Origin of the sequence: Vreelandella gomseomensis, from assembly GCF_031451645.1 — a bacterium.
In the GTDB taxonomy this organism is placed as follows: Bacteria; Pseudomonadota; Gammaproteobacteria; order Pseudomonadales; family Halomonadaceae; genus Vreelandella; species Vreelandella gomseomensis.
In genome coordinates this window covers 56,403-103,395 of record NZ_JARWAI010000014.1, presented here as the reverse complement: position 1 = coordinate 103,395, position 46,993 = coordinate 56,403, and the positions used below count along the sequence as shown (strand labels likewise).

The 46,993-nt window shown below is 61.2% G+C and carries 41 protein-coding genes (1 of these 41 running past the window's edge); 17 read left to right on the top strand and 24 right to left on the bottom strand.

What is annotated here, in order from left to right:
• Positions 1-233: 233 nt before the first annotated feature.
• Positions 234-1,061 (bottom strand): phosphogluconate dehydrogenase C-terminal domain-containing protein, encoded by an 828-nt coding sequence (locus QC815_RS16330; RefSeq protein WP_310541025.1) that lies wholly within the window; start codon positions 1,059-1,061, stop codon positions 234-236.
• Positions 1,062-1,302: 241 nt separating this feature from the next.
• Here QC815_RS16330 and nanR point away from each other — a divergent pair, with 241 nt between their 5' ends.
• Complete coding sequence (gene nanR, locus QC815_RS16325; RefSeq protein ID WP_310541023.1) at positions 1,303-2,013, top strand: transcriptional regulator NanR; 711 nt, start codon at positions 1,303-1,305, stop codon at positions 2,011-2,013.
• A 257-nt stretch (positions 2,014-2,270) separates the two neighbouring features.
• Here nanR and QC815_RS16320 read toward each other — a convergent pair whose 3' ends face one another.
• The 3 genes from QC815_RS16320 to QC815_RS16310 all read right to left on the bottom strand — a co-directional run bounded on the left by QC815_RS16320 (position 2,271) and on the right by QC815_RS16310 (position 6,471).
• Positions 2,271-3,428, bottom strand: coding sequence for a fumarylacetoacetate hydrolase family protein (locus tag QC815_RS16320; RefSeq protein WP_310541021.1), 1,158 nt, complete (start codon positions 3,426-3,428; stop codon positions 2,271-2,273).
• Positions 3,429-3,469: 41 nt separating this feature from the next.
• Positions 3,470-5,047: an aldehyde dehydrogenase (NADP(+)) gene (locus QC815_RS16315; RefSeq protein WP_310541019.1), complete on the bottom strand. Its 1,578-nt coding sequence runs from the start codon at positions 5,045-5,047 to the stop codon at positions 3,470-3,472.
• A gap of 224 nt (positions 5,048-5,271) precedes the next feature.
• Complete coding sequence (locus QC815_RS16310; RefSeq protein ID WP_310541017.1) at positions 5,272-6,471, bottom strand: ROK family protein; 1,200 nt, start codon at positions 6,469-6,471, stop codon at positions 5,272-5,274.
• A 375-nt stretch (positions 6,472-6,846) separates the two neighbouring features.
• Here QC815_RS16310 and xylB point away from each other — a divergent pair, with 375 nt between their 5' ends.
• From xylB to QC815_RS16290, 4 genes are all read left to right on the top strand, one after another.
• The gene (gene xylB, locus QC815_RS16305) at positions 6,847-7,584 is read left to right on the top strand and encodes a D-xylose 1-dehydrogenase (RefSeq protein ID WP_310541014.1); all 738 of its coding nucleotides are present in this window, start codon (positions 6,847-6,849) and stop codon (positions 7,582-7,584) included.
• 58 nt (positions 7,585-7,642) lie between these two features.
• Positions 7,643-9,049, top strand: a complete 1,407-nt coding sequence (locus QC815_RS16300) for a sugar porter family MFS transporter (RefSeq protein WP_310541012.1) — start codon at positions 7,643-7,645, stop codon at positions 9,047-9,049.
• 159 nt (positions 9,050-9,208) lie between these two features.
• Positions 9,209-11,014 carry an IlvD/Edd family dehydratase gene (locus tag QC815_RS16295; protein WP_310541009.1) on the top strand — a complete coding sequence of 602 codons (1,806 nt, stop codon included), beginning with the start codon at positions 9,209-9,211 and terminating at the stop codon, positions 11,012-11,014.
• A 23-nt stretch (positions 11,015-11,037) separates the two neighbouring features.
• On the top strand, positions 11,038-11,928 hold the full coding sequence (locus tag QC815_RS16290; RefSeq protein WP_310541007.1) for an SMP-30/gluconolactonase/LRE family protein: 891 nt from the start codon (positions 11,038-11,040) through the stop codon (positions 11,926-11,928).
• Between the two features lie 325 nt (positions 11,929-12,253).
• On the opposite strand, the gene QC815_RS16285 is transcribed toward QC815_RS16290, so the two are convergent.
• Positions 12,254-13,234: an Rpn family recombination-promoting nuclease/putative transposase gene (locus QC815_RS16285; protein ID WP_310541005.1), complete on the bottom strand. Its 981-nt coding sequence runs from the start codon at positions 13,232-13,234 to the stop codon at positions 12,254-12,256.
• Positions 13,235-13,499: 265 nt separating this feature from the next.
• Between QC815_RS16285 and QC815_RS16280 the strand changes: the two genes are divergently transcribed.
• From QC815_RS16280 to QC815_RS16270, 3 genes are all read left to right on the top strand, one after another.
• Positions 13,500-15,962 (top strand): DUF1266 domain-containing protein, encoded by a 2,463-nt coding sequence (locus tag QC815_RS16280; protein WP_310541003.1) that lies wholly within the window; start codon positions 13,500-13,502, stop codon positions 15,960-15,962.
• A gap of 114 nt (positions 15,963-16,076) precedes the next feature.
• Positions 16,077-16,775, top strand: coding sequence for an NlpC/P60 family protein (locus QC815_RS16275; protein ID WP_310541002.1), 699 nt, complete (start codon positions 16,077-16,079; stop codon positions 16,773-16,775).
• A 36-nt stretch (positions 16,776-16,811) separates the two neighbouring features.
• The gene (locus QC815_RS16270; protein ID WP_310540999.1) at positions 16,812-17,996 is read left to right on the top strand and encodes an MFS transporter; all 1,185 of its coding nucleotides are present in this window, start codon (positions 16,812-16,814) and stop codon (positions 17,994-17,996) included.
• Here the strand turns inward: QC815_RS16270 and QC815_RS16265 are convergent.
• Genes QC815_RS16265 through QC815_RS16245 form a run of 5 tightly spaced genes read right to left on the bottom strand, consistent with a single transcriptional unit; the run spans position 17,938 to position 22,809 of the window.
• Positions 17,938-18,606 carry an ABC transporter ATP-binding protein gene (locus QC815_RS16265; RefSeq protein WP_310540997.1) on the bottom strand — a complete coding sequence of 223 codons (669 nt, stop codon included), beginning with the start codon at positions 18,604-18,606 and terminating at the stop codon, positions 17,938-17,940. The two genes, QC815_RS16270 and QC815_RS16265, sit on opposite strands and share 59 nt — an antisense overlap.
• Positions 18,599-19,414, bottom strand: a complete 816-nt coding sequence (locus tag QC815_RS16260) for an ATP-binding cassette domain-containing protein (protein ID WP_230447526.1) — start codon at positions 19,412-19,414, stop codon at positions 18,599-18,601. Before QC815_RS16260 ends, QC815_RS16265 begins: the two co-directional genes overlap by 8 nt.
• 13 nt (positions 19,415-19,427) lie before the next feature.
• Complete coding sequence (locus tag QC815_RS16255) at positions 19,428-20,231, bottom strand: ABC transporter permease (protein ID WP_310540995.1); 804 nt, start codon at positions 20,229-20,231, stop codon at positions 19,428-19,430.
• Positions 20,228-21,205, bottom strand: a complete 978-nt coding sequence (locus tag QC815_RS16250) for an ABC transporter permease (RefSeq protein WP_310540992.1) — start codon at positions 21,203-21,205, stop codon at positions 20,228-20,230. The genes QC815_RS16255 and QC815_RS16250 overlap by 4 nt, the downstream gene beginning before the upstream one ends.
• Complete coding sequence (locus QC815_RS16245; RefSeq protein ID WP_310540990.1) at positions 21,196-22,809, bottom strand: ABC transporter substrate-binding protein; 1,614 nt, start codon at positions 22,807-22,809, stop codon at positions 21,196-21,198. The genes QC815_RS16250 and QC815_RS16245 overlap by 10 nt, the downstream gene beginning before the upstream one ends.
• A 115-nt stretch (positions 22,810-22,924) precedes the next feature.
• Between QC815_RS16245 and nikR the strand changes: the two genes are divergently transcribed.
• A complete protein-coding gene (gene nikR, locus QC815_RS16240; RefSeq protein WP_230447530.1) occupies positions 22,925-23,326 on the top strand; it encodes a nickel-responsive transcriptional regulator NikR in 402 nt (133 codons plus the stop codon).
• 74 nt (positions 23,327-23,400) lie between these two features.
• On the opposite strand, the gene QC815_RS16235 is transcribed toward nikR, so the two are convergent.
• A complete protein-coding gene (locus QC815_RS16235) occupies positions 23,401-23,883 on the bottom strand; it encodes an FKBP-type peptidyl-prolyl cis-trans isomerase (RefSeq protein WP_230447531.1) in 483 nt (160 codons plus the stop codon).
• A gap of 172 nt (positions 23,884-24,055) precedes the next feature.
• On the opposite strand from QC815_RS16235, the gene QC815_RS16230 reads away from it, so the two are divergent.
• On the top strand, positions 24,056-24,334 hold the full coding sequence (locus tag QC815_RS16230; RefSeq protein WP_230447532.1) for a hypothetical protein: 279 nt from the start codon (positions 24,056-24,058) through the stop codon (positions 24,332-24,334).
• A gap of 84 nt (positions 24,335-24,418) precedes the next feature.
• Here QC815_RS16230 and QC815_RS16225 read toward each other — a convergent pair whose 3' ends face one another.
• The 9 genes from QC815_RS16225 to QC815_RS16185 all read right to left on the bottom strand — a co-directional run bounded on the left by QC815_RS16225 (position 24,419) and on the right by QC815_RS16185 (position 33,168).
• Entirely contained in the window at positions 24,419-24,886 is a 468-nt protein-coding gene (locus QC815_RS16225) for an outer membrane lipoprotein (protein ID WP_230447533.1), read from the bottom strand.
• Positions 24,887-25,165: 279 nt separating this feature from the next.
• Positions 25,166-26,764, bottom strand: coding sequence for an isocitrate lyase (locus tag QC815_RS16220; protein ID WP_230447534.1), 1,599 nt, complete (start codon positions 26,762-26,764; stop codon positions 25,166-25,168).
• 290 nt (positions 26,765-27,054) lie between these two features.
• Positions 27,055-27,543 carry a GNAT family N-acetyltransferase gene (locus QC815_RS16215; RefSeq protein ID WP_230447535.1) on the bottom strand — a complete coding sequence of 163 codons (489 nt, stop codon included), beginning with the start codon at positions 27,541-27,543 and terminating at the stop codon, positions 27,055-27,057.
• Positions 27,524-28,711 (bottom strand): cupin domain-containing protein, encoded by a 1,188-nt coding sequence (locus tag QC815_RS16210; RefSeq protein WP_230447536.1) that lies wholly within the window; start codon positions 28,709-28,711, stop codon positions 27,524-27,526. The genes QC815_RS16215 and QC815_RS16210 overlap by 20 nt, the downstream gene beginning before the upstream one ends.
• A gap of 86 nt (positions 28,712-28,797) precedes the next feature.
• Positions 28,798-30,183: an adenylosuccinate lyase gene (gene purB, locus QC815_RS16205; protein WP_310540983.1), complete on the bottom strand. Its 1,386-nt coding sequence runs from the start codon at positions 30,181-30,183 to the stop codon at positions 28,798-28,800.
• A gap of 49 nt (positions 30,184-30,232) precedes the next feature.
• The gene (gene hflD / locus QC815_RS16200; protein ID WP_230447538.1) at positions 30,233-30,871 is read right to left on the bottom strand and encodes a high frequency lysogenization protein HflD; all 639 of its coding nucleotides are present in this window, start codon (positions 30,869-30,871) and stop codon (positions 30,233-30,235) included.
• Positions 30,868-32,016 carry a tRNA 2-thiouridine(34) synthase MnmA gene (gene mnmA / locus QC815_RS16195; RefSeq protein WP_230447539.1) on the bottom strand — a complete coding sequence of 383 codons (1,149 nt, stop codon included), beginning with the start codon at positions 32,014-32,016 and terminating at the stop codon, positions 30,868-30,870. The genes hflD and mnmA overlap by 4 nt, the downstream gene beginning before the upstream one ends.
• A gap of 73 nt (positions 32,017-32,089) precedes the next feature.
• A complete protein-coding gene (locus QC815_RS16190; RefSeq protein WP_230447540.1) occupies positions 32,090-32,530 on the bottom strand; it encodes an NUDIX domain-containing protein in 441 nt (146 codons plus the stop codon).
• A gap of 2 nt (positions 32,531-32,532) precedes the next feature.
• Positions 32,533-33,168 (bottom strand): pseudouridine synthase, encoded by a 636-nt coding sequence (locus QC815_RS16185; protein ID WP_230447541.1) that lies wholly within the window; start codon positions 33,166-33,168, stop codon positions 32,533-32,535.
• 236 nt (positions 33,169-33,404) lie between these two features.
• On the opposite strand from QC815_RS16185, the gene QC815_RS16180 reads away from it, so the two are divergent.
• The 3 genes from QC815_RS16180 (at position 33,405) to clpA (ending at position 38,609) form a co-directional block, all read left to right on the top strand.
• Positions 33,405-35,639, top strand: a complete 2,235-nt coding sequence (locus QC815_RS16180) for an NADP-dependent isocitrate dehydrogenase (protein WP_230447542.1) — start codon at positions 33,405-33,407, stop codon at positions 35,637-35,639.
• A 247-nt stretch (positions 35,640-35,886) separates the two neighbouring features.
• Entirely contained in the window at positions 35,887-36,195 is a 309-nt protein-coding gene (gene clpS, locus QC815_RS16175; RefSeq protein WP_230447543.1) for an ATP-dependent Clp protease adapter ClpS, read from the top strand.
• Positions 36,196-36,332: 137 nt separating this feature from the next.
• Positions 36,333-38,609: an ATP-dependent Clp protease ATP-binding subunit ClpA gene (clpA, locus tag QC815_RS16170; protein ID WP_230447544.1), complete on the top strand. Its 2,277-nt coding sequence runs from the start codon at positions 36,333-36,335 to the stop codon at positions 38,607-38,609.
• 126 nt (positions 38,610-38,735) lie between these two features.
• On the opposite strand, the gene infA is transcribed toward clpA, so the two are convergent.
• The 3 genes from infA to aat all read right to left on the bottom strand — a co-directional run bounded on the left by infA (position 38,736) and on the right by aat (position 40,627).
• The gene (infA, locus tag QC815_RS16165; RefSeq protein WP_007111068.1) at positions 38,736-38,954 is read right to left on the bottom strand and encodes a translation initiation factor IF-1; all 219 of its coding nucleotides are present in this window, start codon (positions 38,952-38,954) and stop codon (positions 38,736-38,738) included.
• Positions 38,955-39,092: 138 nt separating this feature from the next.
• Positions 39,093-39,827: an arginyltransferase gene (locus QC815_RS16160; protein WP_230447545.1), complete on the bottom strand. Its 735-nt coding sequence runs from the start codon at positions 39,825-39,827 to the stop codon at positions 39,093-39,095.
• Positions 39,828-39,895: 68 nt separating this feature from the next.
• Positions 39,896-40,627: a leucyl/phenylalanyl-tRNA--protein transferase gene (gene aat / locus QC815_RS16155; RefSeq protein WP_230447546.1), complete on the bottom strand. Its 732-nt coding sequence runs from the start codon at positions 40,625-40,627 to the stop codon at positions 39,896-39,898.
• 144 nt (positions 40,628-40,771) lie between these two features.
• Between aat and QC815_RS16150 the strand changes: the two genes are divergently transcribed.
• Entirely contained in the window at positions 40,772-43,825 is a 3,054-nt protein-coding gene (locus tag QC815_RS16150; protein WP_230447547.1) for a DNA translocase FtsK, read from the top strand.
• Positions 43,826-43,975: 150 nt separating this feature from the next.
• Entirely contained in the window at positions 43,976-44,632 is a 657-nt protein-coding gene (lolA, locus tag QC815_RS16145; protein ID WP_230447548.1) for an outer membrane lipoprotein periplasmic chaperone LolA, read from the top strand.
• A 49-nt stretch (positions 44,633-44,681) separates the two neighbouring features.
• Here lolA and QC815_RS16140 read toward each other — a convergent pair whose 3' ends face one another.
• A complete protein-coding gene (locus QC815_RS16140; RefSeq protein WP_230447549.1) occupies positions 44,682-46,016 on the bottom strand; it encodes a replication-associated recombination protein A in 1,335 nt (444 codons plus the stop codon).
• Between the two features lie 111 nt (positions 46,017-46,127).
• On the opposite strand from QC815_RS16140, the gene QC815_RS16135 reads away from it, so the two are divergent.
• Together QC815_RS16135 and QC815_RS16130 are read left to right on the top strand one after the other, a co-directional pair.
• Positions 46,128-46,673 carry a hemerythrin domain-containing protein gene (locus QC815_RS16135; RefSeq protein WP_230447550.1) on the top strand — a complete coding sequence of 182 codons (546 nt, stop codon included), beginning with the start codon at positions 46,128-46,130 and terminating at the stop codon, positions 46,671-46,673.
• A gap of 133 nt (positions 46,674-46,806) precedes the next feature.
• Positions 46,807-46,993: the start of a glutamate racemase gene (locus QC815_RS16130; RefSeq protein ID WP_310540920.1), read on the top strand. It continues 659 nt past the right edge of the window; 187 of the gene's 846 nt are visible here — the first part of the coding sequence; it begins with the start codon at positions 46,807-46,809; the stop codon falls past the right edge of the window.

The following is a 46,993-nucleotide window of genomic DNA, read 5'->3' as shown; positions in this document are numbered from 1 at the left end:
AAAGGAACGTCGTTTTCTGGTCATCAGACACCTCGTTTATGGTGGCGATCTTACCACCTACGTTGGTGTCCGGAATTATTGAACCACTACAGTCAATGCTAGGGTGGCGGCAATAGTGGCTGAGATTTTATTGAGGTTATAAGTGATCATTTTCTACTCCAGATTATTATATTTAGAAACGTCGTGTTGCGTGTTTAATGACGGTAGAACTAAGCGTTGCAATCGCCTTTGCTTTAGGTAATACGCCGAATGCTTTCGGCAATTTCTTCGGGCTCGAATACACGTTTCCAATCATCGCGCATCAACTGCGGCTTGCCATTTTCAATAGCTTTATTGCAGGCATCAGAAAATAAGCCGGGCTGCTCATCGAAGATGACCGCTGCCAGGATGTTCATATGGCCAAGTAAAAAATCTCGGGCGCACTCCTGGTCGACGCCGCGGGCGACAACCTCGTCCATCGCTTCGCGCATGACGACCAATAGTGTGGCGCATACAGTCTCTGAAAGGCCGGGCTCGAGGAGTGCCATCTGATCAACTGAAACGCGGTGTGAGCGAACGACCGGCGCGTAAATTGTTTTCGCGATTGCTTCGCCTAATGCATAAAGCTCTTCAGGCCCTTGCATCAGTGCATTTACGATGTGCTGCTTAGCCTTGGCGCCGCCAAAGTAGTCGCGCTTAGCATCTAACTCTGTTTCATCGTTGAAGATGGGTGGGTGGCAGGGATGAGTGACGAAGTAGACCAGATCATCACGATTTGGCAGATGACCGGCAAAGGGTGCGGCAGCGTCCAGGGTGATGACCATGGTGCCGCTTGCCATCAGAGGGGATAGTTCATTCGCCACTCGCCCAACGAGTGTGTCGGGGACCGCGAGTATCACCACCTGCGCATCGGGCACTGCTTGTTTGGCATCTACGCAGCTGATACCGAGCCCTTCTGACAGGCGCTGGCGGCCTGCGTCGCTCAGTTCTACGTGGCTGACGGTATAATCTGACTGTTGCAAGTTGCTCGACAGTCGGTAGCCCATTTTTCCGCCCGCGCCGATAAGGGCAATGTTGGTCATAGCTGACTCCAGTGAATATGTTGAATGGCGGTAGCCATCTATTTGCCGAGGGTTAAGATTGAAGATAGAACGCAATTTGCTCGGCAACTGGTATGATGACATAATATCTATAGCAGTCTGTCAAATGCTGCTTTAGTCGTATTTAAGTCAATTTTTCTGAATCTATGCTGCTGAAGCGCTAGCCTGCTGGCGCCTATTGAATAACCAAGCCGTTTTTATTGGCTTGCGAGGAGGGATAGTCATGCAACAAGCCCCTAAAATTACTCGGCGCAAGCTGTCAGACGAAGTCTTTGATCGACTTTATGAAATGATTGAGACAGGCCATTTTAGACCTGGAGATACGCTCCCTTCGGAGCGAGAGCTGATGGATAGCTATGGTGTGGGACGGCCGGCGATTCGTGAGGCAATGCAGGCACTTGAGCGTATCGGGCTCGTCGAGATAAACCATGGGCAGCGCCCTAAAGTATTGCAGCCGACGGCGACTGGGCTGTTTTCACAGATCGATTTAACTGCACGCCATATGCTCGCTAGTTCTTCACAGTCGCTTGAGCAACTCAAGGAGGCACGTATATTCTTTGAACTTGGTATGGTGGAAAAGGCAGCAGGCCAAGCTTCTGCCGCAGACATTGCGCACTTGCGTGAGTTGTTAGAGCAACAGCGCGGTCATTTAAATAAGGATGCTCAAGCCTTTATCGAAATCGATATGGCGTTTCACACCGGCATTGCCGGGATTACCCGCAACCCAATTTTCATGGCAACCAGCCAAGCCATGCTCGGCTGGTTAGCACGTTTTCACTCAAGCCTGCTTCACTGGGAAGGAAATGAAGATATTACTATCATGGAGCACGCCAAAATTATTGACTGTATTGAACAAGGAGAGAAGGGAGCTGCCGTGGAAGAAATGCGCAAGCACTTAGCCCGCGCACGACTGCTTTATTGCTTGAGCAACTGACACGACAGCGAAAGCAAGCGCAGAAGCAGTAGTGAGAAGAAAGCTAAGAGCAATCTTGCGATGAGGTTCTGGACGGCGGTCTCAAGATAGGCAAAAATTTGGTATCGTTGGCTCTAGAGGAGTTGTCGGTATCACATGCTCTGCTTCACTTTGGTAGGTAAGGCAGAGAAGATGCCGGCGCTGAACCTCCTGCCTCTACCTTGTGGTTCAAAGTGCTGCGCTTATTCTATGAATCCGGGATCAAAGAGCAATAATCATCAGTCTTTTGTCACCAAGTGGGCATGCCACTGACGAATACCAAAGATCCAGGGCGGCAGTCGATCCGAGCGATCAACCCGGTTGACTAGAGCCCCGAGCGCTGGTGTGGCGATGGTCACTTTATCACCCAAATGATGAGTGAAGCCTTGGCCCTGTCCATCGCGATCCAGAATCGGTGAGAACATGGTGCCCAGGAACAGCATAAAGCCATCCGGATACTGATGATGCGAACCGATCGTTTGATTCACGAGCTCTAAAGGATCACGGCTGATCTGGCGCATGTCGCTGGCATCGTCGAGCATGAAACCATCATCGGTTCCCTCGATTCGCAGTGAAACCCGCGCTTCGCGTACTGTATCGAGCGTAAAGTGCGTGTCAAAAAGACGTATGAAGGGGCCAATCGCACAAGAGGCGTTGTTGTCCTTGGCCTTACCTAGCAGTAAGGCACTGCGCCCTTCGACGTCACGTAGGTTCACATCATTACCGAGTGTCGCGCCCTTGGGTGACCCGGCTGCGTCAACCGCCAGTACGATTTCGGGTTCAGGATTGTTCCACTTCGACGATGGGTGCAGTCCAACAGCACCGCCAAAGCCTACCGATGATAACGGTTGTGCCTTGGTGAACACTTCAGCATCGTGTCCGATGCCAACCTCCATGTATTGAGACCAGGCACCTCGTGCCTGCAGTTCCTTCTTGAGTGCCATTGCTTCGTCGGAGCCGGGAACGATCTGTGATAGATCACTCCCGATCAACCCCTGAAGTTCTTGGCGCAGTTCAGTGGCACGGGTGGCGTCACCAGCCGCCTGCTCCTCGATCACCCGTTCCATTAAGCTGACGGCGAAAGTTACGCCGCAGGCCTTGATCGCCTGAACATCGCAGGGGGCGAGCAGGTAGGGAGCACGCTGAGGGTCGGCAAGTGAGTTGTCTATCAGCGTTTCAACCGGCCCGAGAGACTCGCCTTCAACTTGCGAGACAAAGTCGATAGCGTCATTGCGATCCAGCAAATCGGCCATGCAGGAACAGGTTGCCGTGATATCGATGACCTGCCCGTGGCGGACCACCACCAAGGCAGGGCCAGGATGGGGGGTATCGCGCCATACCCGTCCAACCAGCAGGGCATTATCCTGATCGTCGGGAAGAAAAGTTGTGGTGTGCAAGTGATTACCTCAAATGCTTATCTTGTTTGATGGGATGGCGTTCACGCCTCACGCTTACCGTCCACCAGGCGGCTTACGCCCTCGGGGTTGGCATCTTTAAGCGCCTCGGGCAACAGTGCTTCAGGTAGTGCCTGGTAGCAAACTGGACGCAGGAAGCGATGGATAGCCGCGCTGCCTACCGAGGTGGTACGGCTATCCGACGTGGCCGGATAAGGGCCACCGTGAACCATGGCATGGCACACTTCGACACCGGTCGGCCAACCGTTGGCCAGGATACGTCCCGCCTTACGCTCGAGCGTCGGCAGCAGCGCTTTGGCCGCTTCTACGTCCCCATCATTCATTTGCAAGGTGATCGTCAGTTGCCCCTCAAGCTCGGCGGCGACGCGTTTCACTTCGGCTTGATCGGCGCATTCAACTACCAGTGAGCTGGCACCGAATATCTCGGCCTGCAGCGCCTCATCGGCAAGGAAGTCGGCCGCTGAGGTGACAAACAAGCCTGCACAGCACTGGTTAGCGCCTTCTCCCATCTGGCCACGCGCCACTTCACGTACCTTGGCATGTGGTGAGAGAGCGTCTACACCCTGCTCATAGGCCTGATGAATACATGGAGTGAGCATGGTTTGGCTGGCGCTGGCTTTAACACCCTCGCCGGCGGCCTCGATAAAGGCGTCCAGTTCCTGGCCCTTAACGGCGATGACAAGCCCCGGGTTAGTACAGAACTGGCCGGCCCCCATATTGAGTGAGCCCACAAAGCCTTCTGCGACCTTCTCACCTCGGGCTTTAAGCGCTTCAGGGAGCAGGAATACGGGGTTGATGCTGCTCATTTCGGCGTAAACCGGGATTGGCTGGGGGCGTGTCTGAGCTGTCGCCATCAGCGCCGTGCCGCCACCGCGAGAACCGGTGAAGCCAACGGCCTGAATGCGTGGGTCGCTGACCAGCGCCTGGCCGATTTCATTGCCTGCCCCGAATAACAGAGAGAAGACACCGTCAGCCAGGTTGCATTTTGTCACTGCGCGTTGCACGGCACGGCCCACAAGCTCAGACGTACCGGGGTGGGCGGAGTGCCCCTTGACCACCACCGGGCAACCAGCGGCGAGTGCCGATGCGGTATCCCCACCGGCCACGGAGAAGGCCAGCGGGAAATTCGAAGCGCCAAACACGGCGACCGGGCCAAGGCCGATATGGCGCTGGCGAAGATCGGTTCGCGGCATGGGGGTGCGATCCGGCATTGCCGGGTCGATGCGCACGTCGAGCCATTCACCGGCGCGTACTACAGAAGCGAACAGTCGCAACTGGCCGCAGGTACGACCACGCTCGCCTTCCAGGCGCGGGCGTGGCAAACCCGTCTCGGCCATGGCGCGCTCGATAAGTTCATCGCCGATGCCTTCAATTTCAGAGGCGATGGTGTCGAGGAAATTGGCACGCGTTTCAAGACCGGTCTCGCGGTAGCTGGCGAAGGCGGTTTCAGCGAGTTCACAGGCACGCTCGACCTCGGCTTTACCACCACCCGCATAGGTCGGCTCCATCGTCTCACCGATGGTGGGGTTTACCGCATGAATGTCGGCTTGATTGCCACTAACAGCTTGCTGACCAATCAATAACTTGCCTTCAAGGGACATAGGGCTTCCTGTGCTTGTCAATAAAAAGTCCGGGGCATGCGCAGGACATTGTTTATCTATACTGGAAGACCAAGCAGGTATGTTCAAGCTATTTACTTAGTTTTGGGCGCCAACTTTAGTCGAGCTTGGAATTTTTTGAATGTGTAAGCCATTGATGAATGAGCACTACCATTTGGGCAGTTCTGTCCAATAGTGTCGGGCGTGAAAAGGAATCTGATAAGTCATCAGGATAGCTCAGGGCCATGTATCGCTCTGGCCAGTACCTGGGCGGCAGCACCTCGCGCCGCCACAAAAGTGCTGTCCTCGACAACGCGCAACGGCACACGTTGTGTTGTGCCCAATAGTCGATGCTGGTTGGCATCAAAGTATGTCAACGCGGGCTCAAGGAATGTGTTGCCAAGTTGGGTAAGTGAGCCACCCAGTACAATTTCGGCTGGATTCTGAGTGTGGTGAAGGTTCAGAATCAGCATGCCCAGTGCTTCTCCGGCTCGGCCCAATGTGCGCATGACCTCTGGCTCCTGTAAGCGTGGCCCGAGCATATGGATAAGGTCATCTTTCTCATTAATACCTAAGGTGGCACGAATGGACCAGCCACTGACCAGGGTTTCAGCGCATCCACGGTTGCCACAATGGCAGTAGAGCCCGCCTGGCTGAAGGATGGTATGGCCAATTTCGCCGGCCAAGCCCTGAACGCCGCGTGTGAGCAAAGGAGAATGACTACCTTCGGCCATACCGCTGCCTATCCCCGTCCCTGCGCTCACGTATAGAAGCGATTCAGGAATCTTGCCGGTGCGGAAGTAAAGCTCACCGAAGGCCGCTGATTTGGCCTCGTTTTCCATCAGCCAGACACCCTTTAACTCGGGGAGGTGGGGGTGAAGCAAGTCCAAAAAGCGCACATCCTGCCAGCCCAGATTAGGGGCTCGCCGTAACACGGCCTCGCCAGTGGCGATGGGCCCGGGTAGTGCCACGCCAATGCCTAAGTTTTCACGGTGGGCTACCGCTGGGCTATTCATGAGTTGCTGTAACAACTCGGCTAGCAATGCCGCTGTGGATTCGGGAGTGGTGGGGACAAAAGGTTCGTGAAGCGCTTCAAGTACCTTGCCTGAAGGGGCGCAAGCGACAAGGCGTAGTCGGTGGACGCCCACTTCAGCACCCAGAAGGTAATGGCGGTCATCATTGAGATGCAGCGCTCTCCCGGGGCGGCCGCCACTGCTTTTTTGCAGATCACCTTCTTTGAGCCATCCTTGATTCAGCAAGGACTGAACCCCCGAGCCCACGGTCGCCTTGGTCAATTGCGCCTGGGTGGCAATGTCGGCGCGGGTCAATCCAGGAACCCGCCGCACCATTTCTAGGATAGCGCTGCGATTTAAGCGCTTGAGGAAGTTGAGGTCGCCTGCTTTCTGCTGCTGGTAACTGGTTGCCATGAATAAAATGAAGCCTCTCCGACCTAGTCTGGTGCTAAGCGATAATTTTATCTGGTTTCACTGGGAATTTCTGTGCTTATACCAAGGTCGCGTTGAAGAAAGATAAACCGGTGCTTCACCTTCTTCGATCCCCTGGTTCATGGGCTTCACGAGCTTCAGCCTGGCCAGACCCTAAAGCAATGCTCCCGGTTTCGCGCTCTGTTGAGTTAAACCTATGTCGTATGGATATGCCGTGGCGATGGATTGACAATCGCCACTTAGTAAACAGTACATACTAAGTAGTCCGTACTAAGTGCTGGGTTTCGATGGCCTCTTCTCGAAAGGAAGGCTCTTGCAGGACAGCGTTTTATTTTTTACAGACCATGGATATTTCTTATGGGTACAGCAATCTATCCCGGCCTTGCAGGTAAGCGTGTCGTGATCACGGGAGGAGGATCCGGCATCGGTGCCGCCCTGGTCGAGGCGTTTGCCGAGCAAAAGGCCGACGTACATTTTCTGGATATCTGTGCAGAGGAGTCACAAACCCTGGTCGAACGACTGGGGAGTCATGTGACCTTTTATCATTGCGACCTTACCGATCTCGATGCCCTGGAGGCGACGTTCAAACGCATCGGTGCTGTCGATGTGCTGGTCAACAATGCCGCCAATGACGATCGCCATACCTTAGGCGAGATTACACCGAGCTATTGGGATGAGCGGATCGCCGTCAATCTGCGTCATGTCATGTTCGCCATGCAAGCGGTGGCGCCGGGCATGAAGACGCTAGGCGGTGGGTCGGTGATTAATCTGGGGTCGATCAGTTGGCATCTCGGCCAAGAGCATCTGGCAATTTATGAGACGGCTAAGGCAGGCATTGAAGGCATGACCCGGGCCATGGCTCAAGAGCTGGGTAAAGACAACATTCGCGTTAATTGTGTCATTCCCGGCAACGTCAAGACACCTCGCCAGTCTCGTTGGTACAGCCCCGCCGACGAACAGAAGATCGTCGATGAACAGAAACTCAACGTCCGCATTCATCCACATCATGTCGCCAGCATGGTGACGTTCCTGGCTTCCGACGCAGCTGCCGCTTGCACCGCTCACAACTACTGGGTCGATGCAGGCTGGCTGTAAATCGTCATCTTGAGATGACAATTCCACACGATAAATACAACTTCATTGGGATTTAACCATGACGAATGATATGACTCGCAGGCGAAGCCTGTATGTGTTTGCCATTTCCTGTGTAGCCGCCATTGGTGGTTTTTTGTTCGGTTTCGACAGTGGGGTGATAAACGGCACTGTCGATGGGCTCCAGCGTGCCTTCAACTCCGAGAGTGTGGGTACCGGTTTTAATGTGGCCTCGATGCTGCTGGGTTGCGCCGTGGGTGCATTTTTTGCCGGTCGACTGGCGGATCACTTTGGCCGCCGTACGCTCTTGATTGTCGCCGCTGTCTTCTTTTTGGTCAGTGCTTGGGGGTCCGGTATTGCCGGTGGCTCCCTTGAGTTTGTGATTTATCGCATTTTGGGCGGGATGGCCGTCGGTGCCGCCAGCGTGATGGCACCTGCTTACATCAGTGAGGTGGCGCCCTCAGCCTATCGCGGACGCCTGGCGACTATCCAGCAGGTGGCCATCATCCTGGGGCTATTCGTGGCTTTCCTGAGCAACTATCTGCTGGCCAATATGGCGGGTTCATCGGTTGCGGAACTGTGGTTGGGTTTTGCTACATGGCGTTGGATGTTCTGGGTCGAACTGTTGCCGGCCGCTATCTTTCTGATTGCACTTATGTTTATTCCGGAAAGCCCTCGCTTCCTGATGACGGCAGGCAAGGAAGACAAAGCTCGGCGTGTATTGAGCAAGCTATTGTCAGATGACGACGTTAACACCAAGATATCCGAAATTAAGGAATCCTTGGCAGAGGATCATCAACCGAGCCTGCGTGATGTCATCAACAAGCAGACGGGCAAGGTTCATGGCATCGTCTGGGTCGGCATCGGACTGGCGGTGTTCCAACAGCTTGTTGGTATCAATGTGGTCTTCTACTACGGCGCTGTCTTGTGGCAATCCGTCGGGTTTTCCGAAAACGATGCACTGCTGATCAACGTCATCTCGGGTGCAGTAAGTCTTGGCGCCTTGGTGGTTGCTATCTCGTTGGTTGATCGTATTGGACGCAAACCGTTGCTATGGGTTGGGTCAGCAGGTATGGCCGTGACGCTGATTGCCATGGCCTATGCCTTTTCGACCGCCAGTATGGTCGATGGATCCTTGAGTTTATCTGACAGCATGGGTGTGATCGCACTACTGGCGGCCAATGCCTATGTTCTATTCTTCAATGTGTCCTGGGGGCCGATCATGTGGGTCATGCTTGGGGAGATGTTCCCGAACCAGATGCGTGGTTCAGGGCTTGCCATCTCGGGACTATTCCAGTGGGTCTCAAACTTTGCTATTACCATGAGCTTCCCGATCATGCTCGCTGCCATTGGTTTGGCAGGCGCCTACAGCATATACGCCTTCTTTGCGGTGATCTCGATCTTCTTCGTGTTGAAGGTTGTCAAGGAAACCAAAGGCAAGGAACTGGAAGAAATGTCTTACGAGTGAGACCGATGTTGAAGCACCAGTTTAAATGGCTGGTGCTTCTTGCTTTCTGATTTTCAACTAGCGGCATTGGCCGCGGCAGGCAACGCTTTTCTTGGTGGCGACTGCCAAACGTATCCTGCCCGTCATCTTTTCTTGCTTCTGCTTTGGTAGGTTTTACATATGCCTGATTCAGCACACACGATCACCCCCGATCAACTTCGCTCGCGGTGGTGGTTCGATAACCCTGAGAACCCTGGGACGACGGCACTGTGCATTGAGCGCTACATGAATTACGGCATCACGCTCGATGAACTCACCAGTGGCAAGCCGATCATCGGCATCTGCCAGTCGGGTTCCGACCTGACGCCTTGCAATCGTCATCACATCGAATTGGTTAAGCGGGTGAAGGATGGCATTCGCGCTGCCGGAGGAGTGCCCTTCGAGTTTCCGCTGCATCCAATTCACGAGAATGCGCGCCGGCCAACGGCGGCACTCGATCGCAACCTGGCTTACCTGGGGCTGGTTGAGGTGCTTCACGGTTATCCATTGGACGGGGTGGTGCTCACGACGGGCTGTGACAAAACCACTCCGGCAAGCCTGATGGCGGCCGCGACGGTGAATATTCCAGCGATTGTGCTCTCCGGTGGGCCCATGCTTAACGGCTGGCACGGCGCTGAACGGGTGGGCTCAGGCACCGTCGTTTGGGAAATGCGCAAGCGCCTCGCCGCCGGTGACATCGACTACCCGGAATTTTTAGCGAGAATTACCGAATCGGCTCCCTCGTTGGGTCATTGCAACACTATGGGCACCGCCTCCACCATGAACTCCATGGCGGAGGCGCTGGGTATGAGTCTGCCCGGCTCGGCAATGATTCCCGCGCCCTATAAGGAACGCGCGATGGTTGCCTACGATACGGGGGAGCGTATCGTCGACATGGTTTGGGAAGATCTGAGACCCAGCAGAATCCTTACCCGTGCGGCCTTCGAGAATGCCATCCAGGTGTGTTCGGCAATTGGCGGGTCGAGCAATGCGCCGATCCATATCAACGCTATCGCCCGTCATAGCGGCATTGAGCTCACCAATGATGATTGGCAGGCGTTTGGCTACGAAATCCCGTTGCTTGCCAACGTGATGCCGGCAGGAGCTTATCTTAGTGAAGAGTTTCACCGTGCTGGCGGCGTGCCTGCCATCCTTTGCGAGCTACTCAACGCCGGCAAGCTCCAAGGCGAGGTGCTCACCGTCAATAGGAAAACGCTGGCGGCTAATACACAGGGACGCGAGACCCTCGATTCGGAAGTGATACGCCGCTACGACAATCCGTTAGTTGAGCACGCAGGCTTTTTGAATCTCAAGGGCAACCTGTTCGACTCGGCGTTGATGAAAACGAGTGTTATCTCACAAGGCTTCCGTCAGCGCTTTCTGAGTGATCCTGATGGCCCGAACGCCTTTGAAGGTCCAGTGGTGGTGTTTGACGGCCCCGAGGATTACCACGCGCGTATTGATGATCCCCAGCTCGGCATTGACGAACGCACCATCCTGGTGATGCGTGGTGCGGGTCCAGTAGGCCATCCCGGCGGTGCCGAGGTGGTTAACATGCAGCCGCCTGAGGCACTGATCAAGCGTGGTATCGAGTCGCTGCCATGCCTTGGTGACGGTCGTCAGTCGGGCACCTCGGGTTCGCCGTCGATCCTTAATGCTTCACCCGAGGCCGCTACCGGTGGTGGGTTAGCGTTGCTTGAGAATGGCGATTGGCTACGTGTCGATCTTGCCAAAGGTGAGGTAATACTTCTTGTCGATGAGGCTGAGTTGGATACGCGGCGAATTCAGTTGCAGGAGCAGGGTGGCTACCGCTATCCGGCTCACCAGACGCCCTGGCAGGAAATCCAGCGCACCTTGGTCGAGCCCCTTGACCAGGGAATGACCTTGAAAGGGGCGGCTCGCTATCGTGACGTCGCAAGACAACATCCGCCTCGGGACAATCATTGATGGTCGGTAAAAGGAGTGGCGAGATGGAGGGTTGCACTGTAGAAGTAGCGCTCGAACTGGACATGAGCCTGGGAGAGTCACCGTTATGGTCAGTGGAGCGCCAGATGCTCTACTGGGTGGATATCAACAACGGCCGCCTCTATAGCTGGCGGCCGACCAGCGACGAGAAGCCATCTGCCATCGAACTTGATGAAAAGGTGGGCTGCATCGCTCTGTGCGAGAACGGGCTATTGGCGGCAACCGCTTCGGGTATTGAACGGCTCGAATGTCCGTTGGGCAACCAGCGCGAGCGCCTTGCCGACAATCTTGAATGGCATCAGTCAGGAAACCGCTTCAACGATGGCCGTTGTGATGCAGCTGGCCGGTTCTGGGTGGGCACCATCGCCGCCGACGAAGCGAGCTCTACCGCTGGGCTTTATTGCCTAGACCAAGGTGACTTTGTGTGTCGGCAATCGAGGCTCAGTATTTCGAACGGTTTAGCCTTCAGCCCGGATAATCGCTGGCTTTATCATACGGATTCATTGACACGACAAATCCTGCGCTACCCCTTTGACGTGGAAACCGGCGCCACTGGTGAACCCGAGACCTGGGTTGATTTAGAGGCGCTGAGTCTTCCAGGCGTGCCTGACGGTGCCGCCATTGATTGTGAAGGCTACTATTGGACTGCTCTCTATGGGGGTGGTCGAATTGTGCGCTTTTCGCCTCAAGGTGTGTTAGTGGCGAGCATAGAGCTACCATGTCCACATCCCACCATGGTCGCCTTCGGTGGTTCCGACCTTCAAACTCTCTATATCACGACGGCCACACAGCACCTGGATGACGAAGATAAGGCACGGTGGCCAGCGGCTGGCAGCCTTTTGTGTATGCAGGTGCCCATTGCTGGTTTGGGAGAGCCCATAGCCATAAACGTTTAGAATCGGGATGAGCTTAAATACATGATAAATTACCAAATGAGCTGCTATGGGGCCGTGCCCAGCCTCTATGAATAGCGCTCACATAGGCAGTCGAGTTTCTGTGATCGCTCCTACGAGAACCTGCTTTATGCACCCAGCTTTGTAGGAACCAGACTTGCCGGGCGATGGCTTTTTGGTGGCTTTATCATTGCTGATCGCTCAACAAGTTGGGCTTCTACGAAAACCTGTTCAATACCGCTGTGGGTAACTTTTCGCCACATAAATTGGGCACTTACGGAAAAACCTTGCTACATGCCTTTGGGGATCCGGACTTCGTCTGGCGATGTCAGTGCTTGGTTGCTTCCCATAATTGGGCAATGTCTTCTAGTGGTAATCCGGTTGCTTCAGCAATTTGTTCTTTGCTGAGCACACCGAGGGCTAGTAGATTGCGGGCCGTTGAGCGTTTAGCTTCTAATCGCCCCTCTTGCCGTCCTTCCTGGCGTCCTTCCTGGCGACCTTCCAAACGTCCTTTTTCTTCCCAGCGCTCTGGCCATTGTTTAATGCGTTCTGCCAACATGTGATGTACCTCATGCAGCTCGTGTAAGTCGTTGAACTCGGGCAGTTCCATCTCGGGTGCCCGGTTAGGTAGTAGTACTCGGCGTATCCATACCACAAAGGCTCTCCGAAGCGCCGTCTGCTCGGAGGCTTTAAGCCATTCTACCAGGCTACCCAGCACTTCCAGCATGTCTTGCTCATCGCGATTGTGCTCCAACCGGAAGAGTGCGGCGGCGACATTGCGCATCCTATCCGACCATTCAGGGTCGTTGACGATGGCGCCTTCGTCCAACAGCAGGTACTCAAGATTAGGACGGTAGCGCTCTAAGCCGCCCGGTACCCATTCGACCAGATCAGCCACATTTTGTGCCGCTGTCCAGCGTTCTTCCCCATTGTAGAGCACCACGGGCAAAACGGGAGGTAGCTTACCGCTGGGGGCAAAGGTTTTTTGCCGAATCAGGTCCTGATAAAGCAGCCCCAGGTAGCTCATTATTCGCACCGCCATGTGCTTGTCTTCACTGGATTGAAATTCCAGTAGCAGGTAGACGTAGAGCCAGCCATCCCCCCAACGTACGCGCCAGATAATGTCGTCCTCGCGGTCACGTAGCTCGTCGGTGATGTAAGAGCCGCTTACTTTTTCCAGCGTCGAGAAATCGATCTGCTCGACCCAGGCTTCTTTCACGAACCCGGTGAGTAGATCCTCAACCATTTCGGGATGTGAGAAAAGTAGCTTGTAGCTGTGATCGTGGCGGCTGTGAAGGTGGCTGGCCATAAGCACTCCTGGCTAGATAACTGGAGCTTATCACAGCCAATTGGTGTGGAATGCGTGTGGTTAAACTGGGTAACGGGATCGCTGCTGATCGCTCAATAAATTGAGCGCCTGCAAGAACCCTCTTTAGCCTGCCTTTGCAGCACCTTCCCGTAAATTGATTGCTTATCAAAGCGGCGTGCTATCGGCGTTTGGGGTGGTTTCCGTTACACTAGCGGGCTTTACGCTGGTCGGTGGCCGGCGGGTGTTTTTTTGTCGAGGTGGTCTCTTGGGTGACGCGTTGCATGCTTGGTGGGCGCAGCAGCTGGTGCTGTGCGATTGGCATTTTACGCCGCATCCGTTATCGGTGGATGCGGGGGCGGCGGAGCAGCGGTTGCTGCGCCAGGGCATTACCCATCGTGGTGAGCTGGCGACGCAATGGCTGGAGGCGCTGCATGCCCCCACAGGCGAGGCAGATCGGCTGTTGGCGGCGCTCGAGTGGGCGGCGCTGGCGGGGGCGGCTGGCTGGATAAGCGCTGACCAGGCAAGCGATTGGGCCTGCTGTGTGATGCAGCGCATTACCCAGGAGTACCGTGACCTGCGCGGCTGGCTGGGCGATGTGCGCCGCTCATTGGGCGTGCGCGGCTGGGCCACCGGTGCTGATGACCGCTTTATCGATGCCTGCCAGGCGTTGGGAGATTCGGAAGCCGAGGGCGTGGGCATTACCTGGGAGGTGTTCGAGACCGCGCTGCGCCGCCACGGCGAGGTCAACCTGTGGCCGAGCGAACCCGAGGCGCAGCCCTGGCGGCTGTGCGCGCTGTTTCGCCCGGTGCTCAACTATCCGGCGAGCACGCAGGACTGGCCCGACGCTGCCAGCTGGCTGCATACCGCCTGGGAAATCGAGGATCGTGACGAGCTGCTCACCGGCCTGCTGTGGCTGGGTGCCCAGGGTGAACGCCAGCGCTGGGACATTGAAGCGCGCGATTTATTAAGCATGGATACCGCCCAGCGCCAGGAGTGGCAGCGCAACGCCCGGGCCGAGTCCCGCCACGCAAGCGTACTGTGCCGCTTTGTGAACCAGGGCGAGCCACTGGAGTGGGCGGCCTGGGATTGGCTGCGCCTGGTCGAATTGGCCTGGGCGGGGGCGTGCAGCGGCTGGCTGAGCCAAGCCGAAGCGGATGCCTTCGCCGCCCACGCCGCCGAGCTGATGCCGCGCCGCTACCACGACTGGCGGGCGGTGATTGCCGCCTACCGGCGCGGGCAAAGTTTGTTCGACGGTATCGACCGTCGCGAGATGACGCCGTCCGCCCGTGAAAGCCTGCTGCTGCGCAGTCCGTTCAGCCCCTGGCAGACTGCCGTGGACAACCTGCTGCATGATGAGACCCAGGCGGCTTCCCGGGCGCTGCTCGGCCAATGGCGCAATACGCCGCATCACTGGCTGCTGACCCTGGCCGGCGTGCGCGAGCCGGACGCCATGCTGCGCCTGGCCAATCCCGCCGCGTCGGTAAGCGAGACCCAGCGCGGCGAAGCCGCCGAGTACCTGCATGCGTCGCTGGGGATGCACGCCGACGAGGGCGCCGCCGCCATTTCACGCTACTGGCTGCCGGCCCAGGCGCATCACTTGAACCAGCTCGCCGCCGATGCGGCCCATGGCGTGATGCCGCCGTCGGCGACGCTGTTCGGTCAGCCGGATTTCCCGGTCAACGCCCAGCGCCAGGCGTTGAAGGGCGTCAGTCGCCACGCCGCGACGATCCACATGGCCGAGAAGTTTGCCTTCTACCTGCACATGGCGCTGACCAGCGATGTGCTGGACGCCGAGCCGTTGCTGGAATACGCGCGTTCATTGCGCAACTGTTTATGCCGCTTTTACCCCAACGCCAAACGCCTGTTGGAAGCTTGGCTGGCATGGGAGGACTGCCTGCCGGAAAGCGAGCACGCCTCGCTGTGCAATGAAATTGCCTGGCACCTGGAGGATCCGGGTAGCCTGTTTCATTGGCTGGACTGGCGCGCCGAGGCCTGGAGTGAACCCAGCGAGCGGCCGACGCTCAGCCAGTTTACTGCGATGTCGCTGGTCGGGCCGCTGAACAGCGCCGTGTGGAGCGAGCCGCAGCCGGAAAGTTCCCGCGAGTGCGCGGAGATCCGCGAGTGGGTGGAAACCCATTACCACCTGGCCAGCGCCGAGGACATGCAGGCCTTCCTGACATCGATGCTGGAAGCGGGCGACCGCCAGGAATACCAGATCAACTACGAGCCCTATACGCTCAACCTCCAGCGTCTGGACGCTGAGATTGCCATTCTCGAATCCGGTGACTGCGTGGAGGAGGAGCGCCACCACCTGCTGCGGCTGCGGCGGGTGCGCGACAACGAAGACGGCTGCAACGACGTCGACATGGCCGCCTGGGACATCGCCCAGCTGGTTGACCTGGCCATTGCCGGGCGGCAGCTCGGCTGGCTGTCCGCCTCCGCCTTTGCCGATGTGCTGGCGCGTGCCTACCAACTGGCCGCCGAGCACTACGCCGGCTGGCAGGACTACGCGGCGGGCATGTACGCCGGGTTTTCGTTTTTCATGGGCGAAACGCCGGAGCGGGAAACCTTTCTCGCCAGCTTTCGCCAGGCGCTGGTCGCCTGGCTGTGCGCGGCGCCGGTACTGGCCGGGCCCTGGGCAAGCCTTGACTTTCCGGGCAACAAGCCGCGCCATTTTGCCCCGCTGCACATCGACACGCTGCCCGGCGATCAGCGCACGCTGCACTGAAACTCGCCTTCAAGGGGCTATTTGGCTTATAGTCTTAAGGTATCCAGGATGAGTGCGGTCATGCCTTTGTCTGACGCACTGTACGTTCTGCCAACTATCTACGAGGGATCGCGCATGGTTGCGTTGCCACCACCTGCTGTCACCGCTGTCCGTGTTGTGTGTCGATATACCTGTTTATGGCGCGAACGCCACGCGCCGCTGGCCCTGGTGGGCTGCGCCCTGGTGGTCGTGCTGAGCGGCTGTGCCAGCACGGCGCCACAGGACGACACCCCCGACGATTATTTTGCCCGTTCGATGCCGGGGTTGCCCGACGACTGGAAATCGCAGATGTCGCCCTCTGATGGTCAGTACGATGCGTTCGGCAACTGGCAGGCGGCGCCCGTCGAGCAGGTGCGCGAAGCACTGCTGGCGCAGCACGAACAGTGGGTGGGGACGCCGTACCGGCTCGGCGGCACCAGCCAGCGCGGGATCGACTGCTCGGCGCTGGTGCGCAATATCTTTCGCGACACTTTCGAGCTGGATCTGCCGCGTTCCACCCGGGGGCAAGTTCATGAGGGACGCCCGATCGACCGCCAATCATTGCGGGCAGGCGATCTGGTGTTCTTCCGTCCCCCGGGCGCCTACAACCATGTGGGCATTTACGTCGGCGACGGCCACTTCCTGCATGCGTCCAGCTCAAAAGGGGTGATCATTTCCCGCCTGGATAATGTCTACTGGAACCGTTACTACTGGCAGTCACGGCGGCCGCTGGCGCCTTCGCACCTGGCTAAGCTCAGCGAATCGCAGCCTTTGAGCGCGTCACAGTCCATGTAAGCGGCACCTGATTCGTCCCAACCTGCCAGGAACGGCATGATTGAAGCCAAGACCCGCGCCTGGTGGCGCGCTACCTTTGCCCTGTGTCTGGGCTCCTTTCTGGTGTTTATCAATCTCTATGCCCCGCAGCCGTTGCTGCCGGGGCTGAAAGAGACCTATGGCGTCTCCACCCTGGGGGTGAGCCTGCTGATGTCGGTGGCGACGCTGTCGCTGGCGTTGGCGCTGCTGGTGTTCGGGCCGCTTTCCGACGCCATTGGCCGCGAAGGCATCATGCGGATCACCTTGCTGCTGGCGGGCGGCTGCTCGTTGGCGCTGGCGTTTGCGCCTAATTTTGAAAGCTTGCTGGCGCTTCGCCTGGTGCAGGGCTTTGTACTAGGCGGGCTACCCGCGGTGGCGATTGCCTGGATGGGCGATGAGTTCGATAAACCGGCACTGCTCAGTGCGGTGGGGCTGTATATCGGCGCCAACTCGCTGGGCGGCATCAGCGGCCGCGTGGTCGGTGGTGCGGCGGCGGATATCGGCGGGCCGACGGCGGCGTTTCTCACCGTGGGCGTACTGACGCTCATCGGCTGCGCGGTGTTCTGGCGCTTGCTGCCCACCAGCCAGGCGTTTCGCCCCCAGCGCTTTCAGCTGGGCGTCGCGCTGAGCGACCTTGCCGGGCACCTGCGTACCCCGGTACTGCTTGCCGCCTATGCGCTGGGCGGTATCAACTTCCTGATTTTTATCAACCAGTACAGCTACATTACCTTTCGGCTTGCCGATGCGCCCTACCAACTGGCGGCGAGCAGCCTGGGGCTGATCTTTCTGACCTACCTGGGCGGCACCGTGGGGTCGACGCTCTCGGGGCGGCTGGCTCAGCGCTTTTCACCGGCGGCGTGCATGAGCGCGGGCGTGGTGATTCTGATGCTGGGCACGGCGATTACCCTGGCCGATTCGCTGGTGGTGATCATTGTTGGCCTGACCGTCAACGCCTTCGGGTTTTTCCTGGCGCACTCGCTGGCCTCCAGCTGGGTGGGACGCAACGCCCAGGGCGCCCGTGGCAGCGCTTCGGCACTGTACCTGGTGTTTTACTACGTGGGGGCGAGCCTCGGCGGTTTCTGGCTGGAGCCGTTCTGGCAGTGGGCGGGCTGGCAGGGCGTGACGCTGGGCTCGTGGCTGCTGCTTAGCGTGACGCTGGCGATTGCTTTGGGGCTATGGCGGGTGGAGCACCGTGACGTGTAGAGGGGCGCAGTCGCCCCTCGCTGAGCGTCAATCGGCGTGCACATAGGCGCTCCAGCAAGGCCGCGTCGTGGCTGATCACCAGCACGCCCAGTTGCCGTTCATCGGCCACTCGGCGTAGCCCCTGCCAGAGGTCAAGCTGGGTAAGCGGGTCGAGCATGCTGGAAATCTCATCGGCCACCAGGTAACGCACGCCGGGCACAAGGGCTCGCAGCACGCAAACCCGCTGCAGCTCACCCCCGGAAAGTGCCTGGGGAAAGCGGTTCATCCATGCCGACTCAATGCCGAAGGCGTCGCGCAGGGCATCGGGTGGCGTCCAGGCTTCTTCCAGAATTCGCTTGACCCGCCAGCGCGGATTTACCGCCAGCTCCGGCGATTGCGGCAGCCACTGCACAGGGCGCAGTGCGCGCCGGGGCGGCGGCGCGCCATCCACCGTTACCGTCCCCGCCTGGGGCGTTAGATACCCGGCCAGTAGCTGGCCCAGGGTGGATTTCCCCGCGCCTGAAACGCCGTCAACCCCCAGCCATTCCCCCGCCTCCAGCGTCAGCGAGACGTCATTGAGGATCACCGGCTGCCCGGCAACGCCATACCGAAGGCCGCTGGCGTCAAGCAACGTGCGGCGCCGGTTGCGTTTCGGGATGGCTGAAGTGGTTGTCCGGCAGTGCCCGCCAGAGCGCCTGGGCATAGCGCGTCGTCAGGGTGTGGCCGTCGCCCTCGAAGGCGGCGGCGGGAGCGGTCTCCACACAGCGGCCCTGGCGCATGATCGTCACCCGCCGGGCGATCGGCAGGGCGTGGCGCAGGTCGTGGCTGATCAGCAGCACCGCCTTGCCTTCGCGGGCCAGCGCGGCCAGCGCGTTGAGCACCCGGTCGCGCTGCTGCGGGTCGAGGCCCACGCTAGGCTCGTCGGCAATGATCAACTGGGCGCTGCTCACGTGGGCCATGGCGGTGAGTACCCGCCGCGCCATGCCGCCGGAGAGCTGATGGGGAAACGCCTGCTGGGCGCGTTCGTCCAGCTGGTAGTGGGCCAGCGCCTGCCGGGCGGTATGCTGAACGCGGGCGGCGGCGTGGCCGGCGCGCTTGGCCGCCCAACTGACCTGGCGCTGGCTGCGCACCAGCGGATCCAGGGCGCTGAGCGACTGGGGAATTAGCGCCAGTTCACGGCCGCGCAGCCGGCGCTGGCGGGCGGCGGTGAGTGGCTGGCCCTGGAAGGTCAGGCGGCCGGTTTGCCGGTAGGGCGCGGGCAACAGGCCCATCAGCGCGTGGGCCAACAAGCTTTTGCCCGCCCCGGAGGCGCCGATGACCGCATGTACCTCGCCGGGGTGAACCTCAAGCGAGACGTTACATAGCACCTCGGCCCATTGGCGCCGCCACCAGTTGGCGTAATAGGGCAGCTGTAGGGCTAGGTCGTCGATCTCAAGCATCGTTGTTTGCTCCTTAGCTTGTGGACCAGGCGCGCCGCAGCGTCTCGCCCAGGCGTTGGATGCACAGCACCATCAGCAGCAGCCCGGCGCCGGGAAATACCCCCAGCCACCAGTCGCCGCCGCTCACGTGGCGCATCGATTCGCCAAGCAGCACGCCAATCGCTGGCTGCTCGGCGGAAAGCCCCACGCCCAGAAACGACAGTGCGGCTTCGTGGAGCACCGCGTGGGGAAACAGCAGCAGTGCGCCCACCAAGCACTGGGGCAGCACTTGGGGCATCCAGTGGTAGCGGACAATGAATCTCCGCGACTTGCCCAGCGCCTGGGAAATCTGCACGTAGGGCGCCTGGCGGAGGTGCAGCAGCTCGGCGCGTAGTACCCGGGCAAGGCGCGGCCAGTGGCTCAGTGCCACGGCGATGATCACCGCGTGGGTGCCGCCGCCCAGGGTAAAGGCGATCATCAATAACAGCAGCAGGTGCGGCACGCTGAGTAGTGTGTCGATCGCGAGGCTCACCAGCGCATCCCACCGCGGGCCGAGCATGGCGGTAAGCGCCATGCCCAGGGCGATGAGGGTGCCGAACAGCGCCGCCAGGCTGCCCACCCAGAAGCTAAGCGTCAGCCCGGCCAGCGTTCTTGCCGCCATATCGCGCCCCAGCGCATCGGTGCCGAACCAGAAGTCCGTGCTGGGCGGTGTCAGGCGGGCGTCGAAATGCATCTGTCGCGGGGCATCGCCCAGCCCAGCGGCGACGATCATCACGCCCGCCAGCAGCAGCGCCGCCAGGGCGGTGCCGAGCAGTGCGCTCAGGCGCGGCTGACTCACCCCTGCCTCCGCAGCCGTGGGTCGATCAGCCGGTAGAGGCCGTCGGCGGTAGCGTTGCCCAGGCTCACCAGCAGCGCAGTGAACAGGGCGATGGCCATCAACAGCGGGACGTCGCTGCGCAGGGCGGCTTCCACCGTGGCGCGGCCCAGCCCCGGGTAGGCAAACACCTGCTCGATCAACATCACGCCGCCGAACAGCTCGCCAAGCGACGCGCAGGCCAGCGTGATGGCGGGCAGGCAAGCGTGGCGCGCGCCGTGCCGCCAGGCGACCTCCCAGCGGCTGGCGCCCTGGGCAAACGCCTGGGTGGCCACCGGCGAGGCCATCAGCTCGCGCATGCGGGCGCGGGTGTGCAGAGTAATCGGGGCGGTACTCAGCAGCGTGAGCGTGGCCACCGGCAGCGCCAGGTGGTGCAGGCGGGTCACCAGGCTCACCTCGTCGCTCAGGCTGCCGCTGGGCCCGGCGCAGCATACCGGCGTCCAGCCCAGGGTCACCGAAAACAGCAGCAGGCCGAGCATGGCCAGCCAGAACGCCGGGGTGGCAGCGGTGATGTAGGCGTAGCCGCTGATGACGCGATCCAGAGAGCTTTGGTCCCGCACGCCCGCCAGCACGCCCAGCGCAAAGCCGAGCAGGGCGGAGAGCAGCCAGGCAAGCCCCAGCAACGCCAGCGAGCCCTGAAAACGCTGGGTAATGACCTCGCTAACCGGCTGGTTGTAGACGTGGCTCCAGCCCAGTTCGCCGCTCGCCAGCTGGCCCAGCCAGTGGCCGAACTGCATGAGCGGTGGCTGATCAAACCCCCAGCGTGCGGCGATCAGCTCGCGCTGCTCGGCGCTGGCCTGGGCGATTTGCGGGCCCAGATAGGCGTCGATGGGGTCGATGGGCGAGGCAAGCATCAGGCCGAACGTCAGCCCCGCCACGCATAGCAGTACCAGGGCCATGCGCAGCAGGCGAACGCTCAGCAGGCGGATTACGGGCATGTCCAGCGCCAGTCGAGCAGGTTGGCGGTAATTGGCCAGCCGTGGCCGTGGGGCGCCACGCCCAGTTCGCCAACGTCCAGGCAGGCATCGGCGGCGTAGACGTGGTCGAGGTTGACCAGCCACGCCCAGGCGGCATCGCCGTGCACGCCGTAGCCGGTGTCGCCATCCCACTGGGCGTCGCGCCAGTGGCGGTTGGCTTGCTCGACGCTCGCGGCGGCCTGGGCGGCGTCCAGGTGATCATCCACGGTGGCGTTGGCGTAAAAGCCGCTGTTGAAGTAGCCGTCTCCCGCGTGGCGGCTGTGAAACAGCGTGTAGATTTCCTGGGGGCTGCGGCTGCCCCAGCCGAACAGCACCGCGTCCTGGTGCATCGCTTCGCGGCGTAGCTCGTTCCATGGGCGGCGGGTGGGCTGCATATCGATGCCCAGTGGGCGGACCATCTCGGTGCTGGCTTCGGCAAGCCACTGGCGGGTGATGTCGCCGCTTGGGTAGCTGAGCCTGAAGCGGGCGGGCTGACCGTGTTTTTTGCGCAGGCCGTCGTCACTGCGCTGCCAGCCGGCATCGTCGAGCATCGCTGCGGCGCGCTCGAGGTCGGGGGCATCGAGGATTTCGTCGGGACGGCTCCAGGGCATGTCATCGGCGGGGCTAAAGGCGGCGCGGCCGTGGCCGTTGAGCGCGACCTCGACCAGGGTGTTGCGATCCAGGGCCAGGTTGATGGCGTGGCGAATCGCCGGGTCGGCGGTAACGTCGTTGCCGATGGGCGCGCCATTCTTGGCTTGCTCGCCCCGGTCAGGCACGGTGGGAAACAGGATTCCCCGGTTATCGACGCTCTGCATGACAAGGCGCTGCATGCTATCCGGGTAGGCGTCGTCAAGGGCAGGCGGTACGCTGGCGAGGTCCACCTGGCCTGCCTGGGCGGCGCGCAGGGTGGTGTCTTCCCCGGTGAACAGGAATACCAGGCGCTCGAACGGCGGCGTGGGGCCGTAGAAGTACGGGTTGCGTTCGACGATCAGCTGTTCGCCTTCCTGCCATTCGACCAGCCGGTAGGGGCCGCTGCCCAGGGGCTTACGGCCGTAATCCTCGTCGTAGCCGTTTTCACGGCGGGCGGCGGGCACGATGCCCAGGCTATACAACTGGTCGATAAAGGTAATGCGTGGGGCGTGAAGGGTTATGCTGACGCGATGATCGTTTATCGCCTCGGCGCGTTTGAGGGCGCTCAAGTCGGCGCGGCCGCCGGCCTCGGCGGCGGCGTTGAAGGTGTAGGCGACGTCTTCAGCGGTCAGCGGCGTGCCGTCGGCAAAGCGGGCGTCGTCGCGCAGCGTCAGCTGCCAGGTGCGCCGGTCATCGGAGAGCGACCAGTCGGTGGCGAGCGCCGGGCGGGGCGAGAAGTCTTCGCTCTGAGTCAGCAGCGTCGACTGAAACAGCGGGTGGCCGTATTGGCCCCAGCCCAGCAGCGGGTCGAAGCCCTGCTCGGGTTCGCCGCCGATCGCCAGCGTCAGCGTTTCCTTGGCGGACGCCGGGCTCGTCGACAGCAGGCAAGCGACGCACAGGCTCGCTAGGGTGCAGACGGCTCGCCGCCTTGGCTTGATTGGCATCGTGGTGGGCATGGAAGACACGCGCTCGACGAGTATGATGTTTTGTTAATATCATCATACTGGCGGGCAGGGGTCAATTTGGGAAGGCAATGTCGGCAAGGGCATGTCAACGGAGAGGGGGAAAACGATGCAGCGAGTAACGGTAACGCTTGACGAGGAGTTGCTGGGGGAGGTAGACGCGCTGATACAGGAACGCGGCTACCAGAACCGTTCCGAGGCAATCCGCGATTTAACCCGCAGCGGGCTCCAGCAGGTGCGCGAGGAAGCTGCGCCTCAGGCGCCGTGCATGGGCGCGCTGGTGTACGTCTACGACCATGCGGCGAGGGAGCTCTCCAAGCGCCTGACGCGCCATTCCCACGCCAATCATGACCTCACGCTGTCGACCCTGCACGTGCACCTCAACGCGGAAAGCTGTATGGAAGTCGCACTGCTCAAGGGCCAAAGCGACCAGCTAAAGCAGTTTGCCGCTGAAGTCACCTCGTCGCGCAGCGTCCGCCACGGCCGCCTGGTGCTGATACCGGAGGAGTGAACATAAAAAAGGCGACCGCTTGGGTCGCCTTTTCGCATGACACGTATGGGCTGAAAACAGCCGTGGGGCTGAGCTTAGTGCTCTTCGCCGCCTTCACCGTGTACATGGCCGTGTTCAACTTCTTCTTCGCTGGCTTCGCGTACTTCGGCGATTTCAACGTCAAAGTTGAGGTGCTGGCCGGCTAACGGGTGGTTGCCGTCAACGACGACGGTGTCGCCTTCAACTTTCTTCACGGTGACCATCAGCGGGCCGCCTTGAGTCTGTGCCTGGAACTGCATGCCCGGCTCGACGCTTTCAACGCCTTGGAACGCATCGCGCGGCACTTCTTGCATCAGCTGTTCCTGAACTTCGCCGTAACCTTCTTCAGGCGCTACTTTGACGTTCAGCTTTTCACCAGTGGCGCGACCTTCAAGCTCTTTTTCCAGGCCGGGAATGATGTTGCCCGAGCCGTGGAGGTAAGTGAGCGGTTCGCGGCCTTCGGAACTGTCTAGCACTTCACCTTCATCATTGGTTAAGGTGTAGTGGAACGCGACAACCGAGTTTTGCGCAATTTGCATTAAATGACCTTTCGGTGAGTGCATGTCCCAACATGGTAACGCGTGAGCGCTGGCTTGTCAGGGGGTAGCGACGGTTTTTCCGCCTTCCACCTTTAGACGGTATTGCGCCCTGGGTGGCGCAGAGCTACCCTAGCGCGATACTTTTCTCGACGCACCTTCTACGGAGCATGACATGACCCTAATAGTGATTTGGCTGATCGCCCTGGTGCTGATTGGTTACCTTGTGAATTCCCGCTGGGACACCGTGAGTGCCGGGCTGGATAAAATGCTGCCAGACGTGATGAAAACCCACGGTGATAACCGCTGGCTGTGGGTCTCGGCGCTGGCTGTGCTTGGCGCGACGACGCTGATCCGCCCGGTGGATATCCTGCTGGTGGGTATCCTGATCGGGATTATCGGCCTGGTGGTTTACAAGCTGATCAACTGGGCATCCAGCAAAGCCCTCCATTGATCCACGCCGTGAACCGGTGACTGGAAACACAAGCGCCCCGCCAGCATCGCTGGCGGGGCGCTTTGCTTTGGCTGCGCTTGGCGTTTAGTAGGGCGCGACGCTGACGTTGGCACCGCTGCCAATCAGGCGGACGCGCTGACCGGGCTGAAACTGGCGGTCGGCGCGCTGGACGACGACCACGTCGCTGCCGTTATCGAGGGCGATTTCCAGCTCGAGCGCGTCAATGCGGTTAGTACGCTCTTCAGCGGCGGTACCGGCGACCGCTCCCCCCAGGGCGCCGACGACCGTGGCGAGCTGGCGGCCGGAGCCACCGCCTACCTGGTTACCCAGCAGACCACCGATGACGGCACCGCCGCCGCTACCCAGCAGGCCTCCCGCGCGGCTGTCCGCCTGGATTTGCACCGGGCGTACGGCGGCAATGGTGCCCAGCCTTACGCTCTGGCTGGTCTTGGCCTGATTGCCGCTGTAAACATCGCCGGAATAGCCCGCTGTATTGGCGCAGCCGGCAAGCGTCAGCACGCTGAGTGCGGCAATGGGAAGAAAACGTTTCATGGACACCTCCGAGGGGTTCACAGAATCACGCCGGCACGACGCAATGATGTGGCTAGATTATAAAACAGTGTTCGGTAACAACATACCCGATAACGCAGACGTTGAACAGCGGTCTGTTGTAACGCCCGATTATTCCTCCAAGTGTAGCCGCTGATTAAGCATGAAGTGTGCAAGACCCGATGAAAAAACGCGCAGCGAAGTATAAAAAACGCCCGGAAGATAGCGGCTTCCGGGCGTAAGGCGGCTGGCCTGGGCCAGCCGTGGGTCAGATAGCCGGCGTTAGCCGAACTGGTTCATGGTGTTGTCCTTGCCGCCGGCCTTCAGCGCCGCATCACCGTGGAAGAACTCCTTGTGGTCGTCGCCGATGTTGGAGCCGGCCATGTCCTGGTGACGCACCGTGGCGATGCCCTGACGGATTTCTTCGCGCTGGACTTTCTTGACGTAGGCGAGCATGCCTTCGTCGCCGAAGTAGTCCTTCGCCAGGTTATCGGTGGACAGCGCCGCCGTGTGGTAGGTGGGCAGGGTGATCAGATGGTGGAAGATCCCCGCTTCCCGTGCGCCGTCACGCTGGAAGTTGCGCGTCCATTCGTCGGCCAGCTGGCCAAGCTCGGTGTTGTCGTACTCGACGCCCATCAGCTTGTCGCGGTCGTAGGCCGAGACGTCCTTGCCTTCTTTTTCCCAGGCATCGAACACTTGCTGGCGGAAGTTGAGCGTCCAGTTGAACGACGGTGAGTTGTTGTAAACCAGCTTGGCATCCGGGCAGACTTCGCGGATACGGTTGACCATGGCGGCGATCTGGCCGACGTGGGGTTTTTCGGTCTCGATCCACAAAAGGTCAGCGCCGTTTTGCAGGCTGGTGATGCAGTCGAGCACGACGCGGTCTTCGCCGGTGCCGGGCTTGAACTGGTAGAGGCCGGAGGCCAGGCGCTTGGGCTTGACCAGCTTGCCGTTTTGCTTGATGACCACGTCGCCGTTGTTGATGTCGTCGGCCGACGTGATCTCGTCGCCGTCGAGGAAGCTGTTGTACTGGTCGCCCAGGTCGCCCGGCTCGTTGGTCACGGCGATCTTCTGGGTCAGGCCGGCGCCCAGCGAGTCGGTGCGCGCCACGATGACGCCGTCTTCAACGCCCAGCTCGAGGAAGGCGTAGCGGACGGCGTTGATCTTGGCGATGAAGTCTTCGTGGGGCACGGTCACCTTGCCGTCCTGGTGGCCGCACTGCTTCTCATCGGATACCTGGTTTTCCAGCTGGATGCAGCAGGCACCGGCTTCGATGAACTTCTTGGCCAGCAGGTAGGTGGCCTCGGCGTTACCAAAGCCGGCGTCGATGTCGGCAATGATCGGCACGATGTGGGTTTCGTGGTTGTCGATCTTGCTGATCAGTTCCTGCTCGTTGCTGCGGTCGCCGGCTTCCCGGGCGTCGTCCAGCGCGCGGAAGAGGTGGTTGAGCTCCCACGAATCGGCCTGCTTGAGGAAGGTGTAGAGCTCTTCGATCAGGTTGGCGACTGAGGTTTTCTCGTGCATGGACTGGTCGGGCAGCGGGCCGAACTCGGAGCGCAGCGCGGCAACCATCCAACCGGAGAGGTAGAGGTAGCTACGCTTGGTGGTGCCGAAGTGCTTCTTGATGGAAATCATCTTCTGCTGGCCGATGAAGCCGTGCCAGCAGCCCAGCGACTGGGTGTAGTGGGCGGTGTCGGCGTCGTAGGCGGCCATGTCGTCGCGCATGATCTTGGCGGTGTAGCGGGCGATATCCAGGCCGGTATGGAAACGGTTCTGGGCACGCATACGCGCGGCGTATTCAGGCTTGATGTTGTCCCATTTGCCGCCTTGCGCTTCGCGTAGTTGGGCCAGTGCCTTGATCTCTTCGAGCAGTCCAGTCATGAGCTAATCCCTCCGGGGTTGTGATAGCGATGCGCATGTAAGCAGATTCTTATGCTGCACCTGCGAAGTCGCTTTCAGCATCGTTCAATTTGCTTGACGTGTCTTTAAGAAATAAGTCTCTTAATAGAACGTCGTAAGCGCGGTGTTTCGGGCAGTCCTTGCGGCACTGCAGTAAAAACACTATCCCCGAAGGCGAGGGCGGCAACAATTGACACTTGGGGGCAGGCAGCGTTGTAGCTCGACTACAGCCGGGCGACAACGCGGCAGGTTTGTGTAGTGGAATTTCGTGATTAGCGGGAAGCGGGGTCGTCGAAGCTCAGGGTCATGTCGCGGTGGGGGATGCCCGCATCCATGAATTCGTCGCCGTGGGCGATGAAGCCGAGGCGTTCATAAAACGCCAGGGCGTGAAGCTGGGCGCTGAGCGCTACCTGGCGGTGGCCGAGGCGTTGGGCAGCGGCGACCGCGGCGTCCATCAGTCGGCCGCCGATACCGGCGCCGCGGGCCTCGGCAAGCACCGCCACGCGGCCAATATGGCCATCGGGAAGTAGCCGCGCGGTGCCCACCGGCTGACCGTTCAGGTAAGCCAGGAAGTGACGGCAGGCGGGATCCTGGCCGTCCCATTCTTCGTCTTGGGGCACCCGTTGCTCGTCGATAAACACCACGCGGCGGATGCCGCTTGCGATGTCGCCCAGCAAGGCCCAGTCGCCTTCCTGGATCACGACCGAGGCTGGGTCGACCGGCAGGGCGTCGCGGGGTATGTTATTCCTCGTCGTCGCCATCGTCGTCCTGCATCCAGCTCAGGCTGCCCGCGTTGACCAGTTGGGTGAGCAGCTGCTTGGCACCGGGCAGTTCCAGCACGTCATCGTGCAGCGGCGCCGTGGAGGCCAGCCGCTTGGCCAGCGGTTCGGCGCAGGCATAGGCCTCGCCGTCGGCAAACAGCGTGGTGGCATCCTGCTCGCTGCGCCAGGCGAAGCGCGAACCGGGCATGTGGTACAGCGGTTCGCCTTCCTGTAGCTGAGCAACAAGGCTTGACTCGCTCAAGGGCGGATCCATGGGCACGACCTGGTCGACATACTTGGGCTGGGTCATCGCGCGGCCGAACCACTGGGCGATTTGTTGGGGGTTGTCCAGCGTCGAGAGAATCAGCTGGCGCATACGCTCTACCGAGACATCGTCCAACTCGCCGCTGTGAGCCGCAGGTACTCGTCCGGCGTCGCTGTAGCGTAGCGAGGCGGGTAGCTGTTCACCCCGGTAGTCGGCGTAGGAGGTGACCGCCTCATCGGCTGACGGCGCGCGGAAGCCCACGGACATGGTCATGCAGTCCTCGGACTGGCTGACGCCGTGATGGGCCCAGCCTGGCGGCAGATACAGCATGTCGCCGGGTTCCAGCACCCAGTCCGAGTCGCTTTCTACCTCGAAGGTTTCCAGGATGCGCAGGTCGATGCCCTGGATGATCGGCGCGTCGTCGCCGGGCTGGCCGCCCAACTGCCAACGGCGCCGGCCGCTGGCCTGAAACAGGAAGACATCGTACTGGTCGACGTGAGGGCCGACGCTGCCGCCGGGCGGGGCGTAGCTGATCATGACGTCGTCCAGCCGCCAGCGGGGCAGGAAGTCGAACTCATCCAGCAGGGCGGCTACCGAGGGCAGATAGTGATCTACCGCCTGCACCAGCAGGCTCCAGTTGCGCTCCGGCAGCCGCTCGAAGGTGGCTTCATCGAAGGGCCCGTGGGAGACCTGCCATGCACCCTCGGGGCCGTTTTCTTCCACCAGGCGGGCCTCGATGCCGGGTTCGCAGGCCAGTCCCGCCAGCTCGTCGGGTTCGATGGGGCTGATGTAGTCAGGGATGGCCCCGCGAATCAGCAGCGGTTTTTGCTGCCAGTAGCTGGCCAGAAATTCTGCCGGGGTCAGATCGCCTAACAGGGTAAGTGGCTCGTCGGAAGGGTGCATGACGTTATCCTAGTGCGAAGGTTCGCAATGAAAGTATTGGGGGTGACCGGCCAAGCGGCCACCCACCGATGCGCGTTTAACCCGGATTATAGTGCATCCAGTTGCTGGCGCAGGGCTTCTGCCTGGGCTTGGGCGTTGCCGATGTAGCGGGCCGGCGACAGGGCCTTGAGCTCGCTTTTGACGTCGTCGGGCAGTGCTAGGGTGTCGATGAAGGCGGCAAAGCCGACCTGGTCGATACGCTTGCCCCGGGTCAGTTCCTTGAGCTTTTCGTAAGGTTTTTCAATGCCGTAACGGCGCATCACGGTCTGAATCGGCTCGGCAAGCACTTCCCAGCTGTTATCCAGATCCGCCTCGAGACGTTCGGGGTTGGCTTCGAGCTTGCTGATGCCCTTGAGGCTGGCGTGATAGCCGATCAGGCCGTAGGCCAGGCCCACGCCCAGGTTGCGCAGCACGGTGGAGTCGGTCAGGTCGCGCTGCCAGCGCGAGATCGGCAGCTTCTGCGCCAGGTGGCCGAGCACGGCATTGGCCAGGCCCAGGTTGCCTTCCGAGTTTTCAAAGTCGATGGGGTTGACCTTGTGCGGCATGGTCGACGAACCGATTTCGCCTTCCACGGTGCGCTGCTTGAAGTAGCCCAGCGAAATGTAGCCCCAGACGTCGCGGTCGAAGTCGATCAGGATGGTGTTGAACCGGCAAATGGCGTCGAACAGCTCGGCGATGTAGTCGTGGGGTTCGATCTGGGTGGTGTAGGGATTGAAGCTCAGCCCCAGGCCTTCCACGAAGGTGCGTGCGTTGGCTTCCCAGTCGATCTCGGGGTAGGTGGCCAGGTGGGCGTTGTAGTTGCCCACCGCACCGTTGATCTTGCCAAGCACCTCGACGCGCTCGATCTGCTTGAGCTGGCGCTTGAGGCGATAGGCCACGTTGGCCATTTCCTTGCCCAGCGTCGTGGGGCTGGCGGTCTGCCCATGGGTGCGCGAGAGCATCGGCTGGGCGGCGTGGGTAATGGCCAGCGTGGCGATATCGTCGGCGACGTTGTGCATCACCGGCAGCAGCGCCTGGAGGCCGTCAGCGAGCATCACGCCGTAGGAGAGGTTGTTGATGTCTTCCGAGGTGCAGGCGAAGTGAATGAACTCGGTGACCGCGTGCAGCTCGCTGTTATCGGCAATCTTTTCCTTGAGAAAGTACTCCACCGCCTTGACGTCGTGGTTGGTAGTGCGCTCGATGTCCTTGATGCGCTGAGCGTCTTCCACCGAGAAATCGCGGATCAGCTGCTCAAGGGCGGCGGTGGCCTGGGCGGAGAGCGGCGGCACCTCGACGATCTGGCTGTGTTCGGCAAGGCGCTGCAGCCAGCGCACTTCCACGATGACACGGGCGCGAATCAGGCCGAATTCGCTGAAGTGTTCGCGCAGCGCCGCGGCTTTGCTGGCGTAGCGGCCGTCAACGGGGGAAAGGGCGGTCAAGGCAGACAGTTGCATGGCATGGTTTCCAGGTCGGTAAAGCGGCTAGACGTAAGCGTCAGCAGGGTTAGGATAAGTCATCGAGGGCACGGCGCAAGGCGTTGCGCTGGAACATCAGCTTCCAGCGGCGGCCGCCTTGCTGGTGCCACAGCAGCGCAAAGCGGATGCCGGCCATCAGGCAGGCACGCACGCGCTCGGGCATCATGCGGGTTTGCAGCAGCGAGGGGTCGCCCTGCACCACAATCCGGGTCTTGAACGTCGAGATGGTCTCCTGGTAAGCCTCGCCAAGGCTCGCGATCACGTTTTCATGGGTGCTGCCGAAGTGTTCGGCCTGGCCCTGAATATGGCTGAGCTTTTGCCCCAGGGTGTCCATCATGTTGCGGTTGCCGCGCAGCTTGTTCATCAACAGCAGCAGCGAAAAGCCATAGCGCAGCACCACCGGGTTGGCCTGCTGCCGGCCCACCAGCATCTCCAGGACGTCCAGGCCACGGCGCAGGTTGTTGGGATGTCCGCCGTAAATGTCTTCGAAGCTGTCGGGGTTGGGATCCACGGTGCCCTGGATCAGCGTTTCCCAGGCGCGGGTGTCGACATGGCCGGTGCGGGCCAGCTCGTCTACCAGGCTGGCGGCCTGGAAGACCCCGGCAAGCGCCAGGGCCTGACGGGCGGCCGGGGTTTCCGGTGCGCGGTGTATCGGCGTTGGGCTCATGCGGCTGCCTCGGTTGCCTTCCATGTGGAGTGTATAACGCCGCCGCCCAGGCAGATGTCGCCGTCGTAAAGGACCAGCGACTGGCCAGGCGTTACCGCCCACTGGGGGTCGTCAAAGCGCACCTCGACGCCGCCATCGGGCAGGACGCGGATTTCGCAGGCGCAGTCGCTCTGGCGATAGCGGGTTTTGGCGCTGAAGCGTCCCTTGGCAACCGGCGGTTCACCGGCCACCCAGTCCATCGGCTCGGTGGTCAGCGCATCGCTGTAGAGCAGTGAATGGTGCTTGCCCTGCACGGCCACCAGCACGTTGCGTTCGAGGTCTTTCTCCGCGACGTACCAGGGATCCTCGGAGTAGTTGGCCAGCCCGCCGATACCCAGCCCCTGACGCTGGCCCAGGGTGTAGTACATCAGCCCCATGTGATCGCCGATGACGTCGCCGTCCGGGGTTTCGATCTTGCCGGGCTGGGCGGGCAGGTACTGCTTGAGAAAGTCGCTGAAGCGGCGCTCGCCGATGAAGCAGATGCCGGTAGAGTCTTTCTTCCTGGCGGTGACCAGGCCGTGTTCCTCGGCCAATGCGCGTACTGCGGGCTTTTCCAGCTCGCCGACCGGGAACAGCGTACGGGCGATGGCCGCCTCGGGCACTGCGTGGAGGAAGTAGCTCTGGTCCTTGTTGGCGTCCAGGCCCTTCAACAGCCGCGGGCGCACGTCGCCATTGCCCTGGCGAACCTGTCCTTCACGGACATAGTGGCCGGTGGCGATTTTCTCCGCGCCGAGCATCTCGGCGTACTCGAGAAACACCTTGAACTTGATTTCCCGGTTGCAAAGGATATCCGGGTTGGGCGTGCGGCCTGCCTGGTACTCGGCCAGGAAATGCTCGAACACGTTGTCCCAGTATTCGGCGGCAAAGTTGGCGGTATGCAGCTTGATGCCTAGTTTTTCGCACACCGCTTCGGCATCGGCGAGGTCTTCTTTCGCCGTGCAATATTCCGTGCCGTCGTCCTCGTCCCAGTTCTTCATGAACAGGCCTTCCACGTCGTAGCCCTGTTGCAGGAGCAGAAGCGCGGATACGGAGGAATCAACCCCGCCGGACATGCCGACAATCACCTTGCCGGTGGCGGGAGTGGAGGTGCCAGTGGTGGATGTCATCGCCATCCTCGGTTGGAGTGGTATGCAATTGGGTGAGGATTATACACGATGCAGCCACGCCGCTTCGAGTGCTTCACTCACGGATCACGGCCAGCGGGTAGCCGCGTGCGGCCAGGGCATCCTCGATGCGCGTGACCACCAGCGGACTGCGCAGCCGCCCGGCGGCATCAAGGGCGCGAATCTCGGCAAGCGTCAGCCAGTGGGTGGCGGTGATATCGTTGTCCAGCGGGGTGTCCAGAAAGCGGCCGGGCGTGGCGATGAACCCGTGGCTGTGGAACGTCTGGCCCTTGGGTGTATGAAAGATATATAGCCCCAGGTAGCCGGTCAGCGTGACCTGCCAGGCGGTTTCTTCGGCGACCTCGCGCAGGATCGCGGCGATTGGCCCTTCGCCGGGTTCGATATGCCCAGCGGGCTGGTTGAAGACCGTGGATGACCCGCCGCGGGCCTCCTCGACCATCAAGAAACGCTCGCCTTGCTGGATGACGCAGGCGGCGGTGCTATGAATGGCGTTCATGGTCAACTTGGGCGTCCTTTTGTTGGCCGCCGGCGCTGCTTTTGAACGTGCCTGGAGGTCGGGTTTTGACGCTGGTTGGGCGTCGTTATGCGGGGCGCGTGGAGGGTTTCCCGGCGCCATTCGCCGGGCTGAAGACCGTCCAGCTGCCAGGCGCCAATCGCGGCGCGAACCAGGCGCAGGGTGGGGAATCCGACGTGGGCGGTCATGCGTCTTACCTGCCGGTTACGGCCCTCGCTGATGGTCAGCTCCAGCCAGCTGGTCGAGGGGTGGCGTTTGGGGTCAATGGCCGGGTCGCGGGGCGCAATGGCGGGCGGTTCAATGCGCCGGGCCTTGGCAGGCAATGTCGGGCCATCCTTTAGCGTCACGCCGTTTTTCAGCGCGGCCAGTGCGGCCGTGTCGATCTGGCCTTCGACCTGCACCCAGTAGGTTTTCGGCTGCTTGTGGCGGGGATGGGCGATGCGGTGAATCAGGCTGCCGTCGTCGCTGAGCAGCAGCAGGCCTTCGGAGTCGTAGTCGAGCCGGCCGGCGGCGTAGACGCCGGGCACGTCGATGACATCCGCCAGGGTGGCGCGCCCCTGACGGTCGGTGAACTGGGAGAGCATGCGGTAGGGTTTATGCAGTAAATACAGGTTGCTCATGGTCTCGTCGGGGCGGCCCTTGATTTGTCGACAACCGCTCATGCGGTTAAAGTTCAGCGCTGGTATACTCCTGCGTGACCGCTGGGGTCGTCATCACCACCACCGATTAATCACCTTGTGAATAAAGGAGTCACCCAAAAGACTCCGCACGCTTAGCGGTAAGGTTTCTTGCTTGTATAGCCGCTTAGCTTACGAATTAATAATCACAGCGACAGAGAAAAGAGGTTAACGCAAAAATGTCCAAAACGCCGAAGATCATTTATACGCTCACCGACGAGGCCCCTGCGCTAGCGACCTATTCGTTGTTACCGATTATCGATGCCTTTACCGACTCGGCGGGCATTATCGTCGAGACGCGTGACATTTCCCTTGCCGCCCGCGTGCTGGCCCAGTTCCCCGACCTGCTGAGCGATGAGCAGCGCGTCAGCGACGACCTCGCCGAGCTTGGCCAGCTGGCGACCACGCCCGAAGCCAACATCATCAAACTGCCTAACATCAGCGCCTCTGGCCCGCAGTTGAAGGCCACGATCAAAGAGCTTCAGGGCCAGGGCTATCCGCTGCCGAACTACCCCGACGAGCCGAAGAACGACGAGGAAGCCTCGATCAAGGCGCGTTACGACAAGGCCAAGGGCAGCGCGGTCAACCCGGTGCTGCGCGAAGGCAACTCCGACCGTCGCGCCCCCAAGTCGGTCAAGAACTACGCGCGCAAGTATCCGCATCGCATGGGCGAGTGGAGTGCCGACTCCAAGTCCCACGTGGCGCACATGAGCGAAGGCGACTTCTACGCAAGCGAGCAGTCCGCGGTGATCAAGAGCGCCACCAAGCTCAAGATCGATCTGGCCCAGAAGGACGGCACCCACACCGTCCTGAAGGAAGCCCTTGCGGTGCAGGAAGGTGAGGTGATCGACGCGGCCTGCATGAGCAGCCGTCGTCTGCGCAACTTTATCGACAGCCAGATCAAGGACGCCAAGAAAAACGACGTGCTGTTCTCGCTGCACCTGAAGGCCACCATGATGAAGGTGTCCGACCCGATCATGTTCGGCATGGTCGTCGAGGAGTTCTATAAAGACGTCCTCGAAAAGCACGCCGATGCCCTGACGCTTGCGGGCTTCAACCCCAACAGCGGGATTGGCGACCTGTACAGCTCGATCGACAAGCTGCCCGGCGAACAGCAGGACGCCATCAAGGCCGATATCGAGGCGCTGTACAAAGAGCGTCCGCCGATGGCCATGGTCAACTCGCACAAGGGCATCACCAATCTGCACGTGCCCAGCGACGTGATCATCGATGCGTCCATGCCGGCGATGATCCGTGACTCGGGCAAGATGTGGAACGCCAACGACGAGCTGCAGGATGCCAAGGCGGTGATCCCGGACCGCTGCTACGCGACCATCTATCAGGCGGTGATCGAGGACTGCAAGAAAAACGGCGCTTTCGACCCGACCACCATGGGCAGCGTGCCCAACGTCGGTTTGATGGCTCAGAAAGCCGAAGAGTACGGCTCCCACGACAAGACCTTCCAGATTCCCGCCGATGGCACCGTGGTCGTCAGTGACGAAAACGGCCATACGCTGTTCCGCCACGAGGTCGAAGCCGGCGACATCTGGCGCATGTGCCAGACCAAGGATGCGCCGATCCAGGACTGGGTGAAGCTGGCGGTGACCCGCGCGCGGGAAAGCGGCGCGCCGGCGATTTTCTGGCTCGACGCCAATCGCGCCCACGATGCTCAGCTGATCGACAAAGTCGAAACCTACCTGAAAGACCATGACATTAGCGGCCTGGATATCCGTATTCTGCCGCCGGTCGAGGCCATGCAGGTATCCCTTGAGCGCATTCGCAAGGGCGAAGACACCATCTCGGTCACCGGCAACGTGCTGCGTGATTACCTGACCGACCTGTTCCCGATCATGGAGCTGGGCACCAGCGCCAAGATGCTGTCCATCGTGCCGCTGATGAACGGCGGCGGGCTGTTCGAAACCGGCGCCGGCGGCTCCGCGCCCAAGCACGTTCAGCAGTTCCTCGAAGAGAACCACCTGCGCTGGGATTCGCTGGGCGAGTTCCTGGCGCTGGCGGCGTCCCTCGAGCATCTGGGCAGCCGCTTTAGCAACGCTCGCGCCACGCTGCTCGCCAACGCGCTGGACAACGCCAACGGCAAGTTCCTCGACAGCAACAAGTCGCCGTCGCGCAAGGTCGGCGAGCTGGATAATCGCGGCAGCCATTTCTACTTGGCGCTATACTGGGCAGAGGCTTTGGCCGCCCAGGACGAAGACGCCGAGATGAAAACGCTGTTTGGGCGTCTGGCGGAAACGCTGAAGGCCAACGAAGCGGCTATCGTCGACGAGCTCAATAGCGTTCAGGGCCAGCCGGTGAATATCGACGGCTACTTCCGTCCCAGCGGTGAGCTGGCAAGCCAGGCCATGCGTCCGAGCGAGACGCTGAACAATGCCCTGGCGATGGTCGCAGCCGACTGACACGTTAGACCGCCGCTGTGAAAAGCCCTCGTCCGCTCGTCGGGCGGGGGTTTTTTGTCCGGCCCAGTGTGATAATTTTGATGTTTCCATGAACCCTTGCTGATTGCGCGCGTCTGATAGAGTGAATCCTGCATACGTCAGACGTTGCCCGTCAGCCGAGAGATGATAACCCTTGCTGCTTATGTCCCATAACGACAGTTCATCCCCGGAGGCGCCGTTCCTTCAAACGGGCATGACGCGTCCCGATATGCCTGAATACGATGACGACCTGACGGTGCAGTCTGCCGAGCCTGAGCTGGCTCAGCCGCCGCTTTACAAGGTGGTACTGCATAACGATGACTTCACGCCGATGGAGTTCGTGATCGAAGTACTGCAGGGCTTCTTCAACATGGATAGTGAAAAAGCCGTCCAGGTGATGCTGGCGGTGCATACCCAGGGGAAAGCGACCTGCGGTGTGTTCACCCGCGACATTGCCGAAACCAAAAGTTACCAAGTGAATGAATACGCCCGGGAGTGCGAGCACCCTTTAATGAGCGACATAGAAGCCGCCGATTGAGAACGTTGAAAAAAATCGGTAGGTGGGCTTGCAACTGTACGCTTTGTACCCGATGTTGAAAGTGCCGGTCGATTAAACTGATCCGACGCAAGCCCTGGTGGCGATATGCCCTAGGTAGTAGCGAAAAGGGGACTGCCATGCTGAGCAAAGAACTTGAACTGACCCTGAACACGGCTTTCACCGTGGCGCGATCAAAGCGTCATGAGTTCATGACCGTCGAGCACCTGTTGCTGGCGCTCCTGGACAATGCGTCTGCGGTGGATGTACTGAAAGCCTGCGGGGCGAATCTCGACAAGCTGCGGTCCGATTTGCAGGACTTCATCAACTCGACCACTCCTCTGATTCCTGAGGGTCAGGGCGACCGTGAAACGCAGCCGACCCTGGGCTTCCAACGGGTACTCCAGCGGGCCGTCTTCCACGTCCAGTCGTCTGGAAAAAGCGAAGTCACCGGCGCCAACGTGCTGGTGGCGATTTTCTCCGAACAGGAAAGCCAGGCGGTCTACTTCCTCAAGCAGCAGAACGTTGCCCGGGTAGACGCGGTCAACTACATCGCCCATGGCATCTCCAAGGTGTCGGGTCACGGCCCTTCACCGTCGCCGTCACAGCAGGAAGGCGAGGAAGCCGAAGAGGGCAGTGCCGAAGGCGCTGCCCATCCCCTGACCGGCTATGCCACCAACCTCAACGAACAGGCGCGGCTAGGCAAGATCGACCCGCTGATCGGGCGCGACCACGAGCTTGAGCGCGTGGTGCAGATCCTGGCTCGCCGTCGCAAGAACAACCCGCTGCTGGTGGGCGAAGCCGGCGTCGGCAAGACGGCGGTCGCCGAGGGGCTTGCCAAGCGTATCGTCGAGGAAGACGTCCCCGAGGTGATTGCCGATGCGGTGGTCTACTCGCTGGACATGGGCGCGCTGCTTGCGGGCACCAAGTATCGCGGTGACTTCGAGAAGCGCCTGAAGAGCCTGCTCAGCGAGCTGCGCAAGCAGCCTAACGCGGTGCTGTTCATCGACGAGATTCACACCGTGATCGGCGCGGGCGCGGCGTCAGGCGGCGTCATGGATGCCTCCAACCTGCTCAAGCCGCTGCTGTCGTCGGGCGAGTTGCGCTGCATTGGGTCGACCACGTTCCAGGAATTCCGCGGTATCTTTGAAAAAGACCGCGCCCTGGCGCGTCGTTTCCAGAAAGTCGACGTGATGGCGCCTTCGGTGGAAGACACCATCAAGATCCTTCAGGGCCTGCGTTCGCGGTTTGAAGAGCACCACGAGCTCAAGTACACCGACGGCGCGCTGGAAAGCGCGGCGCGGCTGGCGGATCGTTACATCAACGACCGCTACCTGCCGGACAAGGCCATCGACGTGATCGACGAGGCCGGTGCGCATCAGCGCATGCTGCCGCTGGAAGTGCGTACCGATACCATCGACGTGGAACAGGTCGAAGCGGTGGTCGCATCGATTGCACGGATTCCGCCCAAGAGCGTTTCCAGCTCGGACCGCAAGCTGCTCGAGAAACTGGATCGCGATCTGAAAATGCTGGTGTTCGGTCAGGACGAAGCGATCGATACGCTGTCGGCGGCCATCAAGCTGTCACGCGCCGGGCTGAAATCCCCGGACAAGCCGGTGGGCAGCTTCCTGTTTGCTGGCCCCACCGGGGTGGGCAAGACCGAGGTGGCCAAGCAGCTGTCGCACATCATGGGCATCGAGCTTGTGCGCTTCGACATGTCGGAGTATATGGAGCGCCACACCGTGTCACGCCTGATCGGTGCGCCTCCCGGCTACGTCGGCTACGACCAGGGCGGACTGCTCACCGAGGCCGTCACCAAGCAGCCGCACTGCGTGCTGCTGCTGGACGAGATCGAGAAGGCGCACCCGGAAGTCTTCAACCTGCTGCTGCAGGTGATGGATCATGGCCGCCTGACCGACAACAACGGCCGCGAAGCGGACTTCCGCCATGTCATCCTGATCATGACCTCCAACGCCGGCGCCGAGCAGGCCGCGCGTCGCTCGATCGGTTTCCAGAATCAGGATCACTCGACCGATGCCATGGAAGTCATTCGCCGCACCTTCTCGCCGGAGTTCCGCAACCGTCTGGACGGCATCATCCAGTTCCATTCGCTGCCGACGTCCGTGGTGCGCAACGTGGTCGACAAGTTCCTGATCGAGCTGCAGGCCCAACTGGACGAGAAGCGGGTTCAGCTGGAAGTCGACGATATGGCCCGCAATTGGCTGGCGGATCAGGGTTACGATCCGGACATGGGGGCACGCCCGATGGCGCGCTTGATCCAGGAGAAGCTCAAGAAGCCGCTGGCCGAGATGATTCTGTTCGGCGAGCTTGCCGAACAGGGCGGTATCGTCCACGTCAGTCTGGAAGAGGGCGAGCTGCGATTGTCCACCGAGTCAGAAATGGCCGATGCGCCCTAACGGGCGCGTCACACAATGCCAACAACACAGCGCCCTGTCATCGACGGGGCGTTGTCGTTTTGGCATGCTGGCATCGGTAACGGGCGAGAAAGGAGGCAGGGCGCCGTAACGCCTTGCGGGGCGCCGTTAGCGCGAACGGTAGACGATGCGGCCTTTGGAAAGATCGTAGGGCGTCAGCTCGACCTTGACCTTATCGCCGGTGAGGATGCGGATGTAGTTCTTGCGCATCTTGCCGGAGATGTGGGCCGTCACGACGTGGCCGTTTTCCAGCTCAACACGGAACATGGTGTTGGGCAGGGTATCGACAATAACGCCTTCCATTTCAATATGATCTTCGCGTGCCATATAGGCAGTTCCTCACTTGATGTAACGTAATGGGTATGCTCAAAACGATTGGGCATACGGTGCTCGGTTATCGGCACCGTCTCGAATAGCGCTATATTGTGCCGCAAGCCTGGCGTCAAGGCAAAAAAGCGTGGCGGATTACCGAATTAATTCTCGCCACTGGCGGCCGTCCAGCACCTCGAGCGGGGTGAAGTTCTGCTTGTATTGCATCTTGCGGCACGCCTCTATCCAGTAGCCGAGGTACAGGTGGGGCAGCGCCATGTCCTTGGCCAGTTCGATCAGCTGCAATATTGCCAGGGTGCCCAGGGAACGCTTGTCCAGAGCCTCGTCGACGCTGAAGAAGGTATAGATCGCCGAGAGGCCGTGCTCAAGCTGGTCGAAGGCGGCAACGCCTACCAACTGATCGTCCAGATACAGCTCCATCAACTGGGCGTAGGGCTCGTCGAGGGTCAGAAACGTCCGGTACTGTTCACGGCTGGGCGGGTACATGTCACCGTCGGCGTGGCGGTGGTGGATGTAGTCGGCGTACAGCGCGTAGTGGCGGGCGTCGTAGCGTGCCGGGATAATGCGCGTGGTGATATCCGCATTGCGCCGGCTGACGCGCCGCTGGGTGCGGTTGGGGGTGAAACGATCCACCGGTACGCGCACCGAGCGACAGGCGTTGCAGCCTTCGCAGTGCGGGCGATACAGATGGCGGCCGCTGCGCCGGAAGCCGAGCAGAGAGAGCGAGTCGTAAACGCCGGGAATCGGCGACTCCTGGGGATCCAGGAATAACGTGGTCGCTTCCTGATCGGGCAGATAGCTACAGGCATGCGGCACCGTCAAGAAGAAGCGCAAATCGCGTACGAGCCGACGGGGAGCGTTGCTGCTCACTGTTTGCCTCCTGGTTCCGAAAGGGGTGACACCTCAGCCTGTGACAAGGTGCCGGTAAAAAGCCGGCGTCAGGCGATCGCCGATAGCCACGGAGACGTCGGCACCCCGGGCGCTGACGCCGGGGAGGCGGCTGCGCGGAAAGCCGCGTCGGGCAACCACTTCTCAAGATAGCTGATGAATGTCGCGCGGGCGACTGTTGTTGCGCCCAGACTTGCCAGGTGCGGCGTATGCATCTGGCAGTCGATCAGCTTGCCGCCTTGCTCGCGCATGGCGCGAGCAAGGTGAGCCAGGGCGACTTTTGAAGCGTCGGGGACGCGGGAAAACATCGATTCGCCAAAAAACACCGGGCCCATGGCGACCCCGTAAAGCCCGCCGACCAGATGCCCGTGCTGGTGCACTTCGATACTGTGGGCAATGCCCTGCGCGTGCAGGTCACAGTAGGCTTGTACCATGTCGTCGGTGATCCAGGTGCCCGCTTCGCCGTCCCTGGGCGCGGCGCAGGCGTCGATCACCGACTCGAAATGTCGATCCACGGAGATGTCAAACCCCGCATTGCGCAGCTTTTTTGTTAAGCTTCGGCGCTGCCTGAATTGCTCGGGCAGGAGTATCATGCGGGGGTCAGGGCTCCACCACAGGATGGGGTCATGGTCGCTGAACCAGGGGAAGATGCCGCGCCGGTAGGCTTCCACCAGCCAGTCCGGGGTCAATTCGCCGCCCGCTGCCAGCAGGCCGTTTGGTGAATCCAGCGCGCTGGTAACGGCAGGGAAGTAAGGCATTGGCGAGGAAAGCCAGGGTAGCATGGGGTGGCTCCGGTCAGTCGCGACGCTATCAGTGACGGTAACAAGGACGCATCGAGTAGCCCCTGTGACGGCAGCAGGATGCTCGGTATGATGCAAACTCGCAAGTGGATTAACGACGCCATCGGGTGCAAAAGGGAGAGTCGCTTGAAAGTGAATAAAGCGGTCGACAAGCGAACACAGCGTAATACGCGCCAACGTGGGTCTTCAGAGCGGGTCAATGCCGCCAAGGACAAAGCGCGTCGGGTTGGGTTACGCCTGCAGGGCGCCGCACGCGATGGCGTGGTCGTGGCGCTGCTGGCGGTATGTACGTTCTTATTACTGGCCCTGTTCAGTTATTCGCCGTCGGACCCGGGGTGGTCGTCCCAGGGGCCGGAAACTGCGGTCGATAACTGGATGGGTCCGGTAGGGGCCTGGCTGGCTGACGTTTTGTATTCGCTGCTCGGCGCCAGTGCGCTCTGGTGGCCGGGGATGGTCGGCTATCTGGCCTGGTGGCTGGTGCGTTCCCGCCAGGTGCGCTTTGAGCTGGATCCGATCGCCGTGGCGGTACGTGCGGGCGGCCTGATGCTGCTGATGTTCGGCACCACCATGCTCGGCGCGCTGCATTTCTATAACCCCGATAGCGTGCTGCCCTATGCGTCGGGCGGGATTCTGGGCGAAGGCCTGGTGGGTGCCTTGCGGCCGCTGGTCAGCAGCGGCGGCGTCGGGTTGATCGCCGCGGCGCTTATCCTCAGCGGTTTTCCGCTGTTCAGCGGCATGTCCTGGCTGCAGGTCGCCGACGAGGTGGGCCGCCGCCTGTGCCGCCTGGGTGGCTGGTGGTCGGCGCGCCGTCAGGCACGCCGCGAACGGGTCAGGCAGCGTGCCGCCGCGCGCCCGACGCCAGCACCGTCGCGGCGTTCGGCCGTGGCCGAGGAAGCTGCCCCGGCCAACAAGTCGGCAAGTGAGCCTGCCGATAAGCCAGAACCCAGCGCCAAGCCCAGGCGCCGCGAGCCCGGCTTGAGCAGTCCCTCGGCCGATGACCAGGCGGGCGATGCCAAGGCGGTCGACGCGCCCGCTCAGCAGGTTGACGCCACGGATACCTCGATTCCCTGGTCGGCCACCGGGCAAGCGCCTTCGGCCAACGCCTTCGCCGCGACGCCGTCATCGCTTAAGCCCGAGCCCGAAGAGCACGAGGTTACACCACCCGCCGAGCAAGCCGAGCCCTCGGCTGCGGAGGCGCCGTCCCCGTCGCCCGCCACCGAACCCGAGGTGGAAGCGCCTTCGACGCCCCAGGATAACGCCACTGAGCCGACGCCCACCTCGCCCTTTGCGGCTCCACCGGCGACCGATGAGGCGCCTGAGCCCAGCGAAGCGCTGCCGCTGCGCGCCTCGCGTCGCCACGAGGAAGAAGGGGTAGAAGCGCCGGATGCCGCATCGGCGACGCCGTTATCCACTGCCGACGATGATACCGACGACGATGAAGCCGTCGCGCCGCCGTTGAACGCTGAACGACCGAGGACCCGGGTGCCCGAAGTCGTGCCCGAGCCGGTGTGGGACGATGACGACGACGAGCCCGAGGCCGTGTCGCCGGCGCGCCATGAGCCTGCCTTCCGCCCGGAGGCCGTCGAGGAAGTCGGCAGCGATGACGGCCCGACGCTGTGGACGGTGGAGCACCTGCAGAATCAGCGCCCGGCGTACGATGATATTCCCGACCCCGAAGGTGACGTGCCCAGCCTGCGCCTGCTGACGCCGGCGGAGCCCCATCAGCCCAATTACTCCGACGAGCAGCTGGCGGACATGGCCGAGCTACTTGAAGTGCGGCTGCGCGAATACGGGGTAAAAGCGGAAGTGGTCGATACCTGGCCGGGGCCGGTCATCACGCGCTTTGAAATCAAGCCGGCCGCCGGCGTCAAGGTGTCCAAGATCAGCAACCTCGCCAAGGACCTGGCGCGCTCGCTGATGGTCAAGAGCGTGCGCGTGGTCGAGGTGATTCCGGGCCGCCCGACGGTGGGTATCGAGATTCCCAACCCGCACCGGGCGATGATCCGGCTGCGCGAGGTGATTGATTCCGAGCGCTACCAGCAGGAAACCTCGCCGCTGACCATGGCGCTTGGCCAGGATATCGGCGGCGGCCCGGTGGTGGCCAACCTGGGCAAGATGCCCCACCTGCTGGTGGCCGGTACCACCGGCTCGGGCAAGTCGGTGGGCGTCAATGCGATGCTGATTTCGATGCTGCTCAAGGCGACGCCGGACGAGCTGAAGCTGATCATGGTCGACCCCAAGATGCTGGAGCTGTCCGTCTACGACGGTATTCCCCACCTGCTGGCGCCGGTGGTCACCGACATGAAGGAAGCCGCCAATAGCCTGCGCTGGTGCGTGGCCGAAATGGAGAGGCGCTACAAGCTGATGGCCGCCATGGGCGTGCGTAACATCGCCGGCTTTAATGCCCGCCTGGACGAGGCCGAGCGCGCCGGCGCCCAGGTGGCAGACCCGCTATGGGAACCGCAGCCCTGGGAAATGCACCAGACACCGCCGATACTCGAGAAGCTGCCCTACATCGTGGTGGTGATCGACGAATTTGCCGACATGTTCATGATCGTGGGCAAGAAGGTCGAGGAGCTCATTGCGCGCCTGGCCCAGAAGGCCCGCGCGGCGGGAATACACCTGATTCTTGCCACCCAGCGCCCGTCGGTGGACGTGGTGACCGGCTTGATCAAGGCCAACATTCCGTCGCGGATGGCCTTCCAGGTGTCGTCGCGCATCGATTCGCGGACGATTCTCGATCAGGGCGGCGCGGAAAGCCTGCTCGGTCACGGCGATATGCTGTATCTACCTGCCGGGTCGGGGCCGCCCAACCGTATCCACGGCGCCTTTGTCGACGACGATGAAGTGCACCGCGTGGTGGATGACTGGAAGCGGCGCGGCGAGCCGGAGTATATCGAAGAGATCCTGTCCGGCGGCGTGACTGCCGACGCCCTGGCCGGCCTTGAGGCCGAGGGCGGCGACAGCGACGACGCCGAGCAGGATGCGCTCTACGACGAGGCGGTGCAGTTCGTCACCCAAACCCGCAAGGCGTCGATTTCCGCCGTTCAGCGACGCTTCAAAATCGGCTATAACCGCGCCGCGCGCCTGGTGGAAGCCATGGAAGGCGCCGGCGTGGTGTCCAATATGGGCACCAACGGCGCCCGCGAAGTGCTGGCACCGCCCCCGGCCGGTCAGTAAACAATCGTGCAACAAGCGTGAAAATAGCGTCGCCTGTGAAACCAGGCGGCGGTTTGCGCGTCTCAATAGCCACACGGACGGTTATGCCGACCCATTACACGATATGTTTCTTCGTTACGTTCATTTGGCAAGGTTGCCTAGGGAGATCGCATGCGCGATACGCAAACTCGACGTCCTTCATCGTTAGCGCTGGCCGCCAGCGCGCTGGGATTGACACTCGCGGCGCCGTTGGCCATGGCCAGCGACGCCGCCGAGCGCCTCACCGAGCGGCTCGACCCGCTGGAGAGCTATCAGGCATCCTTTGAGCAGCAGATTCTCGACGCTAGCGGCGAGCGGCTGCAGGATGCCCGCGGTGAAATGTGGCTGGCGCGCCCGGGCATGCTGCGCTGGGAAGTCGAAGCGCCTTATACGCAAACCGTGGTATCGGACGGCGATGAAGTGTATCTCTACGACCCTGACCTGGAGCAGGTGACCGTACAGGCGCTGGACGAACGTGTCACCCACACCCCGGCGCTACTGCTTTCCGGGCGCGTCAGCGAGCTGACCGAAAGCTACGAGGTGGAATACGAGCAGGACAACGGCGATGACGTCTTCACGCTGGTGCCCACTTCGGCGGACACGTTGTTCGAGCAACTGCGTATGATCTTCGACGGCAATATGCTCACCGAGCTGTGGATGACGGACAGCACCGGCCAGCGCACGTCGATTGTATTCAGCAATGCCGAGCGTAATGCCGATATTGATGACGAGCGTTTCGAGTTCGATATCCCCGATGGCACGGACGTCATTCGCGAAGATGTCCGCTAGCCGACCTTTCCGCTGGATCGGCGAGCGATGCGCTTGACCATGCGGCCGATCAGGCATCCGGTGCCTGGTCGGCCTCTTTGTCCCGGGCGTCGCGCCACGCCATGATCTCGGCGAAGCGCTTTTCCTGACCGAAGGCGCTGGGTTGGTAAAACGCCTGTCTGGGTAGCGCTTCCGGCCAGCAGTCGTGGGCGCTGCCGGCGGGATAGCCGTCGGGCTCGTTGTGCGCGTAGCGGTAGCCGTCGCCGTGGCTGAGCTGTTCCATCAGCTTGGTGGGCGCGTTACGCAGGTAGGTCGGCACCTCGACCTGGGGTTGCTGGCTGACGAACTGCCTGGCCTTGTTCCACGCCTGATCGATGCGGTTGCTTTTGGGCGCTACCGCCAGGTGAATGGCCGCGTGGGCGATCGCCCGCTGGCCCTCGTGGTCACCGAGTCGCCGATAGGCGTCCCAGGCCGCCATCACCAGCGGCAGCGCCCGTGGATCGGCATTGCCCACGTCTTCCGAGGCAATGGCGCTTAGCCGGCGCACTACGTCGAGCGGGTCGCCGCCGCCCTGCATGAAGCGCGCCATGTAGAGCAGTGCGGCGTCCGGGCGTGATGAGCGGATCGACTTGTGAATCGCCGAGAGCAGGTCGTAGTAGGCATCGCCCTGCTTGTCGAAGGCGCTGGCCTGGTGGCCGATGACATCGGCAAGGACGCTTTCGGGCAGGCGCTCGCCGCCGGCGTCATGAGTGGTGAAGTCGCAGGCGGTTTCCAGCAGCCCCAGGGCTCGGCGGGCATCCCCGGCGCTGGCCTTGGCCAGGGCGGTCAACACCGACGCCTCCACCTTGATCTTACGTTTGCCCAGCCCGCGCTCCTGGTCGTCCAGCGCCTGTTGCATGACGCTGATCAGTTCGTCCTGGGTCAGGGGTTTCAATACGTACACCCGCGCCCGCGAGAGCAGCGCCGAGTTGACCTCGAACGACGGATTTTCGGTCGTCGCGCCAATCAGGGTCAGCAGCCCGGACTCCACATGGGGCAGCAGGGCATCCTGCTGGCTCTTGTTCAATCGGTGAATCTCATCTAAAAAGAGTATGACCGGCGAGCTCATTTGCTGGGCGCGTTCGACCACCGCGCGAATATCCTTTACCCCCGCCATCACCGCACTCAGCTGCTCCAGATGCGCATTGGACGCGTGCGCCAGCAGCTCGGCCAGCGTGGTTTTGCCTACCCCAGGGGGACCCCATAGCATCATCGAGCGCACGACCCCCGACTCCGCCATTCGCCGAAGCGGTTTGTCCGGGCCCACCAGTGCCTGCTGGCCAACGTAGTCTTCCAGCCGGCGCGGGCGCATGCGGTAGGCAAGGGGGGCGTCGTCGGCAGGGGTTGTGCGGCTGAAAAGATCCATGGAAGCTCCGTTGAACATTGGCCCATCGGTTGGGTCTGTCATGATAATGTGTATGGTAAAGGGCGTCCGCTCAGACTACCTTTGGCGTAAGACGATAAAGGAGACGGCTCAATGTTAAACCAACTGCGTTTAGATCATGCCAACATGGCCAGGATGCTGCACGTCCTGCAGCTCAAGCATAAAGCCTTGGTCAAGGGCGAGCGCCCCAATTTTCAACTGATGCGCGAGGTGGTGGATTACATTCTGTCCTACATGGACAGCTTTGCCGGGCCGTTGGAGCAGATTTGCGTCGAACGCCTTCGCAAGGAGGCCCCCGAACATACCCCGTTGACCGAAAAGATGGCGGAGGAATATCGTCAGCTGAAACCCCGCTTGAAGCAGCTGTCCAATGATGTCGACATGATTCTGATGGATAACGTGCTGCCCATGGATACCTTTGCCAGCGACTTGAAAGCCTACCTGGAGGCACACCGTGCGTACCTCCGCCAGGAGCGTGAAGAGCTGTTTCCGCTGATGGACGAGCACTTCAGCGACGCCGACATGGAAGCGCTCAAGCAGTCGCTGCCGGCGGACGCTCAGCCTTCCCTCGAGCGTTTGCAGCTTGCCTACCCGGAACTGTATGCCGAACTACGCGGCGCCGAAGTGCCCAACGTCTAGGGGCCGCCCGTCGCCATAGGGAAGACGCCTTATCAGCCCCCGCGTGCGTGTTAAACTACCCGCCGAAATATCGCGGAGCGGGCAAAAGGACAGGGGTGATGGTGGCAACGCGTAATCGCGGCGGCGTGGCAGCATGAGGCAGGGACCGGTATTGATCTTTGATTCCGGCGTGGGAGGACTGTCGGTGGCGGAGGCGCTTCGCCGCCACTCTCCCCACGCCGGTTTTTGCTATGCCTGTGACAACGCCTGGCTGCCGTATGGGCTGCGTGACGACGCCACCCTGACGGAGCGTATTGTGGCGGTTTGCCTGGCCGCCGTGG

Excerpts from the sequence above, each read along its gene's own strand:
- clpS (WP_230447543.1), top strand. The coding sequence starts at position 35,887 with ATGCCTGAATACGATGACGACCTGACGGTGCAGTCTGCCGAGCCTGAG.
- QC815_RS16250 (WP_310540992.1), bottom strand. The coding sequence starts at position 21,205 with ATGCCCGTAATCCGCCTGCTGAGCGTTCGCCTGCTGCGCATGGCCCTG.
- QC815_RS16270 (WP_310540999.1), top strand. The coding sequence starts at position 16,812 with ATGATTGAAGCCAAGACCCGCGCCTGGTGGCGCGCTACCTTTGCCCTG.
- aat (WP_230447546.1), bottom strand. The coding sequence starts at position 40,627 with ATGCTACCCTGGCTTTCCTCGCCAATGCCTTACTTCCCTGCCGTTACC.
- QC815_RS16245 (WP_310540990.1), bottom strand. The coding sequence starts at position 22,809 with ATGCCCACCACGATGCCAATCAAGCCAAGGCGGCGAGCCGTCTGCACC.
- QC815_RS16135 (WP_230447550.1), top strand. The coding sequence starts at position 46,128 with ATGTTAAACCAACTGCGTTTAGATCATGCCAACATGGCCAGGATGCTG.
- QC815_RS16185 (WP_230447541.1), bottom strand. The coding sequence starts at position 33,168 with ATGAGCAACCTGTATTTACTGCATAAACCCTACCGCATGCTCTCCCAG.
- QC815_RS16215 (WP_230447535.1), bottom strand. The coding sequence starts at position 27,543 with ATGGCGACGACGAGGAATAACATACCCCGCGACGCCCTGCCGGTCGAC.
- xylB (WP_310541014.1), top strand. The coding sequence starts at position 6,847 with ATGGGTACAGCAATCTATCCCGGCCTTGCAGGTAAGCGTGTCGTGATC.
- QC815_RS16210 (WP_230447536.1), bottom strand. The coding sequence starts at position 28,711 with ATGCACCCTTCCGACGAGCCACTTACCCTGTTAGGCGATCTGACCCCG.
- clpA (WP_230447544.1), top strand. The coding sequence starts at position 36,333 with ATGCTGAGCAAAGAACTTGAACTGACCCTGAACACGGCTTTCACCGTG.
- QC815_RS16235 (WP_230447531.1), bottom strand. The coding sequence starts at position 23,883 with ATGCAAATTGCGCAAAACTCGGTTGTCGCGTTCCACTACACCTTAACC.
- QC815_RS16220 (WP_230447534.1), bottom strand. The coding sequence starts at position 26,764 with ATGACTGGACTGCTCGAAGAGATCAAGGCACTGGCCCAACTACGCGAA.
- infA (WP_007111068.1), bottom strand. The coding sequence starts at position 38,954 with ATGGCACGCGAAGATCATATTGAAATGGAAGGCGTTATTGTCGATACC.
- purB (WP_310540983.1), bottom strand. The coding sequence starts at position 30,183 with ATGCAACTGTCTGCCTTGACCGCCCTTTCCCCCGTTGACGGCCGCTAC.
- nikR (WP_230447530.1), top strand. The coding sequence starts at position 22,925 with ATGCAGCGAGTAACGGTAACGCTTGACGAGGAGTTGCTGGGGGAGGTA.
- QC815_RS16300 (WP_310541012.1), top strand. The coding sequence starts at position 7,643 with ATGACGAATGATATGACTCGCAGGCGAAGCCTGTATGTGTTTGCCATT.
- QC815_RS16260 (WP_230447526.1), bottom strand. The coding sequence starts at position 19,414 with ATGCTTGAGATCGACGACCTAGCCCTACAGCTGCCCTATTACGCCAAC.
- QC815_RS16230 (WP_230447532.1), top strand. The coding sequence starts at position 24,056 with ATGACCCTAATAGTGATTTGGCTGATCGCCCTGGTGCTGATTGGTTAC.
- QC815_RS16180 (WP_230447542.1), top strand. The coding sequence starts at position 33,405 with ATGTCCAAAACGCCGAAGATCATTTATACGCTCACCGACGAGGCCCCT.
- QC815_RS16290 (WP_310541007.1), top strand. The coding sequence starts at position 11,038 with ATGGAGGGTTGCACTGTAGAAGTAGCGCTCGAACTGGACATGAGCCTG.
- QC815_RS16140 (WP_230447549.1), bottom strand. The coding sequence starts at position 46,016 with ATGGATCTTTTCAGCCGCACAACCCCTGCCGACGACGCCCCCCTTGCC.
- mnmA (WP_230447539.1), bottom strand. The coding sequence starts at position 32,016 with ATGACATCCACCACTGGCACCTCCACTCCCGCCACCGGCAAGGTGATT.
- lolA (WP_230447548.1), top strand. The coding sequence starts at position 43,976 with ATGCGCGATACGCAAACTCGACGTCCTTCATCGTTAGCGCTGGCCGCC.
- QC815_RS16330 (WP_310541025.1), bottom strand. The coding sequence starts at position 1,061 with ATGACCAACATTGCCCTTATCGGCGCGGGCGGAAAAATGGGCTACCGA.
- QC815_RS16285 (WP_310541005.1), bottom strand. The coding sequence starts at position 13,234 with ATGGCCAGCCACCTTCACAGCCGCCACGATCACAGCTACAAGCTACTT.
- hflD (WP_230447538.1), bottom strand. The coding sequence starts at position 30,871 with ATGAGCCCAACGCCGATACACCGCGCACCGGAAACCCCGGCCGCCCGT.
- QC815_RS16275 (WP_310541002.1), top strand. The coding sequence starts at position 16,077 with ATGGTTGCGTTGCCACCACCTGCTGTCACCGCTGTCCGTGTTGTGTGT.
- QC815_RS16190 (WP_230447540.1), bottom strand. The coding sequence starts at position 32,530 with ATGAACGCCATTCATAGCACCGCCGCCTGCGTCATCCAGCAAGGCGAG.
- nanR (WP_310541023.1), top strand. The coding sequence starts at position 1,303 with ATGCAACAAGCCCCTAAAATTACTCGGCGCAAGCTGTCAGACGAAGTC.
- QC815_RS16295 (WP_310541009.1), top strand. The coding sequence starts at position 9,209 with ATGCCTGATTCAGCACACACGATCACCCCCGATCAACTTCGCTCGCGG.
- QC815_RS16315 (WP_310541019.1), bottom strand. The coding sequence starts at position 5,047 with ATGTCCCTTGAAGGCAAGTTATTGATTGGTCAGCAAGCTGTTAGTGGC.
- QC815_RS16310 (WP_310541017.1), bottom strand. The coding sequence starts at position 6,471 with ATGGCAACCAGTTACCAGCAGCAGAAAGCAGGCGACCTCAACTTCCTC.
- QC815_RS16225 (WP_230447533.1), bottom strand. The coding sequence starts at position 24,886 with ATGAAACGTTTTCTTCCCATTGCCGCACTCAGCGTGCTGACGCTTGCC.